This is a genomic window from Mariniluteicoccus flavus (assembly GCF_054776655.1).
Window position 1 is genome coordinate 56,340 of the sequence record NZ_BAAHBN010000010.1, and the last position, 45,544, is coordinate 101,883.

The following is a 45,544-nucleotide window of genomic DNA, read 5'->3' on the forward strand; positions in this document are numbered from 1 at the left end:
TCACCGTGACGACGCTGGGCGAGTTCGACCCGGCGACGGTCGACATGAAGTGCCTGGTGATGATCGGGGCGACGACCACGCGCACGACGTCGCGCGGGCAGGTCTGGTCGCCGCGCTTCGTACGCTGAGCCCAGCCCGCGCCGACGGCCGGCGTGGCATACTGCGGAACACCCTTCGACGGGTGCGAGGAAGCCGGTGTGAGTCCGGCACGGTCGCGCCACTGTGAGCAGCCCCGCTGCGAGTCAGGAACTCTCCCCGTCGAGTCATGCCGAACCGGGACGCGTCATCCCGAGAAAGGACTCGTGCATCGTGCACATCTCCGAGGGATTCCTCCCTCCCCTCCATGCGGCCCTCTGGACCGCCGCCAGTGCCCCCTTCGTCATCCACGGAGCCCGGAGCGTCATCAGGATCTCGCGAGAGAATCCCAGCGCCCGCCTGCTGCTCGGCGCCGCAGGGGCGTTCACCTTCGTGCTGTCGGCGATCAAGATGCCGTCGGTGACCGGGTCGTCGAGCCACCCCACCGGCAGCGGGGCTGGGGCCATCCTGTTCAAGCCGCCCGTGATGGCTTTCCTCTGCACCGTCGTGCTCCTGTTCCAGGCCCTGCTGCTGGCCCACGGCGGGATCACGACCCTCGGCGCCAACGTGTTCTCCCTCGGCATCGTGGGTCCCTGGGCCGCGTACGCGATGTGGTCGCTCGCGCGGAGGGTGAAGGCTCCCGACATGGTCGGCGTCTTCCTCGCGATGGCCGTCGCCGACCTCGCGACCTATGCGACGACGTCGGTGCAGCTCGCGCTCGCCTTCCCCGATCCGGCCAGCGGGTTCGGCGGCGCGCTCGTGAAGTTCATGTCGCTGTTCGCCCTGACGCAGGTGCCGCTGGCGCTGGCGGAGGGGCTGCTCGGGGTGCTGCTTTTCCGTGCCCTGGCCCAGATCGCTCGGCCCGAGCTGCACAGCCTGGGGTTCCTGCGCGCGGCCGAGGGGGCGACCCATGGCTGAGCCACTCGTCGCACCCCGTCGTCGCGCCAGTCGCCTGGTGACCGCCGCCCTTCTGGTGGCCGTTGTCGCCCTGTTCGCCCTCCCGCTGTACTTCGCGCGGCCCGCCGATCCCACCGGCGAAGCCTTCGGCGGCACCGACGCCCAGGCCACCGAGATCATCGAACGCGACCACCCGGCGTACGAGCGCTGGTTCGAGCCCCTGTTCGAGCCGGGAAGCGGTGAGGTCGAGTCCGGCCTGTTCGCCCTCCAGGCGGCGATCGGCGCCGGCGCGTTGGGCTATGTCGGGGGACGACTGCACGCGCGGGCGCTGCGTGACCGCGCGCGCGACGGCGAGGTCTGATGGCCGCGCCCGCCGTCGATCGCGCCGCCTGGGCGAGCCCCTGGCGGCAGCGATCCGTGGCGGACAAGACATTCCTGTCGCTCGGCCTCGTCATCGCGGCGATCGCCGCCCCCCACGTCGCGGGGGCGGTGGCCGTGCTCGTCGTGGCCGTGGCGTGCGCGCTGGCGTGGGCGCGCGTACCCCCGGGGCTGTACGTGCGCGCCCTCGCCGCACCGGCGGCGTTCATCGCCGTCGGCGCGGCGTCGATCGCGGTGTCCGTGGGCCCGCCCGCCGCGGATTCCCTGTGGAGCTGGGGATTGCTGTCCTCCACCCCGGCGACGCTCTGGCTCGCGGCGACGGTCGCCGCACGCGGACTGGCGGGCACGGCCGCGGTGCTGCTCCTTGCCTGCACCACGCCGATGACCGATCTGCTGGAGGGGTTGCGGCGGGCGCGCACGCCCGATGCGCTGATCGAGGTCGCGTCGCTCACCTATCGGCTGCTCTTCCTGCTGGTGGAGGTGTCCGACGTCGTGAGGTCGTCCCAGTCCGCGCGGTTGGGTCACGACGGTTTCGCCCGCAGCTGGCGCAGCACCGGACTGCTGGCCTCGGCCGTCCTCGTACGCGCGTGGGACCGCGCCCGTCGGCTCGACGACGGGCTCACGGGCCGCGGATTCGAGGGATCCCTGCGTACGCTGGCCCCTGTCCATCCGCGGTCCGTCGCCTTCGAGGTCTGCAGCGCGGGCCTGCTGGCCATCCTTGTGGTGATCCAGGTCGCCGGACCGGTGATCGGGTGAGGCTGGAGGCGGCCGGCGTACGCGCGGCCCACGACGACCACGTCGTGCTCGACGACGCGACGTTCGCGGTGGAACCGGGCGAGCGCATCGCTCTCCTCGGCGCGAACGGGTCCGGCAAGACGACGCTGCTGCGTGTCCTGTCGGGCGCCCACCGCCCCTCATCTGGGCACGTCCTCGTCGACGGAACCCCGCTTTCCTTCGACCGCAGGGGTCTGCGCGACCATCGACGCCGCGTCCAACTCGTGCTGCAGGACCCCGACGACCAGCTCTTCTCGGCCGACGTCGCGGCCGACGTGTCGTTCGGACCGATGAACCTCGGCCTCCCAGAGGACGAGGTGCGCGCGCGCGTCGACGAGGCCCTCGCCCAGCTCGCGATCGACCACCTCCGGGCGCGCCCGACCCACCAGCTCTCCTACGGGGAAAGGAAACGGGCGGCGATTGCCGGGGCCGTGGCGATGCGCCCGCAGATCCTGCTGCTCGACGAACCGACCTCGGGTCTCGACCCCGTCGGCGTCCACGAAGTGCTCGCGGCCCTGACCCGCCTGGAAGAACGCGGCACCACCGTGGTGATGTCGACCCACCACGTCGACCTCGCGCTCGCCTGGTCCACACGTGTCGGCGTCGTGCACGGCGGCCGCGTCACCTCCGGCGAGACGGTGAAGCTCCTCGACGACGACACCCTGCTGGCGCAGGCGCGCCTCCACCGCCCGTGGCCTCTCGAGCTGGCAGCGAGGCTCCGCGCGTCGAAAGCCCTGCCCCCCGGCCCCCCACCGCGCACGCTCGATGACGTGGAGAGGCTGCTGGGCTGACGCCGGCCACCAGAGACGAGGAGAGCAGTTGGGGCGTGGGCGGTCGCCGCCCGGCCCACACCCCAACCGCACCCCCTACTCGACCACGACCTCCGCGTCCCGCCCCACAAACGCAGCCAGCCGCTCGGCCGCCTCCACCGCCTTGTCCCGGTCCCGCTTCGTCGCCCCCGTCGCCGCACAGATCGTCACTGCGAATCGCGTCTTCGTCGCCGTCCGCTTGAACGTCCCGACATCGCGCCCGTCGACGATCACCACGCCCCCGCCGGCCTCGGCCGGGTTCACGTGTTGCTGGTCCAGCCGGTGCCCCGCCGCCCGCGTGAACCGCGGCGCGTTGTGGCTCAGGAACGCCTCGTCGAACGTCGGCAGCAGCCACGCGCCCTCGACCCCGAAGTCGGGCCCGCTCGCGTCGAACCACACCTCGACCCCGTCCACCACCGTCTGCTCGAACCGCCCCGACCGCAGCACCGCCCGCATCGGCGTCAGCGGCAGCGTGCACCACCGCTTCAGGTCCTTCTCCGCCGTGGGTCCGTGTCCGGTCACGAATCGCGTCACGAGACGCTCGATCGCCGCCTCCCGCGGCACCTCGACGCGCTCCGGCAGCACCTCCGATCCCAGCGCATAGGTGTGCTCCCCACCCTCGCGCGGCGTCCCCGACACCACGAACGCGTCCTGTTCCGCCACATGGAGCAGGTGGGTCACGACCTGCCCGTGCTCCGGGAAGTCCGTGGTCGGCAGGAGCGGCCCGATCTCCTTGCGGGTCAGGTGGTTCCCGCCGGCGAGTTCCTGGGCCAGCACGGCGTACGCACGCTCCCGCACGTCCTCGTCGATGCCGAGCTGGCGGTGGCGCGCCGTCGACCCGGCCGGCCCGCGTGGCGCCGTGAGGTCGAGCAGCCAGTGCAGGTCCTCGCGCGGCACCCAGTGCCACGTCGGCCGCAGGACGTGGGTACGCACGACCTCGCCGGTCGCCAGCTCGGCGAGCACGTCGGAGTCGCCCAGCCCAGTACGCAGGCCCAGCGAGAACCGGCCCAGTGGCGGATCCTGCGCCTGCACGCCCAGCGTACGCCGCACGACCTCCACCGCCGATGCCCTCGGCGGCCCGGTCAACCCCTGGGCGGCCAGCCGGCGCCCCAGCAGCTCCTCGAGATCCATGGCGCTCAGTCTGTCGTGCGGCAGCGCGCCCCATAGAGGTGGGACTCGACGAACTCCTCGGCCCGCAGGGCCTCCCCGACCATGATCACCGCCGCCTGGCGCAGGCCCGCCGCCTCCACCTGGTCGCCGATGTCGGAGAGGGTCCCGCGCAGGATCTGCTGCGTCGGCTGCGTGGCGTTCGCGACCACCACCACCGGGCAATCGTCGCCATAGAAGGGAACCAGCCGCTCGGCGAGCTCCCGCGTACGCCGGATCGCGAGGTGCAGCACCAGCGTCGCCCGCGTCGCTGCGAACGCCTCCAGCGACTCGGTCTCCGGCATCTTCGTCGACGCCGCCTGCGCGCGCGTCAACACGATCGACTGCGCCACCTCGGGGACCGTCAGCTCCTTGCCGATCAGGGCGGCCGCGGCCGCGTACGCCGGGACGCCCGGCGTCACGTCCCACGGCACCCCGGCGCGGTCGAGGCGACGGGCCTGCTCCGCCACAGCCGAATAGATCGAGGGATCCCCGGAACACAGGCGGGCCACGTCCTTGCCCTCGGCGTGGGCCCGCACGAGGACCTCGGTGATCTGGTCGAGGTCGAGCTTCTGGCTGTCGACGAGCTCGACGCCCTCGCCGCAGTGCGACAGCACCTCGCGGTCGAGGTAGGTGCCCGCATAGACACACACCTGGCTCTCGGCGATCAGCCGCGCCGCGCGCACCGTGATGAGGTCGGCCGCGCCGGGGCCCGCGCCGATGAAGTGGACTGTCATGACAGCTCCTGATCCGTTGTCCCACGGGAATCCTCGGCGCCCCAGGGCTTGTGGGCCGCCCATTGATGCACCGGCCGCGCGCTCGACCACCCGGTGAACCGGCCGATCGGCTCCGCCTCGCGCACCGCGATCTCGAACAGCGCGCCCCCGTGGCGCGCACGCGCCTCCAGGAGCAGCGCCTGCGTCTCCAGCGTGACCGCGTGGACGACGATTCGACCGCCGGGTCGCAGCCGCTCCCACGCCAGGTCGATCAGCGCCCGCGTCGCCCCGCCCCCGACGAAGACGGCGTCCGGCTCGTCGAGCTCGGCCACCTTCGCCGCCGAATCACCTTCCACCACGGAGATCCCCGTGGCTCCCAGCGCCGCCCCGTTCATCCGCACCCGTGCGGCCCGCTCGGCGTTCCGCTCCACCGCGACCGCCCGGCACGCCGGGTGGCTGCGCGCCCACTCCACCGCGATCGACCCCGAGCCGGCACCCAGGTCCCACAGCAGCTCGCCCGGGCGCGGCTCCAACATCGCCAGCGCCGTCGCCCGCACGTGCCGCTTGGTCAGCTGGCCGTCGGTCGCATACACCTCATCAGCCAGGCCGGCCGCCCGTGACGCCGCCGGCGTCCCGCGACCGACGACCTCCACGGCCACGATGTTCAAGCGGGGCAGCGATCCCGGCACACGCTCGTCGCCGCGCCAGTCCACGCGGGACTCCGACGGCGCCCCGAGGTCTCCCCACACCGTCACGCGAGACTCCCCGAATCCCTGTTCTCGCAGGCACTCGGCGACCAGCGCCGGCGTGTGCTCGTCCGCCGACAGCACCACCACGCGTACGCCGTCCGCGAGCACCCGCCGCAGCGGCGTCAGGTCGTCCCCAGACAGGCGCACCACCTCGACGGTCTCCGCCGGCCACCCCATCCGCGCGCGAGCCAGGGAGGCCGACGACACGGCCGGGTGGACGCGTACGGCTTCGGGGCCCAGCAGTTCCAGCAGCGTCGACCCGATCCCCGCGACCAGCGGGTCGCCGCTCGCGAGCGCGACGACGCGGCGACCGCGTACGCGGTCCAGCACCGCGGGCAGGCCCGCCCGAAGCGGCGAGGGCCAGGCGATCCGCTCGCACGACGCGGGAACGTCGGACAGGTGCCTCTCCCCGCCGAGCACGACCTCCGCCGCCTCGACGAGCGCGCGCTCACGCGCCGGCAGGCCCGAGACGCCGTCGGCGCCCACGCCGACCACGTCGATCACCCCCACGACATCGATCACGCCGGCCACCTCCATCACGCGCCGACCTTAGCGCCCCGCGCTCGACACCACCGGGGTCCAGTGGGATGATCACGGACGAGGGCGGGGAGGAATCCGGTGTGAATCCGGAGCGGTCCCGCCACTGTGAACCGGGCCCAGGCCCGGAAGTCAGGTCATGTCCCACGCCCTCATGCCGCCCGGCGCGTCGATCGGGTCGGTGCGGACCACATCTCGGGCGCGGACCCGTGAGGAGGAACCTGTGAACAGGGGCACGAACTTCCCGTTCGCCGCCGTCGTCGGATCCGACGACATGGCGCTGGCCCTGGTGCTCACCACGGTCTCCCCCGAGGTCGGCGGCGTCCTCGTCCGGGGCGAGAAGGGCACCGCCAAGTCGACCATGGTGCGCGCGCTCGCCGAGCTCCTGCCCGACCAGCAGGTCGTCGCCGGCTGCCGGTTCGGCTGCGATCCCGCCCGCCCGGACCCCGCCTGTCCGGACGGGCCCCACGACTCCCCTGACTCGGTGACCCGGTCCGCCCGCCTCGTCGAGCTGCCCGTCGGCGCCACCGAGGACCGCGTCATCGGCTCGCTCGACCTCGAGAAGGCGCTGGGTTCGGGCGTCACGGCGTTCGAGCCCGGCCTGCTCGCGGGCGCCCACCGCGGCATCCTCTATGTCGACGAGGTGAACCTCCTCCACGACCACCTGGTCGACCTCCTCCTCGACGCCGCCGCCATGGGCCGCGCGACCGTCGAGCGCGACGGCGTCTCGGTCTCCCACGCCGCCCGCATGGTCCTCGTCGGCACCATGAACCCCGAGGAGGGCGAGCTCCGCCCCCAGCTCCTCGACCGGTTCGGCCTCACCGTCGAGGTCGCCGCCCCCCGCGAGCCCGGCCTCCGCGCCGAGGTCGTCCGCCGCCGCCTGGACTTCGACGCCGACCCTGCCACGTTCGTGGCCGCGTACGCCGACGCCCAGGAGGCCCTGCGCGACCGCATCCGCACGGCACAGGAGTCCCTGGGTCGCGTACGCCTGTCCGCCGCCGCGCTGACCAAGATCGCGGAGGTCTGCGCCGCGTTCGACGTCGACGGCATGCGCGCCGACATCGTCACCGCCCGCGCCGCGGTCGCCCACGCCGCCTGGCACGGCCGCACCGACGTCACGCGGGCCGACATCCGCGCCGCCGCCCGGTTGTCGCTGCCTCACCGCCGCCGCCGCAACCCCTTCGATGCCCCCGGCCTCGACGAGGACCTCCTCGACCGCATCCTCGGCGACGACGAGCCCGAGCCCGATCCGCCGGCCCCCCAAGACCCGTCCGAAGGTCCGTCGCCCGACGACGCCGACGCGTCGACCGAGCCGACGTCGCCTCCTCCCGGTGACCGCCCCCAGGCCCCGGAATCCCCGACCGGTCAGGGATCCGCCGACCCGGGACAGCCGCCCACCGACACGGCGGCCGACGACCGGCCGGAGGCCGACCCCGACGACTCCGCCGCCCCCGACGAGCCAGCGCCCCAGATCGTCCCCCAAGGCACTGCCCGGCCCGACGCCCCCTTCCGCACCCGCCTGTTCACCGCGCGCGGGGTCGGCGAGGGCGAGGCCGGTCGGCGCAGCCGCGCCGTCACCAGCCGCGGCCGGCGCATCGGCTCCACCGACGCGCCGGGCTCCGGTCCCGTCCACCTCCCCGCGACCATCCGCGCGGCCGCCGGCCACCAGGTCGCGCGCGGGCGTACCGGACGGATTCTCTTCCAGCGCAGGGATCTGCGTCGCGCGATCACCGAGGGACGCGAGTCCAACCTGATCCTGTTCTGCGTCGACGCGTCGGGTTCGATGGCCGCCCGCGCCCGCATGGAGGCGGTCAAGACCGCGACCCTGTCGCTCCTGCTCGACGCCTACCAGCGCCGCGACAAGATCGGGTTGGTCACCTTCCGCGGCCACGAGGCCGCGCTCGCGCTGCCGCCGACCTCGTCGGTCGACGCCGCCGCGCGCCGCCTCGAGGAGCTGCCCCACGGCGGGCGTACGCCGCTGGCCGAGGGTCTGTGGTGTGCCGCCGAGACGCTGCGCCTCGAACGCATCCGCGACCCCCGCCGGCGACCCCTGCTGGTCGTGATCACCGACGGCCGCGCCACCGCCGGCGACGACGCCGTCGCGCGGTCACAGGGGGTCGCCGCTCACCTGCGGGACCTCGGGATCGACTGCCTCGTGGTCGATTGCGAGACCGGACGCTTCCGCCTCGGCCTCGCCGCGACCCTCGCGGTCCACCTCGGCGCCGAGCACGTCGCGCTCGAGGGCGTGGCCGCAGACAACCTGGTGGAGGTCGTGCGCCACCACCGCGAGGCCGCCTGATGGGTCACCACCTGCCGCGGTTCGTCGTGGCCGCGCCGGCGTCGGGGCACGGCAAGACGACGATCGCCTCGGGTCTCATGGCGGCCCTGGCGCGCCGCGGCAGCGAGGTGGCGGGCTTCAAGATCGGCCCGGATTACATCGATCCGGGGTATCACCGGCTCGCGACCGGACGCCCCGGTCGCAACCTCGACCCCGTGATGTGTGGCGAGGACCGCATCGCCCCGCTGCTCGTCCACGGCGCCCGCCGCGACCATCGCCTGTGTGCACAGGGAAAGGCCGACGACGACCTCGTCGACCTCGCCGTGATCGAGGGCGTGATGGGCCTGTTCGACGGGCAGCTCGGACGCGACGGGTTCGGCTCGACGGCCCACGTGGCAGCCCTGACGCGTACGCCGGTCGTGCTCGCCGTCGACATCTCGCACACCTCGCGCACCGTCGCCGCCTGGGTCCACGGCCTCGCGACCTTCGACCCCGCCCTGCGCATCGCGGGAGTCGTCCTCAACAAGGCCGGTTCGGCGCGCCACGCTGCGGAGGCAGTGCGCGCCATGGACGCCGTCGGGATCCCCGTGCTGGGAGTGATCCCGCGCGATTCGGGCGTCAGCGCACCGTCGCGCCACCTCGGGCTCGTGCCGGTCGCCGAGCGCGACGAGGCCGCCGACGTGTTGGAACGGCTGGCCGACCAGATCGCGGCGGAGATCGACCTGGCAGCCGTCGAGGCCCTCGCCTGCAGCGCCCCGGCGCTCGATTCGACGCCTTGGGAGCCCACGCGCGAGGTGGCCCGCGTGACCGATTCCGCTCCGGTGGTCGCCGTCGCCGGCGGTCGAGCCTTCACGTTCCGCTATGCGGAGACCGACGAACTGCTTGGCGCCGCCGGGTGCCGCGTCGTCGAGTTCGACCCCCTGACCGACGATCGCCTTCCCGAAGGGACCGCCGGGCTTTATCTCGGCGGCGGGTTCCCCGAGGTGTACGCCGAGGCGCTCGCCGTCAACACCGCCCTGACCCGCGACATCCGTGACCGCGTCGCCGCGGGGCTGCCCACGGTCGCCGAGTGTGCCGGAATGCTCTATCTGGCGGGCGATCTGGGGGGCCAGTCCATGGCGGGCGTGCTCCCGACGACCGGCGCGATGCAGGCCAGGCTGACCCTCGGCTATCGCACCGCCGTCGCCCCCGCGGAGTCCCTGCTGGCCCGCGCCGGCACCCGCGCGGTCGGCCACGAGTTCCACCGCACCGCGATCACGCCGGCCGCCGGTGACTCGCCCGGCTGGCTGCTCGACGGCCGCGCGGACGGTTACGCGAGTGCCACGCTCCACGCCAGCTATCTTCACCTGCACTGGGCAGGCTGTCCCGACATGGCCCAACGGTTCGCGGAATCCGTGGCAGGAAAGGAAACGCGATGACCGAACGTTCTCCGAGCGAGCACCCCACCCCCGAACGTTCTCCGAGCGAGCACCCCACCCCCGAACGTTCTCCGAGCGAGCACCCCACCCCCGAACGATCGCCGAGCGAGCACCCCACCCCCGAACGATCGCCGAGCGAGCGCCCCACCCCCGAACGATCGCCGAGCGAGCGCCCCACCCCTGAACGTTCTCCGAGCGAGCGCCAGCGAGTCGAGGAGGGTCGCGTCGTCCTCGTCGGCGGTGGTCCCGGCGACCCCGCCCTGATGACCGTCGCCGCCATGACCGAGATCCGCCGTGCCGACGTCATCCTCTACGACCGCCTCGCCCCACTCGCCGTGCTCGACGAGGCCCCCGACCACTGCGAACTCGTCGAGGTCGGCAAGATCCCCCGCGGCGAGTTCACCCCGCAGGAGACCATCAACGTTCTCCTCGTCGAGCACGCCCGCGCCGGACGCCACGTCGTGCGGCTCAAGGGCGGCGATCCCTACGTCTTCGGGCGCGGCGGCGAGGAGGCCCTGGCCTGCCACGAGGCCGGCATCCCCGTCCACGAGGTCCCAGGCATCAGCTCGTCCATCGCCGCCGCGGCCGCCGCGGGCGTGCCGGTGACCCATCGCGGGCTCGCGCAGGGGTTCACCGTCGTCTCGGGTCACCTCCCGCCCGGTCACCACGGCTGCGACCTCGACTGGGCCGCGCTCGCCCGCACGGGCACCACGCTGGTGATCATGATGGGTGTGCTGCGGCTGCCAGAGATCTGCGCGGCCCTCCTGGCCGCCGGCATGGACCCCGACACCCCCGCAGTCACCGTCGAGAACGCCGCCCATCCCGAGCAGCGCGTCGTCCGCGGGACCGTCGCCGACATCGACGAACAGTGTGCTCAGGAACAGATTGAGGCCCCCGCCACGACGGTCATCGGCGCGGTTGCGGGCCTGGACCTCGCGACGTTGCCGCTTCCCGACCTCGCGACTCCCACCGTCGTCCAGGATCTCCGGGCGCGCACCCCCATGTCCACGTTGGTTGAGCGAGCGGAGCGAGTCGAAGCCCTTGCCCACCTCCCCCACGCCGGCCGCCCCCTCCCGGTCCAGCGCGCCACTGCCGACGACGTCCCCGCGATCGTCTCCCTGCTCCGCGACGACGTGCTCGGCGCCACCCGTGAAGGCGCCGACGCCGCCGCGTACGCTTCCGCCTTCGACGCCATCGACCGCGACCCGAACCAGACGCTCGCGGTCGTCCGCGACGGCGACGCTGTCGTCGCGACGCTGCAGCTCACCCTCATCCCCGGCCTGTCCCGCGGCGGGGCGCTGCGGGCCCAGATCGAGGCCGTACGCGTGGCCGCGTCCCATCGCGGCGGCGGGCTGGGCTCCAACCTGCTGGCGTGGGCGGAGGCATACGCGGGCTCCCGCGGCGCCACCATGGCCCAGCTCACGACCGACGCGAGCCGCGCCGACGGCCACCGCTTCTATGAGCGTGAGGGCTGGACCGCCAGCCACATCGGGATGAAGAAGTCGCTGCCCTGACGTGGTGGCGGGGAGGGCTTCGACTCCTCCGTCGCTCAGCCGGCGTCGGCGCAGGTCGCCCTCACGCCAGGATCCCCGCTGCCCTCCCCACCTGCGTCCACCAGTCCACCAGCACCGGGATCGGCGCGTGGGCGTTCAGCCCGCTCGGCTGCGGCAGCACCCACACCTCCGCGCCGGCGATCCGCCGCTCCTGTCGCCCCATGACGGCCTTCTTCTCGCCGAACGCCGTGCGATAGGCGGTGATGCCGACGATCGCGATCACCTTGGGTCGCACGGTTTCCGCGAGTTCCTCCAGCCGCGCACGCCCTGCCACGAGCTCGTCGGCCGACAGCTCGTCGGCGCGCGCCGTCGCCCGGTCGACGAGGTTGGTCAGCCCCAACCCGCGCCGGAAGAACTCCGCCACGTCCTCATCGCTCAACCCCGCCGCCGCGTCGACCCGGTGCGGCATCAACCCGGCCAGGTGGAGCGACGGCCAGAACCGGTTGCCGGGGTGGGCGAACGGGGCGTTCACCGCCGCGGTCCACAGGCCGGGGTTGATGCCGACGACGAGCAGCTTCACGTCATCGCCGATGAGGTCGTCGATGCCGCCGTCGACGAAGTCGGCGAGCTCGGCGCGCGTGGGCCGGCGTCCGCCCAACGGCGACCGGCGCCTCACAGGATCCTCGCGAGCGCGTCGTCGACGGTGGCCACCTGCACCTCGGCAAGCTCCTCGGGCCGGCGTACCATCACCACGCCGACGCCCAGCCGCGCCGCGGCGTCGAGCTTGGCCTCGGTCAGTGTCCCGCCGCTGTTCTTGGTGACCAGCACCTCGATGTCTTGATCACGCATCAGCGCGAGCTCGCTCGCCAGGTCGAACGGGCCGCGGGTCGTGAGCACGGTCCAGTGGGGCCACTCGCCCTCGGGCAGGGGATCGACCACCCGCACCAGCGCCCAGCGTTGCCGCCAGGCGGCGAAGTGCTCGAGGCCCTGGCGACCCGAGGTGAGGAACGGACGCTCCCCCAGCAGCTCCATCGCGCCGCACGCCTCGGCCATCGAATCCACCCACACCCAGTCGCGCGCGTCGGGGCGGTCCTCCCACCCGGGCCGCACGAGGCGCACCAGCGGCACGCCCACCGCGTCACACGCCTCCACGGCGTTGGCCGAGATGACCGCGGCGAAGGGGTGCGTGGCGTCCACGACGGCCCGGATCTCCTGCTCCCGCAGGTGATCCGCCAATCCGTCGGCGCCGCCGAACCCGCCCATGCGTACGTCGCCCACCGGCAACGCCGGGTGCGAGACCCGGCCCGCCAGCGACGAGACCACGCGTACGCCGGCCTCGTCCAGCCGCGCGGCCAGCTCCCGCGCCTCGCGCGTCCCTCCGAGGACCAGGACTGTCATGACGTCACGAATTCGTGGCTTCGACTCGCTGGCGCTCGCTCAGCCAGCGTTCGTTCGCTGGCGCTCGTTCGGCCAATGTCAGCGCACGTCCGGGCCGATCGGGCCGCCCTCGCCCGGGCGTCCGCCGTGATCGCCCGGATGGTGCGGGCCGGCGCCCGGCAGGTCGGTGTGGGGGCCGTGGCCCGGGGGCAGCTGGGCCCCGCCGGCCGGGTGTTCGATCTCGGGCGCGTCGGCCGGGGGCGACGGCGGCGACACCGGCGGCAGCGCCGAAGGACGACGGCGCTCCGAGCCCGTGTAGGCGCCGCGGATCGGGCCGCGAACGATGCCGCGGAACAGCGCCTCGACCTCGTGGCGCAGCAGCGTCTCCTTCGCGAACAACTCCCGCACCAGGGTGTCGAGCACCTCGCGGTTGGCCTCGAGAACCTCGAAGGCCTCCTGGTGGGCGCTCTCCAACAGGAAGCGGACCTCCTCGTCGACGATCTTCGCGGTCTCGTCGGAATAGTCGATCGAGCGCCCGCCGCCCGCGGCCATGCCGAGGAACGGCTCGGAGTCGCCCGACCCGAGCTGGACGGTGCCGATGCGCGGGGACAGTCCATATTGCGTGACCATCGCCCGCGCGACCTTCGTCGCCTTCTCGATGTCGTTCGACGCGCCGGTCGACGGGTCGTGGAAGATCAGCTCCTCGGCCGCGCGGCCGCCCATCATGTAGGCCATCTGGTCGAGCAGCTCGCCGCGCGTCTGCGAATATTTGTCCTCGTCCGGCATGATCATCGCGTAACCCAGCGCCCGACCGCGCGGCAGGATCGTGATCTTCTGCACCGGGTCGGTGCCGTGCATCGCCGCGGCGACCAGGGCGTGGCCGCCCTCGTGGTAGGCCGTGACCAGCCGCTCCTTCTCGTTCATCAGGCGCGTACGCTTCTGGGGCCCCGCAATGACGCGGTCGATGGCCTCGTCGAGCGACGCCATCGTGATGACCTTCTGGTTGGTGCGCGCCGTGAGCAGCGCGGCCTCGTTCAGGACGTTCGCGAGGTCGGCGCCGGTGAAGCCCGGCGTACGCCTGGCCACCGACTGCAGGTCGGCGTCGGGGCCCATGGGCTTGCCCTGCGCATGGACCTTGAGGATCTGGAAACGGCCCTTGAGGTCGGGCGCCTCGACGGCGATCTGGCGATCGAAACGGCCCGGGCGCAGCAGCGCCGGGTCGAGCACGTCGGGGCGGTTCGTCGCCGCGATGAGGATGACGCCGCCGCGGACGTCGAAGCCGTCCATCTCCACCAGCAGCTGGTTCAGGGTCTGCTCGCGCTCGTCGTGGCCGCCGCCCATGCCGGCACCGCGGTGGCGGCCGACAGCGTCGATCTCGTCGATGAAGACGATCGCCGGCGCGTTCTCCTTCGCCTGCTCGAACAGGTCGCGGACGCGCGAGGCGCCCACGCCGACGAACATCTCGACGAAGTCGGAGCCCGAGATGGAGAAGAAGGGTACGCCGGCCTCGCCGGCCACCGCGCGCGCCAGCAGCGTCTTGCCGGTGCCGGGAGGGCCATAGAGCAGGACGCCCTTGGGGATCTTCGCGCCGACCGCCTGGAACTTCGCGGGCTCGGCGAGGAATTCCTTGATCTCGTGGAGCTCCTCGATGGCCTCCTCACACCCGGCGACGTCGGAGAACGTCGTCTTCGGGGTGTCCTTCGAGGTGACCTTGGCCTTCGACTTGCCGAACTGCATGACGCGGGAGCCGCCGCCCTGCATCGAGTTCAGCAGGAAGAAGAACACCAGACCGATCAGCAGGAACGGGATCAGCGACGGCAGCACCGTGTTCCAGAACGTCGGCTGGGGCACCTTCACCGACCAGGTGTCGATGGTCTTCTCGGCCGTGCGCTGCTGGAGCCGCTCGGCGATCGCGCCCGACTGGGGGCCGACCCAATAGGCCTTCACCTTGGTCTTGTCGTCGATCGTGACCTTGATCAGCTGCTCGCCCTCGACGAGTTCGACGTTCTGGACCTTGTCCCTGCCGTTGATGATCGAGACGACCTCGGAGGTCGGCTTCTCCACGAAGCCGTCCGCGCCCCTCCACAGGTCGAAGAACACGAGCATGGCGATGAGCGCCAGCAGCATCCAGATGACGGGGCCGCGGAAGATGCGCGATGCTTTCATGACCTACCTAAGGTGCGAGTACGGAGCAGTCCGACCTTACCAGCGGAGGCAATGAAACCCGCGGTCGTCAAACTCCTCGACTCGCTGGCGCTCGCTCGGAGAACGTTGAGACCGGCGGTCGCTCGGAGAACGTGGCGAATCGCGGTCGCGAACGCTCAGCTGTAGACGTGGGGCGCCAGCGTGCCCACCGACGTCAGGTTGCGGTAGCGCCCCGCGTAGTCGAGGCCGTAGCCCACGACGAACTCGTTCGGGATGTCGAAGCCCACCCACTTCACGTCCACAGCGTTCTGGGCGGCCTCGGGCTTGCGGAACATCGTCATGATCTCGAGGCTCGCGGGCTCGCGCGACTTCAGGTTCGAGATCAGGTACGACAGCGTCAGGCCGGTGTCGATGATGTCCTCGACCACGAGCACGTGGCGGCCGGAGATGTCGCTGGTGAGGTCCTTGAGGATGCGCACGACGCCGGAGCTCTGCGTACCCGACCCATAGGACGAGATCGCCATCCAGTCCATCTCGCAGTGGATGCGCATCGAGCGGGACAGGTCGGCCATCACCATCACCGCGCCGTTCAGGACGCCGACGAGCAGCAGGTCCTTGCCGTCGTATTCCGCGTCGATCTCGGCGGCCACCTCAGCCAGCCGCTCGGCCACCTGCTCCTTCGAATAGAGCACTCGGGTCAGGTCATCGGAGATATGCGCGTCATCCACGCCCACAGTCTTACAGGACGAGCAAACGGTTCGCACGCCGGGCGACGCGTACGCCCGGCACCTCGACCCACTTCTGCCCGTGCCAGCGGGTCACGAGCTCCTCGACCGCGAGCACGTGCGCGTACGCAGGCTCGGTCGCGCCGCGCTCCACGAGCCAGCGGCGCAGCACGCGACGCCGGAGCGCGGGCTCGGCCGGCAGCGTCGCGAGATCCAGTTCCGACCCCGTCGCCACGTCCCCCGCCAGCGCGTCCAGCAGGTCGGTGTCGTCGCGCAGCAGGGCCGCGGTGCGGGCCAGCGCCTCGGCCACGCCCGGACCCAACTCGGCCTCGAGCACCGGCATCACCCGGTGGCGTACGCGGGACCGCGCGTACGCGGGGTCGGCGTTGTGGGGGTCCGACCAGTACGCCACCCCCAGCTCGGCACAGGCCGCCTCGGTCGTGGCGCGGCGGACGCCGAGCAGCGGCCGCACGACCCGGTCGCGCCGCGTCGGCATCGCCGCGAGGGAGCGCCCACCCGATCCCCGGGCCAGCCCGAGCAGCACCGACTCGGCCTGGTCGTCGAGGGTGTGGCCGAGCCAGATCTCGCCCGGAAAGTCGCCTGGCGCCAGCGCATCTGCCGCCGCCTCCAGCGCCGCGAACCGCGCCTCACGAGCCGCGGCCTCGACCCCGACGCCGGTCGCCTCGACCGATACGCGGACGACCTCGGACGCCAGCCCCAACGACGCCGCCCGCTCCGCCGCCACAGCCGCCACCTCGCCCGAGCCCTCCTGGAGCCCGTGGTCCACGACCACCCCGCGCGCCACCAGCCCGCGGCGACGCGCCACCACCGCCACGGCCCCCGCCAGCGCCAGCGAGTCGGCGCCGCCCGAGCACCCCACGACGACGGGCCGCTCGCCCACGACCGATTCGACCGCCTCGACCAGCTCGACCATCGCAGGGCCGAGCGCCCTCCGGGCCATCAGCGGCAGCCGCAGGCGGCCAGGGCCGAGGTGACGCGGTCGAGCCAGACGCGGGTCGCGTACTCGTCCTTGTCGCCGTTGACGATGAAGCTGTAGACGAGCAGCGCGCCGTCGGCGTCGCGCGCATAGCCCGCGAGCGAGTGGATCTCGGTCAGCGTGCCGGTCTTCGCCCGCACGACGCCGCGGCCGGGCTCGGTGCCCTTCTCCACGAAGCGCGCGGCCAGCGTGCCCTCGACGGCGGCCACCGACATGCCGGTCGCGATGGCGCGCAGGCGCGGCTGGTCGGGCGCGACGGCGCGGGTCACCGCGGCCGTGAGCGCGCGCGGGCTGACCAGGTTGGCGCGGGACAGGCCGGAGCCGTCGACGACGCGCATGCCGTCGGTCCACGCGCCCAACTTCGTCAGCGTCTCGCGGTGGGCGGCCTGGGCGTCGGCGATCGACCCCGTACGCCCGCCCGCGCGCCCGATGTGGCGGAACAGCACCTCGGCCGCGTCGTTGTCGGAATGGATCAGGACCTGCTCGACGATGTTCTCGAGCGGCATCGACTCGACCTTCGCGATCGTGCTGCCCGCCGCGGGCGCCGACCCGGCCGTCACCGCGCCGGTCGTCGCGCCGAGGCGCTTCAGCTCGTTGGCGAACGCCGTCGCCGCCGACTTGGCGGGGTTCGGGTCGCGCGGTCCGATCGGGCCGACGGTGCGGCCCTCGTCGACCCACAGCGCCGAGGTCTCGGTCGTGTAGTCGCGATAGCCCGGCAGCCAGTCGAGGTTCCAGCCCGGCCCCGCGAACAGCCCGGCATCGGCGACGACCTCGATCGGGCCCGCGTACCCCTGCTTCGCCAGGCCCTCCTTGGCCGACCGCGCCAGTTGGAGGATCGAGTTCGGCACGTCCTTCTTGGTCAGATAGGGGTCGCCGCCGCCGACCACGAACACCTTGCCGGGTGCGGCCGGGTCGATCACGGCGCGGGTCTCGAAGCGGTGCTGCGGCCCATAGACCTCGAGCGCCGACAGGCAGGTGAGCACCTTGTTCGTCGAGGCAGGTACGCCGGCCCCGGCGTCGTTGGCGGCGTACAGCGTGGCGCCCGTCGACGCGTCGACCACGTGTCCCCACACCTGTCCGCCGCGGGGGCCCAGCGCGCGGATGCGCTCGGCGACGGCGTCGGCCCGCGTACCGCCCTCGCGGGAACCGGCCGCCAGCACGGGGGCCGTCGGGCGCGCGGGCTGGGGGGTCGGCGTACGCGTCCCGCCGATCTTCCCCGGGTCGAGCGACGACGAGCCGCTGTCGGACCACAGGCCGGTCGCATACAGCGCGCGGCGTCCGAGCGAGCCGAGCACGCCGGTGGCCAAGCCGATCACGAGCAGGACGATGACGACCATGAGGGCGCCGGTCCTGATCATGGATCGCGGACCCCCGGACGCGCTCGATCGCGGGCGTCGCGACGACGATCCCCTGCGCGTTGCCATCGGTCCCCCGCTCCGTGATCCGGTCGATCGACCCGGTCGTCACCCCGGTCCCTCGCTGACCCCCGGTGGGCCGCGACCAATCATAGGAGGCGGCGTGCGCCCGGAGCGCCTGCGCGCGTCATCGACACGCGGTAGGCTCACGCCCGATGGCCGCGCGACCCCGCGCGGGACGGTCTGATCGAGGAGAGTCACAGGTGACTGAAGAGTATTCCGCTCCGAGCAGCACGACGCCAAAGCCCGCACCCAAGGGCCTGCATTTCGACGTGACCGTCGAGATCCCCAAGGGCACGAAGAACAAGTACGAGCTCGATCACGCCACCGGCCGCATCCGCCTCGACCGGACCCTGTTCACGTCGACGCAGTACCCCTCGGACTACGGCTTCATCGAGGGCACGCTGGGCCAGGACGGCGACCCGCTCGACGCGCTCGTGCTCGTCCCGGAGCCGACCTTCCCCGGCTGCCTCATCGAGTGCCGCGCGATCGGCATGTTCCGCATGAAGGACGAGGCCGGCGGCGACGACAAGGTCATCTGCGTCCCCACCGACGACCACCGTCGCGACCACCTGCAGGACCTCGAGGACATCCAGACCCACTCGGTGATGGAGATCGAGCACTTCTTCACCGTCTACAAGGACCTCGAGCCCGGCAAGTCGGTCGAGGGCGCGACCTGGGTGGGCCGCGAGGAGGCCGAGAAGGAGATCCAGGCCTCGATCGAGCGCGCGAAGGGCACGTCCTTCGAGCACCACCACGTGAACCTCTACTGAGTCGATCGATCACCAGCGCCTCAGCGTGACCTCACCCACGAGCCCGGGTGTGCGCCGGCGGGAGCCCCTCCCGCTGCGCACGCTCGGGCTCGTGGCCTGTGGGGCCGCGTCCGGCGCTGTGGTGCGGCAGGCCGTCACCGGGCTCGGTGACCCCGGCCTCGCCGTCGCCGCGATCAACGTGGTCGGCGCGCTGGTGCTCGGCCTCGTCAACGGGCTGTACGCCGGCCACCGCCCCGCCCTGATCGCCCTGGTCGGCACCGGGTTCTGCGGCGGCCTCACGACGTTCTCGGCCGTCACGGTGATGGTCGCGGGCACGCCGACAACGCCGGAGGTCTGGATCCTGCTCGCCGTGCAGGTGGTCGGGGCGATCGCCGCCGCCCTGCTGGGCTGGTGGTGCGGGCGCCGGCTGGCGCCCGCCGGCGACGGGGCCGGCGTGTGATCTGGCTCGCGGTCGCCATCGGCGGCGCGGTGGGAGGTCTGGCCCGCGCCCTGCTCGACCACCACCTGCGCCCGGCCGACCCCGCCGGCTTCCCCCGGGGCATCCTCACCTGCAACCTCCTCGGCTCCTTCCTGCTCGGACTGGTGACAGGCTGGTTCGGCGGCGACCTGCGCTCCTCCCTGCTCGGCACCGGATTCTGCGGCGCCCTCACGACGTGGTCGACCTTCGCCCTCGACGCCGTCCGCCTCGCGCAGGCGGGCCGGCTGGGGCGCGCGGCCGCGTACGTGGTCGTCTCGCTCGTCACCGGCCTGGCCGCGGCGTACGCGGGGCTCGCGCTTTCGGCGTGACGGGCCAACGTCGTCACGGTCTCGGCCGCTGCCCCAACACGTGGTTCACCCGAGACATGCGGGAAACCCATGCCAGAGCATCCGGGTGGACATAGCCGACAATCACCTCGACGTCCTTGACGTGCTGGGGCAGATTGGTGTGAAAAATCGGTTCATGGTGGGCCACGCGATTGCGCGGATCATGGATCCGACCGAGATGTCGAGACAGCGTCGTTTATCATCGAACAGGTAGACCCCGGATCGATCCCTGCGCTGAGATATCGCGCACATCGCCGGGGTTTCTGCTTTGCGCCACTCCCTCGTCTTTTCCATGAGGGCACCTTATGGATCACGACTGACAAGAGACGGACGTCATCCCGAAGGCGCTGCGATGGGATGATCGTCCCCATGCAGTTCCTGATGCTCGTCTGCCCGTCCGCCAACCGCGTGTACGCCGGTGTCGCCGACCGCCTCGCCGCCGCCGAGCTGCGGATCACCGCGGGCCTCGACGCCGCAGCGCCCGAGAGGATCGCCGGCGTCGACTACCTGGCGTTCGAGGGCGAGCCGACCGACGAACTCCTCGCCGCCATCGGCCGCCAGTCGGCCCACCTCGCGCTGTTCGGCCGCGAGGGTGACCTGCTGCGACCCATCGCGGTGCCGCACACCGACCGGCTCGACGACGACCTGGTGACGATCCCGAAATATCCGGGGAAGACCAACGAGCAGTTCACCCGGCTGCTGCTGAACGTGACGCTCGCCGCGGTGGACGCGCCGACCGATCGCCGCTGGACGGTGCTCGACCCGTTGTGCGGGCGCGGCACGACGCTGGGCCAGGCGTGGCTGCTGGGCCTCGACGCGGCCGGTGTGGAAGGTGATGTGAAGGCCGTCGAGCAGCTCGCGTCGTTCTGGAAGACGTGGCTGCGCCGCAAGCGCCTCAAGCACACCGCCGACATGACGCCGGTGCGCCGCGAGGGCAAGAGCCTCGGCAAGCGCTTCGAGGCGAGGGTGACGCTGCCGGCGGTCGACGGGGCCGAGGGCACCGACACCGTCACCGCGACCGTGTTCACCGGTGACACGCGCCAGTCCGCGGCGCTGTTCGGCAAGCGCCGGTTCGAGGCGATCGTCGCCGACGCCCCCTACGGCGTGGTGCACGGCTCCCAGACCGACGTACGCGGGGTCTCCGGCAAGCGCGACCGCTCGGCGGCGGGCCTGCTGGGCGAGTCGATCAAGGTCTGGGCGGGCCAGCTCAAGCCGGGCGGCGCGCTGGGGCTGTCGTGGAACACGCTTGGCCTGTCGCGCGAGGACCTCGCGGTCCACTTCACCGCCGCGGGCCTGCACGTCCACACCGAGGGGCCGTGGCTCGACCTGGCCCACCGGGTCGACTCGTCGATCCACCGCGACATCCTGGTGGGGACCGCGCCGACGGCGTGACGGAACGCTCTCCGAGCGAGCGCCAGCGAGACGAGGAGCCGCCCCGCCACAGTCCCGCCCAAACCCCCTCCCCTACCCCTTTCGCATGGCCCGACTCCTGATCCTCATGCGTCACGCCCAGGCCGTCGACTTCGCTCCCGGCCGCCCCGACTCCGAGCGCGCGCTGACCGACCGGGGCCATGATCAGGCCCGCGAGGTGGCGGCGTTCCTTGCCAGCAAGGACATTCACGTCGATCACGCCCTCGTGTCGGCGGCCCTGCGTACGCGGCAGACCGCCGCCGACCTCGGGCTGGACTGTCCCGTCGAACACCTCGACCGGCTCTACAACGCGAGCGAGTCCACGATCCTGGAAGCGGTCGCCGAGGCGCCGGCCGACGCCGACACCCTGCTCGTGATCGCCCACAACCCCGGCATCCACGCGGCGACCCTCGAGCTCGCCGACGTCGCCGGTCACCCCGACGGCGCGCGCCTGGCCCACTCGTTCCCCTCCGCGACGGCCGTGGGGCTCACGGTGCCGGGTGGGTTCGCCGACGTCACCCCGGGCGTCGCGGTCGCGTTCGTCCACTTCGCCCGCGCAGGGGCCTAGGGTGGCCGCATGTCCGACCTCCAATGCCCCGCCCGGCTCGTCCTCGTCCGGCACGGTGAGGCCGGCCACGACCTCCCCCGCACCCTGACCCTCGCCGGCCGCGGCCAGTCCGGCGCGATCGCCGACGCGCTGCGCGACGACCGGGTCGCCGGCCTGTGGTCGTCGACGATGCCCCGCGCGTCCCAGACCGCCTCGATCATCGCCCGCGAGCTGAAGCTGACCGTCACCCACGACGACCGCCTCCGCGAGTTCCTGATGCCGGAGGAGGACATGCCGAACCACGCGGTCACCGGCGAGGAGCTCGACGCCACGTTCGCCGGCTGGCTGCACGGCGACCTGGCGCCGACGGTCTATGGGGAGTCGGGAGACCGCGTACGCGACCGCCTGCGCGCGGTCGTCGGCGAGGTCGCCGACCTCCATCGGGGCGAGACCGCGGTGCTGGTCTCCCACGGCGGCATCATTCAGCTCGGCGCGGGCCACCTGTGCCACAACCTGGACGCCGACTTCGTGCTGGCCCACCCGCTGCCCGTCGCGGGCAGCGTGGTCATCGACGTGGACGGATCGGGCTGGACGTGTCTGCGATGGAACGACCTGGAGCTGGGCTGAGGGGTCGATCCGGCCGGGAGCACTCGATTCAGGATTTCTTTCGTGCGTTGAGATAGAGCTCGACCCGATCTGTGGTCCAGGTCGGCACGCCCGTTCCGAAGAAATCTTGGTCCTCAGTCCAGACGGGGCAATCGAGTGTCAGGGCAACGGCAAGAATCGGCCAATCCCGAGGATCGCGGGCCTCGATACGCGCCGATGCCTCAGCGCGGGCCTCGAGATAGAACGGCTCGCCCACAGAACGGACGATGCCCTCCACATGATCCAAGACTTCCAGAGCCAGATCGGCCTCGACCCCGCGCTTGTTCAGCAGGTCGGGCAGGTATCGCCCGGGCCTCCTTGAAACACTCTGCCGGCGTGAAGGAGGCAACGTCATCGAGGTGTGAGAGGAGCAGTTCTCGGACGCGCGAGCCGAGGACGCAGCGGATCAGGATGTTGGCGTCCAACACCAGCGCCCGTGCGGGCGATTCGTTCACCGTGTCGCGCGGGCTGTGGCGAACTCGACGACCACGTCCTCGGCGACCACGTCGCGCTCGGCCAACATGGTGTCGAGGGCAGCGGCTGCCGTCCGAAGCGACACCACTTGGGCGTCCCGGTCCACCGGGGTGGGGATGAACCATCCCACTGTGATCCCGTGGCGAGTCACTGCCACGGGCTCGGCTGAAGCGATGTAGTCCGCCAGCCCGGCTCGGAACTCACGGATGCCTACCGACGTGGTCATGGCGATGCCCTCCTTGGTGTGTATCTATGTGTACACACTACACCAGCCCGCCGCTCCTACCGCAGCAGCTTCTGCCCCACCCATTCCCCCGGCTTCCATCCCGGCGCCATCGCGAACACCGCCGAGCCGATCGCCGTCGTCCAGTCGTTGAGCTGGTCGCCCGCGTCCAGCACCTTCTGCATCGGCACGAACTGCTTCGCGATGTCGGCCTGGAAACTCAGGAAGATCAGCCCCGACGTCGGCACCATGCGCCCGTCGACGACCCGCGGATAGGTGTAGTTCACCCCGCGCCGGAAGATCCGCCGCCCGCCCAGCTGGGAGTGGTGCGACAGCCGCGCGTGGGCGTTCATCGGGATCATCGGCTTCCCGTCCGGCCCGGTCAGAGCGAGGTCGAGCTCGTCGTGCTCGCGCTCCTTCCCCAGCGGGGCGCCGGTGTCGAGGGTGCGGCCGATCGCGCGCTCCTGCTCGTTGCGGGTGATCTGGTCCCAGGTGTCGAGGTTCATCTCGATGCGGCGGACCACGAGCTGCGTGCCGCCCACGAACCAGGCCGGCACGTTCTCCGCCCGCGCCCACAGGGTGTCGTCGTGCTCCTGCGTACCGGGTTGGGGGTTGCCGGTGCCGTCGACCTGGCCGAACAGGTTGCGGCCCGTGACGGGCTCGCGGTCGGAGTTCGTCCCGCGCCACGACCCCTGCTGCACCCATCGCACGCGCGCGAACGACTCGGCGTCGCGCACGAGGCGGCGGCTCGCGTACGCCACCGACGTCGGGTCCTCCGCCGCGACGATGACGACCAGGTCGCCGCCGTTCCACTGGGGGTCGAGGCGGTCGTGGACCATCGGCGGGATGTCGATCAGCCCGACCGGGCGCTGCGCCTGCAGCCCCGGCAGGGCGAACACGCGCGGGCCGAACCCGACCGTGACCGTGAGCGAGACGTGCGACTGGGCCATCTCGGGCGCGGTGTCGCCGGGGATCGGCTGACCCGCCATCATCGACTCGATGTCGCCGGTCCACAGCCGCATCAGCCGCGCCAGCGCCGCGCGATCGGTGGCCGGCTCGAGGTCGAGCGCGATCACCTCGGTCACCGCGGGGGTGGGCGTGACGATGCCGGTCTGGTGGTCGCCGTGGGGCGCGTACGCCCGGTGGGTCGCCCGGCGCGCCTCCGCGGCGCGGTCGTCGCCACGGTTGGCGGCGCCCAGGCCGTACGCGACGCCGCCCCCGGCCGTCGCGGCACCGGCGGCCGCAGCGCCGAGGTAGCCGAGGACGCGGCGCCGGGAGGTGGGGTCGGGCGGGGTCACTGCAGCACCGTACGCCTCAGTGCTTGTGAGGGGTCGCCGACGGCCCGTGGTCGTCGTGCGGGGTGGCACTGGGCTGCAAGGACGTGCTGGGCTGCGAGGACGTGCTGGGCTGCGGGCTGCTCGACTGCGGAGTGGGCGTCGACGCCTCGTGGGTGTGGTAGGTGTCCTGCTCCTCGGTGAACTTCTTCACCGGCGCCTTGAGGACCTGCTGCGACCCGTCGGAGAAGTGGACGGTCACGGTGACCTCCTCGCCGACCTTCAGCGGCTGCTTCAGCTGCATCAGCATGATGTGGGGGCCGCCCGGCGCGAGGTGCTCGTGCTTGCCGGCCTTCACCACGACGCCGTTCTTCGCCTCGCGCATCACCATCTTGCCGTCGACCGTCACCATCTCGTGGACCTCGACCCTGCCGGCGACCGCCGACTCGGCCCTCGTCACGCTGATGTCCTTGTCGCCCGGGTTCGTGAGGTTCATGAAGGCGGCCGTCATCGAGGTGTCCTTGGACCCCTCGGTCGAACGCACCCACGGCTTCTCGACGATGATCGCCGCCTGGGCCGGCGCCGAGGCGGAGGCCGTCGCGCCGGGCGCCGCGCTCGTGGAGTTGGAGCAGGCGGCCAGCGGCAGCGCGGCGAGGCCGAGCGCGAGGAGGAGACGGGGGGCGGACAGCAGGGTGGGGGTGGTCTTCGTCATCACACCCGGCACAACGCGACTCACCCGCCCGGGGTTCCCCGGACGGGTGAGAGAGGGATCACGGAGGCTCCTCGACTCGCTGCGCTCGCTCGGAGAACGTGGATCCTCGCTGCGCTCGCTCGGAGAACGTGGATCCTCGCTGCGCTCGCTCGGGAGAACGTGGATCCTCGCTGCGCTCGCTCGGGAGAACGTGGATCCTCGCTCCGCTCGCGTCAGGCGCGCGCCGTCGCCTGCTGGTCCGCGTACTCCTCCTCGTCGGTGTCGACGCCCGTCGGGTCCCACTTGATCAGCGCGATGGACAGCAGGCCCATCAGCGGGAAGATCAGGATGACCCAGAACACGCCGGTCTTCAGCGAGGCCGCAAGGATCGGGAAGCCGACCAGCGACACGATCGAGAACACGCGCTTCACGCCCTCGTTGAAGCCCACACCGACGCCGCGGAGGCTGGTCGGATAGCTGAGCGTCGCGTACGCCATCAGGTTCGCGCCCGGGCCGCCCGCCTGGGCGAAGATGAACAGGGCGAGCATGGCGACGGCGAGGAAGACGATGCCGCCCTTGGGGGCACCGATCGCGGCCATCGTCGCGAGCGCGATGGCCTGCAGCCCGAAGCCGATCAGGGTCATGCGACGCGAGCCCTGCGACGAGACCAGCGAGACGCCGAGGACGCCGCCGAGCACGCCGAACACGAGGTTGATCACGAGCGACGACAGGATCGTGATGAGGGGTCCGCGGCCGAACAGCTCGGAGATGATGAGCGGCGTGCCGTACGCGACCGCGTTGTAGCCGAACGTCGAAAACACGCTCACGCAGAGGCCGGCGATCGTCCGCATGCGATAGCGCGGCTCCCACAGGCGCGCGAAACCGTTGCGTCGCTGGGATTGCGGGGCCTTCGTGGTCGGCGCCACGTCAAGTTGGGCGTCGATGCCGTAGGAGCTGCGGAGCACGTCCACCGCGCCCTTGAGGTCGCCCTGGTTGGCGAGCCACTGCGGCGATTCCTGCAGGTAGCGGCGACGCACCAACAGCACGACCAGCGCCGGCACCGCGCCGAAGCCGACGACCCAGCGCCACAGGTGGGGCTGCTGGGCGGCGGGCAGCGAGAGGAACAGCGCGAGGACGATGACGTAGCCGATGCCGGTGGCCGCATACCAGGCCGGCGACCACGAGTTCACGCGCTCGGACCGGTTGCCCTTGCCGCGCAGCGACGAGAACTCGGCGAGGAAGGCCATGGCGACCGGGAGGTCGAGGCCGACGCCGATGCCCATGACGAAGCGGAAGAAGATCAGCACCCACTCGTTCGGCGCGAACGCGCAGCCGAGCGCGGCGACGACGAAGAACACCATGTCGGCCATGAAGAGGCGATAGCGGCCGAGCCTGTCGACGAGCCAGCCACCGGCGATCGCGCCGACGACGGCGCCCGCCATGATCGAGGCGTTGACCAGACCGGTCATGAAGCCGTTGAGTCCGAACTGCTTCTTGATCTCGGTGATGCCGAACGCGAGCGACGAGAAGTCGTACGCGTCCATGAAGATGCCGCCGAGCGCCAGGATGACGACGGCGAGCGCCCCACGTTGGGGGGTCGTGCGATGGGCGACGAGACGGGCCACGTCGGCCGCGTTCCGCACCACGGGCCGCGCGGCGGCCTCACTTTCGGTCTGGGACATGGGCAGAACTGTCACAGGTGTGGGTCGGGCGATTCCACCGTGACCAGCATGTAAGACGTGCGCCTATACGCCTATAGGCATTGTCAATGCGCGCGCTCGCGCCCAGCCAGCGCCGCCGCAACCGCCAGCCCTCCGGCGCCGACCGTCAGCCACAGCGCCCGGTCCACGCCGTACGCCTCCGCCAGCCGCGAGCCCACACCCGCGCCGGTCGAGACGCCCAGCACGACCCCCGTCGACAGCACCGTCATGGCCGCCGTCAGCCGCTCGCGCGGCACGTGGCGCTCGGCCCAGGCATACGCGGTGACCATGATCGGGCCGATGAACAGGCCGAGGAAGAAGTTCGCGACCGCCGAGGCGACGAGGCCGTGGGAGAAGACGAGCCCGGCGGCCGCGGCGGCGAGGCCGAGGCCGGAGACGATGATGCGGGACGTGGGCCCGAAGCGCAGCGGCAGCCGCCCGACGGCGAGCGACCCGATGGCGCTGCCCACCCCGAGCAGCGCATAGACCGGGCCGGTCAGCCCCGGCGTACCGGCGGCGTCGAAGCGGGCCGTCAACCCGGTCTGCGTCATGCCGAACGCGATGCCCATCGCGTACGCGGCGACCGCGGGGCCGGCCAGCCGCGCCCACGGCATGGGCCCGACGGGCTCGTGGCCGGCGGATCGCGGCGTGGCGCGGCGGTGGGCGCCGGTGGCCAGCAGGTACGCGACGAAGGCGAGTTGGCCGACGACGGTGATGGCGACGATGGCGAGCAGGCCGCCGACGGCGCCGAGGGCGCCGATGAGGATGCCCGCGACGGCGGGCCCGGCGACGAAGCTGACCTCGTCGGCAGCGCCCTCCCAGCCCATCGCGGCGGGGACGATCGCCGGGTCACGGCGGTCGCGCGCGAGCCGAGCCCAGTGGCCGCGAGCGATGGCGCCGACCTGCGGGTTGGCCGCACCGATAAGCGCCGCGAGAATGAGTTGCACAGGGCCGGGCGCAGTGGCGACGAGTCCGAGGAGCCCGCCGACCTGGATCGCGGTGGCCGTGACGACCACGACGACCGGCGAGATGCGGTCGATGAGGTGACCGACGATCGGGCCCCCGACCGCGGAGCCGACGCCGAGGCAGGCGACGGCGAGACCGGCCTGCGCGAGCCCGGCTCCGGCGCTGCTGAGATAGAGCAGCAGGCCGAGCTGGATCATTGCGGCCGGTAGCCGGCCGATCAGCGCGGTCACGAGAAAGGGGAGACCGGCGAGCTTCACCAGCGAGGGGCGGGTGCCGGCTGCGGGAGCGGTGGCCGTCTGGTTGCCGGCGGCGGCATCGTGGGGGGCGGATGAGGTCATGGTCTGCTCCGAGGCGTGCGTCGAGAGCACGCTCCCGACCTCGCCGCGTGCTCGTGTGACCCCTGTCCGCCGCACCGTGGGGCCGCTGAGGCCCGAGAACGACGAGAGCCGCCTAGCGGATTCGAACCGCTGACCTACGCATTACGAGTGCGTTGCTCTACCAACTGAGCTAAGGCGGCGTGGCCGCGAACGACCGAGGACAAACTATAGCGCCCGGGGCCGGGGCGCGACAAAACTCCGCCCCGGCGCGGAAGCGTCTATCCCCATTGCCTTGATTCGGCAAGGGGGGTAGACTTATTCTGTGAACGCACAGTCATCCCCCGACATGGCGAGATAAAAGAGTTGACCGCCAAGATGATCCGCAAGCAACTCGGAATGGAGTCCTGATGAACGTCACCGCACGCGCCCGGCGCTCGGAAGGATGGTGGGTGGTCGACGTACCCGAGGTCGACGGGGCCATCACCCAGGCGAAGCGCCTCGACCAGGTCCCTGCCATGGTTGCGGACGCCGTGTCCCTGCTCGAAGACATCCCTGCCGCCCACGTCGTGGTCACTGTCGTCCCCATGTTCGAGGCCGACGAGGAGGCGATGGTCACGGAGGCGCTCGATGCCTCCCGCGAGGTCGCCGTTGCTCAGGCACGCGCATCGCGCGCCATGCGCGCAGCCGCGACCACTCTGGCGACGCGCATGCCTACTCGTGATGTGGCTTCCGTGTTGCGTGTGTCGCACCAGCGGGTGTCCCAGTTGGTTCAGCGGTCACGGAGCGTCAGCCGCAGCGTACGTCCTGGGCCGGCGCAGATCCCGTGAAATAGGAGACCACGGCCTCGTCGACGCACGCGTTGCCGTGGCCGTACGCGGCGTGCCCCTCCCCCACGCGCGTGACGAGCCTGCCCGACTCGAGCTGGCGGGCCATCCGCACCGCGTATTCGTAGGGCGTGGCCGAGTCGCCGGTCGTGCCGACCACGAGGATGGGCGCCGCGCCGGCGGCGCGCACCGGCGGGGCCTTCGGAAGTGGGGCCACGGGCCACGTCGGGCAGACGAAGTCCGCGCCGAAGTGGGGCCCGAACAGCGGGGCCTTCTGGGCGTCCTCGCGCACCTCCGCCTCGGCCCCCGCGATGCCGGCGTCGCCATCGTCGCGGCAGCGGATCGCGAAGAACGCCCACCCGCGGGCGTCGTAGCGCCCGTTGGTGCGCCCGTTGTAGAGGTCGGCCATCCGCAACAGCAGGTCGCCCTTCCCGCGGCGAGCCTCGTTGATGGCCCGGCGCAGCAGGGGGAACGCATCCTCGCCGCCATAGAGCGGAAGGATCGCGCCCGTCACGGCCAGCGCCTGGGTGAGCTGGCGGTCCTCGACGAGCTGCGGCTTGGCGTCCAGGGCGACGAACAGGCCCGTCACGGAGGCGATGACGGCGGCGCGGTCGCGTCCCAACTCGCATTTCTCGCGTACGCACCAGTCGGCGAACGCCGTCAGCGCGCGGTCGAAGCCCATGGCCTGGACGATGGTGTCGTCGTCCGCGACCGGGTTGATCGCGCTGTCGAGGACGACGTGGCCGACGCGGTCGGGGAACATCTCCGCATACCGCGAGCCGATGTCGGTGCCATAGGAATAGCCCAGAAAGTGGAGTTTCGCGTCCCCCACCAGGGTCCGCAGGAGGTCGAGGTCACGCACGGTGTCGATCGTCGACACGTGCTCCAGCAGGGCGCCCGACCGGGCGAGGCACGACTGGCCGAAGGCGCGGCTCGCCTCGATGTACGCGGTCCTTTCCCCCGGGTCGTCCGGCGTCTGGTCGATGGCGAGGAAGGCGTCCATCTCCTTCCCGTCGGCGCAGGCGACCGGAGTGGACCTCCCCGTTCCGCGCGGGTCCCAGCCCACGATCGCGTACTGCTCGAGGCCCTTGCGCTCGAACCGCGCCGCCAGGTCGCGGCCGCCCTCCCCGGGGCCGCCGGGGTTCACGAAGATCGTGCCGAGCGCGGGCTGCCTGGTGGCGGGGATGCGGTTCAGCGCGAGCGTGAGCGCCTGGCCGTCGGGGGCACTGTGGTCGAGCGGGGCCAGCACCGTGGCGCACTGGGCCGCCGCCGGATAGCGCTCGCCCGCGTCGCACGCGCCCCAGTTCAGCGCCTGTCCGCGATAGCGCTCGAGGCCCATCCCCGCGGGAGGCGCAACCACTCCGGTGGGAGTGACGGCCGGCGGCGGGACCGGGCGGCGGTCGGGGCTGGAGCGGTCACGTGGCGAGCGCGGGGTGGACGGCGCCGGGGTCGGGGCCGCCGACGTGACGGGGGCGCTCGGCGCGGTGGAGGGGTCTGGCGGGCGGGGCGCCGGGGCCGGCGTACACGCCCCCAGCGCGAGGACGGCCGCGAGCGCGGCGGCGGCCCGCCTCACCGGCTGCTGCCCCGGTGGCGCGGTTTGCGGCGGGTCGCGGGCTGCTGCTCGCGGGTCTCGTACGCGGCCCTCGCCGCGCACGAGTCGGCCTTGCTGCAGGGGGCGACCTCGCCGGTCGCGCTCATGCGGAGCACGACCGCGTCGACCGGCACCTGGTGGGCGACGACGGTGGCCTCCTCGCCGTCGAGCAGCACGCGCTCTCCGACCTTGGGCGCGGTGGCGGCGAAGTCCTGATAGAGCGGGTGCTCATATTTCAGGCAGCACATCAGCTTGCCGCACGCCCCCTGGATGCGCAGCGGGTTGGTCGGCAGCCCCTGGTCGCGCGCCAGCCGCACCGAGACCGGCTCGAAGTCCTTCAGGAACGTGGAGCAGCAGAGCTCGCGGCCGCAGCTGCCGATGCCGCTGGTGAGCCGGGCCTCGTCGCGGGCGCCGATCTGGCGCAGGTCGATGCGCGCCCGGAGGCCGCGGGCGAGTTCGCCCACGAGCGCGCGGAAGTCGACGCGTCCGGGGGCCGAGAAATAGATGACCGCCATCTGGTCGAAGTCGTCGCCGCGGTCGAGCCAGTCGACGCCGACGACCTTCATCGGCAGGCCGTGCAGGCGGATCAGCCGGTTGGCCAGCAGCCGCGCCCCGGCCCGGCGGCGGCGGTTGGCCTCGTCGCGCTCGAGGTCGGCCTCGGCGGCGCGGCCGAGGCAGCGCGGCACGTCGCCGAACTCGTCGTACGCCTCCTCGGGCCCCCACATGACCTGGGCCACCTCGGGGCCGCCGTCGGTCTCGACGAGCACGTGCTCGCCCACCGCGTACGCCTCGTCACCGGGCGCCACATAGAACAGCCGCCCGTGGCGGGTGAAGGTGACGGCCATGATGCGCATAGGCGACGATCCTACGCCTCAGGACTGAGCGAGCGCCCGATCCCACGTTGGCTGAGCGAGCGCCCGATCCCACGTTGGCTGAGCGAGCGCCCGATCCCACGTTGGCTGAGCGAGCGCCCGATCCCACGTTGGCTGAGCGAGCGCCAGCGAGTCGAAGCCACCGCCCCTCGCTTCGACTCGGCCGCAAGCGGCCTCGCTCAGCAAACGTGAGGGTTCAGGCCTTCTTGTTCGCCGCGCGACGGCGGCGGAAGGCCGCGTCGACGCTCCAGCCGCCCGCGCCGAGCATCAGGAAGACCAGGCCGACCGTGCCGAGCAGCAGCTCGAGCTCGCCCCCGAGCTGATAGCCGGTGAACGGGTTCTTGACCCACTTCACGAAGACCAGCGCGCCGATGCCGATGAGGGCCAGGCCGAGGCCGGCGATGCGGGTGAACATGCCGAACAGCAGGCCGAGCGCGACGGCGATCTCGGCGATCGCCAACACGTACGCCATGGTCCGCGGCTCGGGGATCACGGTGTTGGTCAGCATCTGCTCGACCTTGGGCAGGTTCATGATCTTCCACAGGCCGTGCAGGCCCATGATCGTCGCCGTCACCAGACGGAGCAGGAACAGGCCGAGGGAGCCGAAGAACTTGTCGGTGGTGCGCTTCGGTTTCGGGACCACGACGGGCTCGGGCTCCTCGACGGCCTTGCGGCGGGTGCCGAGTGTCTGGTCACGCTCGGCGCGGCGGCGCTCGCGCTCGGCGGCGCGCTCGGAGTCGAGGTCGCGGTCGGCGGTGTCGGAGTCACGGCGCGAGGTGGCAGCCGCCGCCCCGGCCGCGCCTGCAGCGGCACCACCCGCGGCGGCGCCGGTGGTCGCACCCGTTCCGGAGGTGGGCTTCGGCGCGATCGGCTTGGTCGGGATCGGCTCGACGCGGGTGTCCTCGTTCTGGTCCTCACCGTACGAGGAGCGGGACTTCGCGGCAGCCCCCGCGCCGGCGGCGCCCGCCGTGCCTGCGGCGAGCGGGGACCGCTCCGACGTCGCAGACGACGAGCCCGCGCCGGAGCTCTTCGTCTCGATGGGTCGCGTCCTCTCGTCACCGCCCATGTCGAGGGGCTGGGTCCTGTCGGCGTCGAGCGAGTCGCGCCCCTCGGCCCGCGCGTCCGCGGAGGCGCGCGCCCGGTCGGCCACGGAACTGCGCGCGGCCGCGCCCTGGGTCGCATCCATGCGATTCGCGTCCGCGCTGCGGGTCGCGTCGTCGCCGTCGCGTCCCATGATGCGGTCGGCGCGGGTTTCTTCGTCGGTGGACTCGTTCTTCTTCCGGCCGAACAGGCTGCTCATGGTGACCCCTTGGTGTCGAAAGCGATTCACGGGCATTTTTTCGCACTTTCCGCCCCAACGGCGGGACCGACACCCCTCCTGACCGCGTCGCGTCGCCGGATCAGCCGCGCCCGGCCTCCACCAGCCCGATCATCATGGCCTCCACCGCGAGCAGCGGCGCCACGTTCGTCTCGAGCGCGGTGCGACACTCGAGCACCGCGTCGATGCGCCGCAGCGTCGCCTCCGGCGACGACCCGCGCGCCTGGCCCTCGATCTCGGTGGCCAGCTCGCTGTTCACCAGCTCGGCGTCGGCGCCGGTCTGCACGCAGAGCACGTCGCGGTAGTAGGTCGTCAGCTCTGTCAGCGCCCGATCGATCGCGTCGCGCTGCACCCGCTTGGCCCGCGCCTTCTGTTGTTCCTCGAGGTCCTTCAGCGAGGCCGCGGCGTTCTTGGGCCGCGTGCCCTTCGTGCCGAACCCCAGCGCCTCCTCGAGTCGCGCCCGCTCGGCGGCGTCCAGCTCGGCGGTGGCGACCTTCGCCTCCTCCTGGCAGGCCTCGACGAGGTTGGCGGCGGCGGTGAGGCACGCTCCCAGGTTGGTCAGCCGCGACGGGACGGCGAGCACGTCGCGGCGTCGCGTCCGCGCCTCCGGGTTGCGGGCGAGCACGCGGGCCCGCCCGATGTGGCCCTGCGCGGCGCGGGCCGCGAACGCGGCCATGGTGGGGTCGACGCCGTCGCGGACCTGCAACAGCTGGGCGACCGCGGCCGTCGTCGGCGTCGCCAGCCGCAGCAGCCGGCAGCGTGAGCGGATCGTCGCGACGACGTCGTCGGGCGTCGGCGCGCAGAGGATCCACACCGTCTTCGGCGACGGCTCCTCGATGGCCTTCAGCAGGGCGTCGGCGCCGCGCTCGGTGACTCGATCGGCGTCCTCGACCACGAGCACCTGGCGGCGGCCCAGCGTCGGGCTCATCGACGCGCGTCGCACCAGGTCGCGGACCTCCTCGACACCGATGGACAACATCTCGGTGCGGACCAGCGTGACGTCGGGATGGGCGCCGCTCAGGGCCGTGCGGCAGTCGTTGCAGTCGCCGCAGCCGCCGCGTGGACACTGCAGCGCCGCGGCGAACGCGCGCCCCGCGTTCGACCGGCCCGACCCGGGCGGCCCCGTGATCAGCCAGGCGTGGGTCATCGCATGGCTGCGCCCCGAGACGGCGCGCCGCAGCACCTCCACCGCCCCGTCCTGGCCCACGAGGTCACCCCAGACCCCGGCAGCCCGCGTGTCCACCGTCATGGGTTCATCGTCCCCGACGGCTCCGACAATTCCTCGGCGACTCCCGCCTCGTGTCCCGCACCGGACAGGAGCGCGCGTACGCGGGCCCGCACCGCCTGCTCGATCGCCTCCCGCGAGTCGCGGGCGGGAAGCACCAGATAGCGGTCGGGATCGGCGGCCGCGAGGCGGAGGAACCCCTCGCGTACGCGGCCGTGGAACTCGTCGCCGGCGCCCTCGAGCCGGTCCTTGTCGGCCTTGCGGGCCACGGCATCGGCCGGGTCGGCGTCGAGCACGACGGTCAGGTCGGGCAGCAGGTGCGCCGTCGCCCAGCCCGCGACGGTGGCCACGTCGAGCTCGGCGAGGACGCGCCCCGCTCCCTGGTAGGCCACCATCGAGTCGACGTAGCGGTCACACACCACCACTGCTCCGCGCTCGAGCGCGGGACGGACGACCTCGAACAGGTGTTGGGCCTTGTCGGCCGCATAGAGCAGGGCCTCGGCGCGCGGGTCGATGTCGCCGGTGGCCGGGTCGAGCACGAGTTCGCGGATCCGCCGGCCCACGGCGGAGTCGCCGGGTTCGTGGGTGACCACGACCTCGCGGCCCTCCGCGGCGAGCCACTGGGCGAGGCGGCTCACCTGGGTCGACTTGCCCGCGCCGTCGCCGCCCTCGAAGACGACGAACAGGCCGGTGACTCCGGGCAGCCCGGTCATCGCGTTCCCCGCCGCGGGGCGGTCAGACGCGCACCGCGGCGTTCCCAGTGGTCGAGCAGGTCCAGTCGGGCGATGTGCTGGTCGGCCCACTGGCGTTCGAACTCCCGCCCGGCGTCGAACGCCTCCTGGGGGGTCAGGCGCTCGAGGTCGGGGCCGACCTCGTCGACCGAGACCTGTACGCAGCCCTCCAGCAGCTCGACGACCCTCTCTGCGCGGCGCTGGAGCCGGCGTACGGGTTTGGCACGTTCGGGCTGGACGCCGCAGGTGTCGGCGACGCGGGCGGCGGCCTCGAGCGCGAGGTCCCAGAGCGGGTCGGGGCTGTCGACCGCGAGTCCGTCCACGACCGCCCGCAGGTCGGCGACCCGCTCGGCAAGGGCGTCGGCGAGGGCGTCGCGCGCGGAGAGCGGCCCGCTGTCGCCCAACCGCGGGGCGCGGCTGGCCGAGACGAGCCGGTCGAGCATGACGAGGTAGCGGCGCGAGTTGAGCTCGGCAGGGACGTCGTCGGCCGCCTCGTCGAGCGCCTCGACCGCGTGGACGAGGTCGGACTCGAGCTCGGACGCCCACGCGCGGTCGAGCAGCGGCACGAGGCCGCGTACGTCGCCGAGCAGTCGCGAGAGCTGGCCCGACAGCTGGTCGCGCGCGTCGAGCAGGCCGCCGCGCAGCGCGAGGTCGGCGTGGGTGATCTTGCGCAGTCGCGTGGCGAGCAGCGTCTGCACATAGGTCTCGAGCGTCCCCGATGCGCTGCGGCGCTGGGCGGCCGGGATGTCGGCGAGTCCCGTGGCCGGGGCACCGAGCCGGTGGGCGAGGTCGGGGAACTCCTCGACGCGGGTGGCGCCGGCCTGCGCGAGCACCTCGCTGATCCAGGCGGCCTGCGTGGGGGTGAGCCGGCTCTCGACCGAGGTGAGCGTCACCTCGCGGTAGCGCGCGGTGACCACCCCGCCGGAGCGGATGGTGACGAGTTCGTTGCGCAGGATGGCGAGGAGTTCGGCGTCGTCGCCCCGCAGCGCGTACTCCTCGCGGCGGCACCGGAGCGCGGCCACCGGGCCCAACGTGGAGCCGCGACGGAAGGGACGCACGAGGTCGGCGAAGGCGTCGGGCAGGTCGTCGTGGCCCATCAGCTCGACGCGCTCCTCGGGGAGCCAGGGCGACCACTGGGGCGCCGCCAGATACCACTCCCCTCGGCCGTCGACGACGCGGTGGGCCAGCCAGATGCCGGCGCGGACGAGGCGGTGGTCCGGCGCGTCGAGGACCGTCACGTCCATCGTGTACGCGGCGCTCTCGCCCCCGCGCTGGGCGACGCTGCGCACGCCGATGGCACCGTTGACCAGGCGCCCCACCCCCGCGGTGAAGGGCAGCTCATACCGGCGTACCTCGGGGCCTGTGGGGGTGGCCATCGCCGCTCAGCCCTCCGTGGTCTTCTTGGTGGCCGACTTCGTGGCCGTCGTCTTCTTCGTGGTCGCCTTCTTCGCGGCGGCCTTCTTGGCCGGGGCCTTCTTGGCCGTGGCCCGCTTGGCCGGCGCCTTCTTCGTCGTCCGCTTCGTGGCCTTCTTCGCCGGGCCCTTCGCGCGCTTCTCGGCGAGCAGCTCAGCGCCGCGCTCGAGCGTCATCGTCGCCGGCTCGTCGCCGCGCCGCAGCGTGGCGTTGTATTCGCCGTCGGTGACATAGGGCCCGAAGCGGCCTTCCTTGATCAACATCGGCTTGCCGGACACCGGGTCATCGCCGAGCTCGGCCAGCGGCGGCTTGGCGGCGGCCCGCCCGCGCTGCTTGGGCTGGGCATAGATGGCCAGCGCCTCCTCGAGCGTGATCGTGAAGATCTGGTCCTCCGAGTCGATCGAGCGCGAGTCGGTGCCCTTCTTCAGATAAGGCCCATAGCGGCCGTTCTGCACCGTGATGTCGACGCCCTCGTCGTCCTTGCCGACCACGCGCGGCAGGCTCATCAGCTTGAGCGCGTCCTCGAGCGTGACAGTGTCGAGGTCCATCGACGCGAACAGCGAACCCGTGCGCGGCTTGGCCGACTTCGGGGCGTCCTCGGGGAGCACCTCAGTGACATAGGGGCCGAAGCGGCCGGCCTTCGCGACCACAGCGAGGCCGGTCTCCGGGTCGGTGCCGAGCTCGCGCTCCTTGCCGACGGGGTTCTCCAGCAGCTCGCGGGCGTGGTCGACGGTCAACTCGTCGGGCGGCAGCGCGTCGTCGACATTGGCGCGCTTCTCGCCGTCGCCCTGCTCGACATAGGTGCCATAACGGCCCACGCGCACCGACAGCCCGGAGTCGAGGTCGCCGATGGGGAAGGTCGACAACTTGCGGGCGTCGATGTCGCCGAGGTTGCTGACGAGTGACTCCAGGCCCTGCAGGCCCTTGGGCTCGCTGCCGTACCAGAACTCCTTGAGCACCTCGAGGCGGGCGAGGTCACCCTTGGCGACCTCGTCGAGGTCCTCCTCCATGGAGGCGGTGAACGTGTAGTCGACGAGCTTCGGGAAGTGCTCCTCCAGCAGCCGCGTCACGGCGAACGCCAGCCAGGTCGGCACGAGAGCCGACCCCTTCTTGAACACGTAGTCGCGCGAGGTGATCGTGCGGATGATCGACGCGTACGTCGACGGGCGGCCGATCTCGAGCTCTTCCAGCTTCGCCACGAGCGACGGCTCGGTGTAGCGGGCCGGCGGGCGCGTGTCGTGGCCCGAGGCCGTGACCTCGTCCGCGGTCAGCCTCTGTCCCGCGGTGAGCTGGGGCAGGCGGGTCTGGGAGTCGTCGGAGGTCGATCCCTCGGCCTCGTCGACGGCCTCGACGTACGCCTTCAGGAAGCCGTGGAACGTGATCGTCCGGCCGGAGGCGACGAACGTGCAGGGGTCGCCCTGCTTCGGCGCCGCGTCGATGCGAACGGAGATCGACTGGCCCTCGGCGTCCTTCATCTGCGACGCGATCGTGCGCATCCAGATGAGCTCATACAGGCGGAAGTGGTCACCCTTCAGCCCGGTCTGGGCCGGCGTCGCGAACTGCTCGCCCGCCGGGCGGATCGCCTCGTGCGCCTCCTGGGCGTTCTTCACCTTGGAGGTGTAAACGCGCGGCTTGGCCGGGAGGTATTGCGAGCCGAACAGCTGCGAGACCTGCGTACGCGCGGCGTTGATCGCCGACGCCGACAGGGTCACCGAGTCGGTTCGCATGTAGGTGATGTGGCCCTGCTCGTAGAGGTCCTGGGCGACCGACATCGCGCGCTGGGCGGTGAACCCGAGCTTGCGTCCCGCCTCCTGCTGCAGCGTCGTGGTGCGGAAGGGCGCGTACGGCTTGCGGGTGTAGGGCTTCGACTCGACGTTCGCGACCGTGAAGGCCGCGTCCTCGAGCGAGGTCGCGATGCGGCGCGCTGCCGTCTCGTCGAGGTGGACGAGGTTCTGCTTGGTGAGGTTGCCGCGGGCGTCGAAGTCGCGGCCCTGGGCGATGGCCTTCCCGTCGACCTGGGTCAGGCGGGCGGGGAACTTCGGCGGCTCGGCCTCGGAGCCCGCGTCGAGGACGGCGTCGAGGTCCCAATAGCTGGCGGAGCGGAACGCGATGCGCTCCTTCTCGCGGTCGACGACCAGACGGGTGGCGACGGACTGGACCCGGCCCGCGGACAGGCCCTGGGCGACCTTGCGCCACAGCACGGGCGAGACCTCGAAACCATAGAGGCGGTCGAGGATGCGGCGGGTCTCCTGGGCGTCGACGAGGTCGGTGTCGAGTTCGCGGGTGTTGCCGACGGCCTCGCGGATGGCCGACTCGGTGATCTCGTGGAACACCATGCGCTTGGCGGGGACCTTGGGCTTCAGCTCCTGCAGCAGGTGCCACGCGATGGCCTCGCCCTCGCGGTCACCGTCGGTGGCGAGGTAGAGCTGGTCGGCATCGGCCAGCAGCGACTTGAGCTCGCGGATGGTCGCCTTCTTGTCGGCCGACACCACATAGATGGGCTCGAAGTCGTTGGCGATGTTCACACCCGTCCGCGCCCACTTCTCCCCCTTGTATTTCGCGGGCACGTCGCTCGATCGCTCCGGCAGGTCGCGGACGTGGCCGCGGCTGGAGCGGACGACATAGCCGTCACCGAGGTAGCTCGCGATCTTGGTCGCCTTGGTGGGCGACTCGACGATCACAAGCGTGCGGGTGGCGGTGGCGGTGGGCAACGTGGGTCCTTCGTACGGGGTCGGCGGGCGGTACGCGTGGCAGCGTACCTTCTTGCGATCCTAACCACAGTGCCGTGGGGTGGGGCCGAAACGCTCTCCGAGCGAGCGCAGCGAGACGAGGAGCCGTCCGGGACGCTGGCTGAGCGAGGAACGAGTCGAAGCGCCGAACTACCCCCGCCCCAGCATCCCGTCCGCCACCAGCTCCCGCACCCGCGGCACCACCTCGGACCGCAGATGCGGTGCGCTCACGTCGAGCAGCCCCGCCACCGCGTCGATGATCGTGCCGAGCGGAAGGTCGCCGTCGCACGCCCGAGCACGCCGCCGAGCGCGGTGTCGACCTCGGTGGCGCGGCGGAACCTGCGCTGGCTGCGCAGCACGACGTGGGCGGGGTCCTCGGCGCCGGGGGCGCCGAGGGTCTCCTGGACGATGTCGTCGGCGAGCACCCACCGCGTCGCCAGGAGCACGTCGTCGCTGCACCGCGCCGCGGCCACGCCCTCGCGCTGCAGCGCGAACGCCTCCCCCACCGGCTGCTCGACGGCGTGGGGCCACGACTCGACGCGGAGGTCGGGGTGGTCGGTGCCCGTGTGGTGCACGGCGACCCAGCCCATGCCGACGCCGGTGATGCCGAGGGCGGCGAAATAGTCGAGCCACTCGCGATAGCGGGCCGCGTACTCCGGTCGGCCCTGCAGGCCCGCGTCGGCCAGCCAGATCTCGATGTATTCGTAGGGGTCCAGCCGTTCGCGTTCCATGATCAGCGCGTCGCAGCCGGCGGGCACCCAGGAGCGCAGGCGCTGCTCCCAGCGACCGTCGTCCATGATCGCCCAGTTGCCGAGCACCTGCAGCGTGCCGCCGGGGGCGAGGTGGTCGACGCTGCCGCGGACCACGGCCTCCACTAGCCCGTCCGCGGTGAACGACCCCTCGCGATAGGTGAGGCGGTGGTCGCCGGGCGGCGACATGACGTACGGCGGGTTGGTCACGATCAGGTCGAACCGCTCGCCGGCGACGGGCTCATAGAGCGAGCCGAGGCGCTGGTCGACGGCGATGTCGTTGAGGGCGAAGGTCCAGGCGGCGAGCTCGTTCGCGCGGGGGTTGAGGTCGGTGGCGACGACGCGCTCGGCGTGGCGCGCGAGGTGGAGGCTCTGGACGCCGCAGCCCGAGCCGAGGTCGAGGGCTGAGCCGACGGGCTTCCGGATCGTGAGCTGGGCCAGCGAGGTGGACGCCGGCGAAACGCCGAGGACATAGTCCTCTCGGGGCGGCTGCTGCAGCCCGTCGAGGCCGTTGGTGAGGTCGGAGACGATCCATCCCGACGCGCCGTCGTCGCTGCCATAGGGGCGGACGTCGACGGCGGCAACGACGTTCTCCGAGCGAGCGCCAGCGAGTCGAGGAGCCGAGCGAGCGTTTCCCCCCACGTTCTCCGAGCGAGCGCCAGCGAGTCGAGGAGCAACCACCCCCGCCCCCATCAGCCCCTCGACCAGCCCCGGCAGCGCCGCCTCGACCGCCGTCCGCGGCAGGTCCTGCTGCAGCACGAACAGCCGCACCAGCGTCGCGAGCGGATCGGCGGCCGACCCGAGGTGGCGATCGGCCGCCACGGTGGAGTTGCGCCCGAGGGCCCGCTGGCCGGCCTCGCCGATGCGCTCGAGGACGGCGTCGACGGTGTAGTCGGCGTCGGCGAGGGCGTCGCGGAGACGGCGGGCGAGATCGAGGTCGGCCATGGGAGCCATCGTCCCAGCCCGAAACTTCCGGCGCGAATGGAACACCGTCGGTCCGTCCGGAATCACGTCTCCTGCAAGCGCACGACGAACCGATCAGGAGGAACACCATGATGATGTCCACCAAGAAGTTCATGGCCGCTGGCTTTCTCAGCGGACTCGCCGCCCTCCGCGGCATGACCGCCACCGCCCCGCACGCCGTCGCCGGCGGCCCGGAGCAGCCCGGCGTCTGCGGCCAGTTCAACGCCCCCGGCGGTGTCGGCTGGTCGAACTGCTCCGACGTGGACGTGCAGATCGCGATCACCGATCCCACGTCCTGCTATCTCTCGTCGGTGCCGGCCCACAGCTCCGCGACCTACAACGGGGCCTACAGCATCGTGCAGGCCTGACGATCCTGTCCTGACGGGCGGGCGTACGCGGCCGCGTACGCCCGCCCGTTGGCACCCGACCTGCCTAGAGTCACGACCATGGACCCGATCACCGTCATCCGCAGCGAGGCACAGCGCCTCGCCGACGTGCTCCAGACCGCCGCCCCGGGCGCGCGCTGTCCCACCTGCCCCGACTGGTCGGCCGCCGACCTGCTGTGGCACCTGACCGAGGTCCACCTGTTCTGGGCCACCATCCTGCGCGAGGGACTGACCGAACAGGACCAGGTGCAGGCCTCCGAGAAGTCGAAGCCGCCGCGCCCGGAATCCGTGGAATCCCTGCTGGAGTTGCGTTCCCGGGCGACGTCCGACCTGCTCGAGCAGCTCGTGACGCTGTCCGATGCCGACCACCGCTGGTCGTGGTTCCCACCCGACCAGACCGTCGGGTTCACGCGCCGCATGCAGGTCCACGAGGCGACCATCCACCGCGTCGACGCCGAGTTGACCGCCGGAGTGACGGTCTCCCCCATCGCGCCCGATGTCGCTGCCGACGGCGTCGAGCACGCCATCGATGTCATGTGGGCCGGCGCCTGGTTCTGGAAGCCGGACTGGGCCGAGGTCGAACCCGTCGCCGTCGTCGAGTTGGCCGCGACCGACACCGGCCTGAGCCGCCTGGTCGAGGTGGGCCGCTGGAGCGGGACGAGCCCGACGTCGGGGAAGGACCACTCGGAGCCTATCGCCCGCGCCGTGACCGAGGGCACGGCCATCGCGAGCATCAGCGGCCCCGCCATGGACCTGGACCTGTGGGCGTGGAACCGTGGCGGCGTCGTCAAGCGCTCCGGTGACCAGACAGCGCTGGCCGCGGCCGACGCGGTCGCGCAGGCGGGGATGGACTGAGCCTCAGCCCAACAACCATTCGACGCAGTTGGCGACGAGCCTGCGCGTGCCGGGTGAGGCGTACGCGCGGGCGTCGTGGCCGAGTCCCACATAGGCCGCCCGGCGGTCGGCAGCCGCCCACGCCATGACGTGGCGTACGCCGTCGTGCTCGTGGTCGAGCAGGCCCGTGGACGCGGGATCGACCGCCAGGAAGGAATAGCGCTCGTCGTCGGCGTCGACGCCGGGGCCGTCGGTGTGCTCGACGCCGCACAGGCAGGGGTGGTCCGGCGCAAGCGCCCGGAAGCGGGCGACTGAGCGTGGCGGGTGCATCGAGGTGCCGCGGATCCATTGCCCACCGAGGATTCCGGGCCACGCCGGCCAGTCGACGAAGGTGTTCGCGGCGGTGTGGACGCCGAGGACACGGCCGCCGTTGTCGAGCCAGTCGTGGCAGGCAGCAAAGGCTCGGGTCCAGTCGGGCGCGGGTGGTGGCGGGTCGGCCGGGTCGGTGCCGGCGCCGCTGTTCACCACCAGGAGGTCGATTCCTCCGAGTTCGGAAAGGGCCTCGGGCTCGTCGGTCACGACCTCCACGGCACCGACGCACGGAAGGTCCCCGATGATCTCGGCCAGCGCCGCGCTCGTCTCGGCGAACGGGTGCCAGGGGTCGGCGTACCGGTCGTGTCCGGTGAACACGCGGACGCGCGCGCCCGGGTCACGCACGCCGGACATAGTCCTCGTGGGTGACGAGGTTCTGCAGCGGCCGGCCGGTGACCCAGCGCTCCACCTCGTCGACGGCGCCGGCGCCCAGCACGCGCAGCTCATGACCGCCGGCACCGGCGATGTGGGGCGTGAGGAAGGCGTTCGACAGGTCCCACAGCGGTGAGTTCGCGGGGGGCGGTTCGTCGACGGTGACGTCGAGCACGGCCCTGACGCGGCCTGTGGCCAACTCGGTGATGAGGGCGCCCTCGTCGACGACGCCGCCGCGGGCGGTGTTCACGAGCGTGGCGCCGTCAGGCATGGCGGCCAGCGCTGTGGCGTCGACCATGCGCCGGGTCGCGTCGAGCAGCGGGGCATGCAGCGACACCACGTGGCTGCGGGAGAAGAGCTCCACGAGGCTCGTGTCACGCTCCGCGGTCTCGAAGACGGGGTCGTCATCGGCCAACGTGGGGTCGTACGCGCGCACCTGCAGCGGCAGACCGCGCAGTCCGTCCACCACCAATCGACCGATGGTCGAGCAGCCCACGATCCCGACAGTCCGGCCGGCCACGCCGATGCCGCGGATGGCCGCCTCGCGGTCCCAGCGACCCCGCGTACGCCGGTAGTCCTCGCGCAGGGCGAACGCGTCCTTGAGGGCGAGCATGATCGTCGCGATCGCGTGCTGCGCCACGGGTTGCGCGTTGGCGACGGCCTGGCTCGACACGACGATGTCGCGGTCATACGCGGCGGGGTCGACGAGGAATCGCACCGATCCACCGCAGTGGACGATGGCGCCGAGCCGCGGCGCGCGCTCGAGGACCTCGGGTGTGAGGCGCGGGGTCATCCAGCCGGTGACGACGACCTCGGTCTCGGCCAGCCCCGGGGCGTTGGCCCAGTCGTCGGGGTCGTCCCAGACCGTGAGTTCACCGAGTTCGCCCAGACGGGCGAGCTGGTCGTCGCCGAGGAAGTCGTCGACCTGGTCGGGCAGCACCGCCAGCAGGATGCGCGGTCGCGTGCGGGGTGGGTGCCCGGGGTCGTCTGTCATCGGCCGGTCAGCACTCCTCGGAGGTTCTCGATCACCTGCGGGTCCTCGATGGTTGAGGGCACCGTGCCGGGTTTGCCGTCGGCGATCTCCCGCATGGTCTTGCGCAGGATCTTGCCAGACCGTGTCTTAGGCAGCGCGGCCACCACGTCGATCTGGCGCAGCGAGGCGACCGCGCCGATCTCGTCGCGCACCGACTGGACGAGCTCGGCGACGACCTTCTCGGGGTCGTCCGCGCGGCCCTCCTTCAGAACGACGAATCCCCGTGGCTGCTGGCCTTTCAGCGCGTCGGCGACACCGATCACGGCACACTCGGCAACCGCGGGGTGACCTGCGAGCACGGCCTCCATCGAACCGGTCGACAGGCGATGTCCGGCGACGTTGATGACGTCGTCGGTGCGACCCATGACATAGACATAGCCGCCGGCGTCGACATAGCCGCCGTCTCCGGTGAGATAGAAGCCGGGGAAGCTCGCCAGATAGCTGTTCACGAAGCGTTCGCGGTCACCCCAGATGCCGGCCAGCGTGCCGGGTGGCATGGGCAGCTTCATCACGATCGCGCCCTCCTCGCCGGCGGGGAGGCGCTCGCCCATGGCGTCGAGGATCTGGACGTCATAGCCCGGGACGGGCACCGTCGGCGAACCGGCCCGGATCGGCATGGGCTCCAGTCCCCGTAGATTCGACGCGATCGGCCAGCCGGTCTCGGTCTGCCACCAGTTGTCGACGACGGGTACGCCGAGCTTGTCGCTCGCCCAGGCGTACGTGTCGGGGTCGAGGCGCTCGCCGGCGAGGAAGAGCGTCTTGAGGCTCGACAGGTCGCTCGCGGCGACGAACTCCGCCTCGGGGTCGATCTTGCGGATCGCGCGGATCGCCGTGGGGGCGGTGAACACGGCCTTCGCACCGTGCTCGGCGACGACGCGCCAGAACGTGCCTGCGTCGGGTGTGCCGACGGGCTTGCCCTCGAACAGGATGGTCGTCGCTCCGGCGAGCAGCGGGCCGTAGACGATGAAGGAGTGACCCACGACCCACCCGACGTCGGACGCCGTGAACATCACGTCGCCGGGGCCGACGTCATAGATCTCGTCCATCGCGAAGCACAGCGCGACGGCGTGGCCGCCGTTGTCCCGGACGATGCCCTTCGGTTTTCCTGTGGTGCCGGAGGTGTAGAGGATGTAGAGCGGATCGGTCGCCTCGACCTCGACCGGGATCGCGGGCTCGAACGCACCGGGCCGCATAAGGAGGCGATAGTCGAGGTCGCGCGGCTCCACCAGCTCGGCGGTGGACTGCTCGCGCTGCACGATGACGCAGTGGTCGGGCTTGTGCTCGGCGCGCTCGATCGCCTTGTCCAGCATGGGTTTGTAGTCGATGACGCGCGCGCCCTCGAGCCCGCAGGAGGCCGAGATGATCACCTTGGGCGTGGCGTCGTCGATGCGCACGGCGAGCTCGGCCGGTGCGAATCCGCCGAACACCACCGAATGGATCGCGCCGATGCGCGCGCAGGCGAGCATCGCGATCGCGGCCTCGGGGATCATCGGCATGTAGATGACGACCCGATCGCCCTTCCCGACGCCGAGACCCTGCAGCGCCCCGCCGAGGCGGGCGACGTGGTCGAGCAGCTCCGCGTACGTGTAGGTCCTGCGCGTCCCCGTGATCGCCGAGTGGAAGACCAGCGCCGGCTGCTCGCCGCGGCCGGCGATGACGTGGCGGTCCAGGGCGTTGTACGCGGTGTTGAGTCGCCCACCGGAATACCAGCGGTACGCCGGGGCGTCGGCATCGTCGAGCACCTTCGCCGGCTTGGCGAACCAGTGCACGCGCTCGGCCTGCGCACCCCAATAGCCTTCGGGATCGTCGAGGCTGGCGCGGAACTGCTCGGCATAGGACTGGTCGGCGTACGTGGCCATCGGTGCTCCTTCGCGACTGCGCCGGTCACCGGGACCGACGGAACCCACGATAATCGTGGGCCCGGCGCCTTGGGCGCCAAACCGGAATCCGGGGCAAATCCTCCCCAGCGCGCGCTCCCCCTGACACGCTGGATGAGCGACGCCACCAGGCGCGGTCAGGCTGGCGGAGCGAGGAACGAGTCGAGGACCCCGCGCTGGCTGAGCGAGGAACGAGTCGAGGACCCCGCGCTGGCTGAGCGAGGAACGAGTCGAAGCCCCTCCGGCGGTCACGCTGGCTGAGCGACGAAGGAGTCGAAGCCCTCCGGGGGTCACGCTGGCTGAGCGAGGAACGAGTCGAAGCCACCCCCCGGGGTCACGCTGGCTGAGCGACGAAGGAGTCGAAGCCACTCTGGTTCACGTTGGCTGAGCGAGGAACGAGTCGAAGCCACCAGCCCGCGATCACCTTCCCCACAAGAAAAAAATAGTTCGAGATTCTTTTCGCAGAACCCTGTTCTGGACCCGAGATTGTCAGACCCCCTTC

General features: G+C 71.9%; 42 protein-coding genes, 1 tRNA gene, 3 pseudogenes and 2 riboswitches (1 of these 48 running past the window's edge). Of the genes and pseudogenes, 18 read left to right on the top strand and 28 right to left on the bottom strand.

Annotation, left to right across the window (positions count from 1 at the left end):
- The 5 genes from cobJ to ACYVAG_RS14455 all read left to right on the top strand — a co-directional run.
- Nucleotides 1–128, top strand: partial view of a precorrin-3B C(17)-methyltransferase gene (gene cobJ, locus ACYVAG_RS14435; RefSeq protein ID WP_460770774.1) — the 3' portion only. 1,516 nt of this gene lie to the left of the window's left edge; only the last 128 of its 1,644 coding nucleotides appear in the window; the start codon falls outside the window, past its left edge; its stop codon occupies nt 126–128.
- A gap of 18 nt (nt 129–146) precedes the next feature.
- Nucleotides 147–272, top strand: a riboswitch (cobalamin riboswitch).
- Between the two features lie 37 nt (nt 273–309).
- Entirely contained in the window at nt 310–993 is a 684-nt protein-coding gene (locus ACYVAG_RS14440) for an energy-coupling factor ABC transporter permease (RefSeq protein ID WP_460770776.1), read from the top strand.
- On the top strand, nt 986–1,333 hold the full coding sequence (locus tag ACYVAG_RS14445) for an energy-coupling factor ABC transporter substrate-binding protein (RefSeq protein ID WP_460770777.1): 348 nt from the start codon (nt 986–988) through the stop codon (nt 1,331–1,333). Before ACYVAG_RS14440 ends, ACYVAG_RS14445 begins: the two co-directional genes overlap by 8 nt.
- Nucleotides 1,333–2,106, top strand: a complete 774-nt coding sequence (gene cbiQ / locus ACYVAG_RS14450) for a cobalt ECF transporter T component CbiQ (protein ID WP_460770779.1) — start codon at nt 1,333–1,335, stop codon at nt 2,104–2,106. Before ACYVAG_RS14445 ends, cbiQ begins: the two co-directional genes overlap by 1 nt.
- Nucleotides 2,103–2,915: an energy-coupling factor ABC transporter ATP-binding protein gene (locus ACYVAG_RS14455; RefSeq protein ID WP_460770781.1), complete on the top strand. Its 813-nt coding sequence runs from the start codon at nt 2,103–2,105 to the stop codon at nt 2,913–2,915. The genes cbiQ and ACYVAG_RS14455 overlap by 4 nt, the downstream gene beginning before the upstream one ends.
- Before the next feature lie 75 nt (nt 2,916–2,990).
- Here ACYVAG_RS14455 and ACYVAG_RS14460 read toward each other — a convergent pair whose 3' ends face one another.
- The 3 genes from ACYVAG_RS14460 to cbiE are packed head-to-tail and all read right to left on the bottom strand — an operon-like array spanning nt 2,991 to nt 6,081.
- Nucleotides 2,991–4,064 (bottom strand): winged helix DNA-binding domain-containing protein, encoded by a 1,074-nt coding sequence (locus tag ACYVAG_RS14460; protein WP_460770782.1) that lies wholly within the window; start codon nt 4,062–4,064, stop codon nt 2,991–2,993.
- A gap of 5 nt (nt 4,065–4,069) precedes the next feature.
- The gene (cobM, locus tag ACYVAG_RS14465; RefSeq protein ID WP_460770784.1) at nt 4,070–4,816 is read right to left on the bottom strand and encodes a precorrin-4 C(11)-methyltransferase; all 747 of its coding nucleotides are present in this window, start codon (nt 4,814–4,816) and stop codon (nt 4,070–4,072) included.
- Entirely contained in the window at nt 4,813–6,081 is a 1,269-nt protein-coding gene (gene cbiE / locus ACYVAG_RS14470; protein ID WP_460770849.1) for a precorrin-6y C5,15-methyltransferase (decarboxylating) subunit CbiE, read from the bottom strand. Before cbiE ends, cobM begins: the two co-directional genes overlap by 4 nt.
- 62 nt (nt 6,082–6,143) lie before the next feature.
- Nucleotides 6,144–6,235, top strand: a riboswitch (adenosylcobalamin (AdoCbl) riboswitch).
- A 69-nt stretch (nt 6,236–6,304) separates the two neighbouring features.
- On the opposite strand from cbiE, the gene ACYVAG_RS14475 reads away from it, so the two are divergent.
- The 4 genes and pseudogenes from ACYVAG_RS14475 (at nt 6,305) to ACYVAG_RS14490 (ending at nt 11,291) form a co-directional block, all read left to right on the top strand.
- Nucleotides 6,305–8,380, top strand: a complete 2,076-nt coding sequence (locus tag ACYVAG_RS14475; protein WP_460770786.1) for a putative cobaltochelatase — start codon at nt 6,305–6,307, stop codon at nt 8,378–8,380.
- Entirely contained in the window at nt 8,380–9,777 is a 1,398-nt protein-coding gene (locus ACYVAG_RS14480) for a cobyrinate a,c-diamide synthase (protein WP_460770788.1), read from the top strand. Before ACYVAG_RS14475 ends, ACYVAG_RS14480 begins: the two co-directional genes overlap by 1 nt.
- Before the next feature lie 218 nt (nt 9,778–9,995).
- Nucleotides 9,996–10,712 (top strand): annotated as a pseudogene (gene cobA, locus ACYVAG_RS14485) (uroporphyrinogen-III C-methyltransferase); the annotation flags it as partial.
- Between the two features lie 66 nt (nt 10,713–10,778).
- Nucleotides 10,779–11,291, top strand: a complete 513-nt coding sequence (locus ACYVAG_RS14490; RefSeq protein WP_460770851.1) for a GNAT family N-acetyltransferase — start codon at nt 10,779–10,781, stop codon at nt 11,289–11,291.
- Between the two features lie 61 nt (nt 11,292–11,352).
- Here ACYVAG_RS14490 and ACYVAG_RS14495 read toward each other — a convergent pair whose 3' ends face one another.
- The 6 genes from ACYVAG_RS14495 to dacB all read right to left on the bottom strand — a co-directional run bounded on the left by ACYVAG_RS14495 (nt 11,353) and on the right by dacB (nt 17,872).
- Nucleotides 11,353–11,946, bottom strand: coding sequence for a mismatch-specific DNA-glycosylase (locus tag ACYVAG_RS14495; protein ID WP_460770789.1), 594 nt, complete (start codon nt 11,944–11,946; stop codon nt 11,353–11,355).
- Nucleotides 11,943–12,668, bottom strand: coding sequence for a cobalt-precorrin-6A reductase (locus ACYVAG_RS14500; protein WP_460770791.1), 726 nt, complete (start codon nt 12,666–12,668; stop codon nt 11,943–11,945). Before ACYVAG_RS14500 ends, ACYVAG_RS14495 begins: the two co-directional genes overlap by 4 nt.
- 78 nt (nt 12,669–12,746) lie before the next feature.
- Nucleotides 12,747–14,813 carry an ATP-dependent zinc metalloprotease FtsH gene (gene ftsH, locus ACYVAG_RS14505; RefSeq protein WP_460770793.1) on the bottom strand — a complete coding sequence of 689 codons (2,067 nt, stop codon included), beginning with the start codon at nt 14,811–14,813 and terminating at the stop codon, nt 12,747–12,749.
- A gap of 155 nt (nt 14,814–14,968) precedes the next feature.
- Nucleotides 14,969–15,520, bottom strand: a complete 552-nt coding sequence (gene hpt, locus ACYVAG_RS14510; RefSeq protein ID WP_460770795.1) for a hypoxanthine phosphoribosyltransferase — start codon at nt 15,518–15,520, stop codon at nt 14,969–14,971.
- 10 nt (nt 15,521–15,530) lie between these two features.
- Nucleotides 15,531–16,478: a tRNA lysidine(34) synthetase TilS gene (gene tilS / locus ACYVAG_RS14515; RefSeq protein WP_460770797.1), complete on the bottom strand. Its 948-nt coding sequence runs from the start codon at nt 16,476–16,478 to the stop codon at nt 15,531–15,533.
- Nucleotides 16,478–17,872: a D-alanyl-D-alanine carboxypeptidase/D-alanyl-D-alanine endopeptidase gene (gene dacB / locus ACYVAG_RS14520; RefSeq protein WP_460770799.1), complete on the bottom strand. Its 1,395-nt coding sequence runs from the start codon at nt 17,870–17,872 to the stop codon at nt 16,478–16,480. The genes tilS and dacB overlap by 1 nt, the downstream gene beginning before the upstream one ends.
- Nucleotides 17,873–18,132: 260 nt before the next feature.
- Between dacB and ACYVAG_RS14525 the strand changes: the two genes are divergently transcribed.
- From ACYVAG_RS14525 to ACYVAG_RS14550, 6 genes are all read left to right on the top strand, one after another.
- Nucleotides 18,133–18,702 (top strand): inorganic diphosphatase, encoded by a 570-nt coding sequence (locus ACYVAG_RS14525; protein ID WP_460770801.1) that lies wholly within the window; start codon nt 18,133–18,135, stop codon nt 18,700–18,702.
- A 25-nt stretch (nt 18,703–18,727) separates the two neighbouring features.
- Entirely contained in the window at nt 18,728–19,141 is a 414-nt protein-coding gene (locus tag ACYVAG_RS14530) for a fluoride efflux transporter FluC (protein ID WP_460770802.1), read from the top strand.
- On the top strand, nt 19,138–19,488 hold the full coding sequence (gene crcB / locus ACYVAG_RS14535; protein ID WP_460770804.1) for a fluoride efflux transporter CrcB: 351 nt from the start codon (nt 19,138–19,140) through the stop codon (nt 19,486–19,488). The genes ACYVAG_RS14530 and crcB overlap by 4 nt, the downstream gene beginning before the upstream one ends.
- Nucleotides 19,489–19,863: 375 nt before the next feature.
- Nucleotides 19,864–20,898, top strand: coding sequence for a TRM11 family SAM-dependent methyltransferase (locus ACYVAG_RS14540; RefSeq protein WP_460770806.1), 1,035 nt, complete (start codon nt 19,864–19,866; stop codon nt 20,896–20,898).
- A gap of 85 nt (nt 20,899–20,983) precedes the next feature.
- Complete coding sequence (locus ACYVAG_RS14545; protein ID WP_460770807.1) at nt 20,984–21,484, top strand: SixA phosphatase family protein; 501 nt, start codon at nt 20,984–20,986, stop codon at nt 21,482–21,484.
- Nucleotides 21,485–21,493: 9 nt separating this feature from the next.
- Nucleotides 21,494–22,090 carry a histidine phosphatase family protein gene (locus ACYVAG_RS14550; RefSeq protein WP_460770809.1) on the top strand — a complete coding sequence of 199 codons (597 nt, stop codon included), beginning with the start codon at nt 21,494–21,496 and terminating at the stop codon, nt 22,088–22,090.
- 28 nt (nt 22,091–22,118) lie between these two features.
- Here ACYVAG_RS14550 and ACYVAG_RS14555 read toward each other — a convergent pair whose 3' ends face one another.
- The 8 genes and pseudogenes from ACYVAG_RS14555 to ACYVAG_RS14590 form a co-directional block, all read right to left on the bottom strand.
- Nucleotides 22,119–22,463, bottom strand: coding sequence for a PIN domain-containing protein (locus tag ACYVAG_RS14555; RefSeq protein ID WP_460770811.1), 345 nt, complete (start codon nt 22,461–22,463; stop codon nt 22,119–22,121).
- A 10-nt stretch (nt 22,464–22,473) separates the two neighbouring features.
- Nucleotides 22,474–22,563, bottom strand: a pseudogene (locus ACYVAG_RS14560) (hypothetical protein); the annotation flags it as partial.
- Entirely contained in the window at nt 22,560–22,808 is a 249-nt protein-coding gene (locus ACYVAG_RS14565; RefSeq protein ID WP_460770812.1) for a hypothetical protein, read from the bottom strand. The pseudogene ACYVAG_RS14560 and the gene ACYVAG_RS14565, both read right to left, overlap by 4 nt.
- Before the next feature lie 56 nt (nt 22,809–22,864).
- Complete coding sequence (locus ACYVAG_RS14570; RefSeq protein WP_460770814.1) at nt 22,865–24,103, bottom strand: Dyp-type peroxidase; 1,239 nt, start codon at nt 24,101–24,103, stop codon at nt 22,865–22,867.
- A 16-nt stretch (nt 24,104–24,119) separates the two neighbouring features.
- The gene (locus ACYVAG_RS14575) at nt 24,120–24,791 is read right to left on the bottom strand and encodes a copper chaperone PCu(A)C (RefSeq protein ID WP_460770816.1); all 672 of its coding nucleotides are present in this window, start codon (nt 24,789–24,791) and stop codon (nt 24,120–24,122) included.
- Between the two features lie 212 nt (nt 24,792–25,003).
- Nucleotides 25,004–26,452, bottom strand: a complete 1,449-nt coding sequence (locus ACYVAG_RS14580; protein WP_460770818.1) for an MFS transporter — start codon at nt 26,450–26,452, stop codon at nt 25,004–25,006.
- Between the two features lie 83 nt (nt 26,453–26,535).
- On the bottom strand, nt 26,536–27,774 hold the full coding sequence (locus ACYVAG_RS14585; protein ID WP_460770820.1) for an MFS transporter: 1,239 nt from the start codon (nt 27,772–27,774) through the stop codon (nt 26,536–26,538).
- Nucleotides 27,775–27,880: 106 nt separating this feature from the next.
- Nucleotides 27,881–27,953: transfer RNA gene (locus tag ACYVAG_RS14590), tRNA-Thr, on the bottom strand.
- 249 nt (nt 27,954–28,202) lie between these two features.
- Here ACYVAG_RS14590 and ACYVAG_RS14595 point away from each other — a divergent pair.
- Nucleotides 28,203–28,580 (top strand): hypothetical protein, encoded by a 378-nt coding sequence (locus ACYVAG_RS14595; RefSeq protein ID WP_460770822.1) that lies wholly within the window; start codon nt 28,203–28,205, stop codon nt 28,578–28,580.
- On the opposite strand, the gene ACYVAG_RS14600 is transcribed toward ACYVAG_RS14595, so the two are convergent.
- The 8 genes and pseudogenes from ACYVAG_RS14600 to ACYVAG_RS14635 form a co-directional block, all read right to left on the bottom strand.
- Complete coding sequence (locus tag ACYVAG_RS14600) at nt 28,540–30,150, bottom strand: alpha/beta hydrolase (protein ID WP_460770823.1); 1,611 nt, start codon at nt 30,148–30,150, stop codon at nt 28,540–28,542. The genes ACYVAG_RS14595 and ACYVAG_RS14600 overlap by 41 nt on opposite strands.
- Complete coding sequence (locus ACYVAG_RS14605) at nt 30,147–31,022, bottom strand: PSP1 domain-containing protein (protein WP_460770825.1); 876 nt, start codon at nt 31,020–31,022, stop codon at nt 30,147–30,149. Before ACYVAG_RS14605 ends, ACYVAG_RS14600 begins: the two co-directional genes overlap by 4 nt.
- Before the next feature lie 214 nt (nt 31,023–31,236).
- Nucleotides 31,237–32,340, bottom strand: coding sequence for a DoxX family protein (locus ACYVAG_RS14610; protein ID WP_460770827.1), 1,104 nt, complete (start codon nt 32,338–32,340; stop codon nt 31,237–31,239).
- 100 nt (nt 32,341–32,440) lie between these two features.
- Nucleotides 32,441–33,607 (bottom strand): DNA polymerase III subunit delta', encoded by a 1,167-nt coding sequence (locus tag ACYVAG_RS14615; protein ID WP_460770828.1) that lies wholly within the window; start codon nt 33,605–33,607, stop codon nt 32,441–32,443.
- Nucleotides 33,604–34,296 (bottom strand): dTMP kinase, encoded by a 693-nt coding sequence (gene tmk / locus ACYVAG_RS14620; protein ID WP_460770830.1) that lies wholly within the window; start codon nt 34,294–34,296, stop codon nt 33,604–33,606. Before tmk ends, ACYVAG_RS14615 begins: the two co-directional genes overlap by 4 nt.
- Nucleotides 34,293–35,690, bottom strand: coding sequence for a hypothetical protein (locus tag ACYVAG_RS14625; protein WP_460770831.1), 1,398 nt, complete (start codon nt 35,688–35,690; stop codon nt 34,293–34,295). Before ACYVAG_RS14625 ends, tmk begins: the two co-directional genes overlap by 4 nt.
- Before the next feature lie 6 nt (nt 35,691–35,696).
- Nucleotides 35,697–38,438, bottom strand: coding sequence for a type I DNA topoisomerase (gene topA / locus ACYVAG_RS14630; protein ID WP_460770833.1), 2,742 nt, complete (start codon nt 38,436–38,438; stop codon nt 35,697–35,699).
- Between the two features lie 168 nt (nt 38,439–38,606).
- Nucleotides 38,607–40,159, bottom strand: a pseudogene (locus tag ACYVAG_RS14635) (DUF7059 domain-containing protein).
- A 98-nt stretch (nt 40,160–40,257) separates the two neighbouring features.
- Here ACYVAG_RS14635 and ACYVAG_RS14640 point away from each other — a divergent pair.
- Both ACYVAG_RS14640 and ACYVAG_RS14645 read left to right on the top strand, forming a co-directional pair.
- Nucleotides 40,258–40,536 (top strand): hypothetical protein, encoded by a 279-nt coding sequence (locus tag ACYVAG_RS14640; RefSeq protein WP_460770834.1) that lies wholly within the window; start codon nt 40,258–40,260, stop codon nt 40,534–40,536.
- 78 nt (nt 40,537–40,614) lie between these two features.
- Nucleotides 40,615–41,409 carry a maleylpyruvate isomerase family mycothiol-dependent enzyme gene (locus ACYVAG_RS14645; RefSeq protein WP_460770836.1) on the top strand — a complete coding sequence of 265 codons (795 nt, stop codon included), beginning with the start codon at nt 40,615–40,617 and terminating at the stop codon, nt 41,407–41,409.
- Between the two features lie 3 nt (nt 41,410–41,412).
- Here ACYVAG_RS14645 and ACYVAG_RS14650 read toward each other — a convergent pair whose 3' ends face one another.
- The 3 genes from ACYVAG_RS14650 to ACYVAG_RS14660 are packed head-to-tail and all read right to left on the bottom strand — an operon-like array spanning nt 41,413 to nt 45,024.
- Nucleotides 41,413–42,105, bottom strand: a complete 693-nt coding sequence (locus ACYVAG_RS14650; protein WP_460770838.1) for a ThuA domain-containing protein — start codon at nt 42,103–42,105, stop codon at nt 41,413–41,415.
- A complete protein-coding gene (locus ACYVAG_RS14655) occupies nt 42,098–43,126 on the bottom strand; it encodes a hydroxyacid dehydrogenase (RefSeq protein WP_460770841.1) in 1,029 nt (342 codons plus the stop codon). The genes ACYVAG_RS14650 and ACYVAG_RS14655 overlap by 8 nt, the downstream gene beginning before the upstream one ends.
- Complete coding sequence (locus tag ACYVAG_RS14660; RefSeq protein WP_460770843.1) at nt 43,123–45,024, bottom strand: propionyl-CoA synthetase; 1,902 nt, start codon at nt 45,022–45,024, stop codon at nt 43,123–43,125. The genes ACYVAG_RS14655 and ACYVAG_RS14660 overlap by 4 nt, the downstream gene beginning before the upstream one ends.
- Nucleotides 45,025–45,544 lie beyond the last annotated feature (520 nt).

What these genes read in the sequence shown, in the direction of transcription:
- ACYVAG_RS14445 (WP_460770777.1), top strand. Translation starts at nt 986, where the DNA reads ATGGCTGAGCCACTCGTCGCACCCCGTCGTCGCGCCAGTCGCCTGGTG.
- cbiQ (WP_460770779.1), top strand. Translation starts at nt 1,333, where the DNA reads ATGGCCGCGCCCGCCGTCGATCGCGCCGCCTGGGCGAGCCCCTGGCGG.
- ACYVAG_RS14460 (WP_460770782.1), bottom strand. Translation starts at nt 4,064, where the DNA reads ATGGATCTCGAGGAGCTGCTGGGGCGCCGGCTGGCCGCCCAGGGGTTG.
- cobM (WP_460770784.1), bottom strand. Translation starts at nt 4,816, where the DNA reads ATGACAGTCCACTTCATCGGCGCGGGCCCCGGCGCGGCCGACCTCATC.
- cbiE (WP_460770849.1), bottom strand. Translation starts at nt 6,081, where the DNA reads ATGGAGGTGGCCGGCGTGATCGATGTCGTGGGGGTGATCGACGTGGTC.
- ACYVAG_RS14480 (WP_460770788.1), top strand. Translation starts at nt 8,380, where the DNA reads ATGGGTCACCACCTGCCGCGGTTCGTCGTGGCCGCGCCGGCGTCGGGG.
- ACYVAG_RS14490 (WP_460770851.1), top strand. Translation starts at nt 10,779, where the DNA reads ATGTCCACGTTGGTTGAGCGAGCGGAGCGAGTCGAAGCCCTTGCCCAC.
- ACYVAG_RS14500 (WP_460770791.1), bottom strand. Translation starts at nt 12,668, where the DNA reads ATGACAGTCCTGGTCCTCGGAGGGACGCGCGAGGCGCGGGAGCTGGCC.
- ftsH (WP_460770793.1), bottom strand. Translation starts at nt 14,813, where the DNA reads ATGAAAGCATCGCGCATCTTCCGCGGCCCCGTCATCTGGATGCTGCTG.
- tilS (WP_460770797.1), bottom strand. Translation starts at nt 16,478, where the DNA reads ATGGCCCGGAGGGCGCTCGGCCCTGCGATGGTCGAGCTGGTCGAGGCG.
- dacB (WP_460770799.1), bottom strand. Translation starts at nt 17,872, where the DNA reads ATGATCAGGACCGGCGCCCTCATGGTCGTCATCGTCCTGCTCGTGATC.
- ACYVAG_RS14540 (WP_460770806.1), top strand. Translation starts at nt 19,864, where the DNA reads ATGATCGTCCCCATGCAGTTCCTGATGCTCGTCTGCCCGTCCGCCAAC.
- ACYVAG_RS14545 (WP_460770807.1), top strand. Translation starts at nt 20,984, where the DNA reads ATGGCCCGACTCCTGATCCTCATGCGTCACGCCCAGGCCGTCGACTTC.
- ACYVAG_RS14550 (WP_460770809.1), top strand. Translation starts at nt 21,494, where the DNA reads ATGTCCGACCTCCAATGCCCCGCCCGGCTCGTCCTCGTCCGGCACGGT.
- ACYVAG_RS14555 (WP_460770811.1), bottom strand. Translation starts at nt 22,463, where the DNA reads ATGACGTTGCCTCCTTCACGCCGGCAGAGTGTTTCAAGGAGGCCCGGG.
- ACYVAG_RS14565 (WP_460770812.1), bottom strand. Translation starts at nt 22,808, where the DNA reads ATGACCACGTCGGTAGGCATCCGTGAGTTCCGAGCCGGGCTGGCGGAC.
- ACYVAG_RS14575 (WP_460770816.1), bottom strand. Translation starts at nt 24,791, where the DNA reads ATGACGAAGACCACCCCCACCCTGCTGTCCGCCCCCCGTCTCCTCCTC.
- ACYVAG_RS14580 (WP_460770818.1), bottom strand. Translation starts at nt 26,452, where the DNA reads ATGTCCCAGACCGAAAGTGAGGCCGCCGCGCGGCCCGTGGTGCGGAAC.
- ACYVAG_RS14585 (WP_460770820.1), bottom strand. Translation starts at nt 27,774, where the DNA reads ATGACCTCATCCGCCCCCCACGATGCCGCCGCCGGCAACCAGACGGCC.
- ACYVAG_RS14605 (WP_460770825.1), bottom strand. Translation starts at nt 31,022, where the DNA reads ATGCGCATCATGGCCGTCACCTTCACCCGCCACGGGCGGCTGTTCTAT.
- ACYVAG_RS14610 (WP_460770827.1), bottom strand. Translation starts at nt 32,340, where the DNA reads ATGAGCAGCCTGTTCGGCCGGAAGAAGAACGAGTCCACCGACGAAGAA.
- ACYVAG_RS14615 (WP_460770828.1), bottom strand. Translation starts at nt 33,607, where the DNA reads ATGACGGTGGACACGCGGGCTGCCGGGGTCTGGGGTGACCTCGTGGGC.
- tmk (WP_460770830.1), bottom strand. Translation starts at nt 34,296, where the DNA reads ATGACCGGGCTGCCCGGAGTCACCGGCCTGTTCGTCGTCTTCGAGGGC.
- ACYVAG_RS14625 (WP_460770831.1), bottom strand. Translation starts at nt 35,690, where the DNA reads ATGGCCACCCCCACAGGCCCCGAGGTACGCCGGTATGAGCTGCCCTTC.
- ACYVAG_RS14640 (WP_460770834.1), top strand. Translation starts at nt 40,258, where the DNA reads ATGATGATGTCCACCAAGAAGTTCATGGCCGCTGGCTTTCTCAGCGGA.
- ACYVAG_RS14645 (WP_460770836.1), top strand. Translation starts at nt 40,615, where the DNA reads ATGGACCCGATCACCGTCATCCGCAGCGAGGCACAGCGCCTCGCCGAC.
- ACYVAG_RS14655 (WP_460770841.1), bottom strand. Translation starts at nt 43,126, where the DNA reads ATGACAGACGACCCCGGGCACCCACCCCGCACGCGACCGCGCATCCTG.
- ACYVAG_RS14660 (WP_460770843.1), bottom strand. Translation starts at nt 45,024, where the DNA reads ATGGCCACGTACGCCGACCAGTCCTATGCCGAGCAGTTCCGCGCCAGC.